The sequence below is a fragment of the Micromonospora coerulea genome (genome assembly GCF_016598485.1).
GTDB classification, from domain to species: domain Bacteria; phylum Actinomycetota; class Actinomycetes; order Mycobacteriales; family Micromonosporaceae; genus Micromonospora; species Micromonospora coerulea.
Genome location: NZ_JAEMUW010000011.1, coordinates 111,217 through 166,233, shown reverse-complemented (window position 1 = coordinate 166,233; position 55,017 = coordinate 111,217). Strand labels below are relative to the sequence as shown.

Here is a 55,017-nt window from a genome sequence, read left to right as displayed (position 1 = left end):
TGGCGAAGGCGACGTTCGTGGCCCGGACCACCAGGTCCAGGTCGTCGAGGAGGGTGCCGTTCCAGTCCCACACCAGGTGGTGCCGCGCAGGGGTCATCGCAGCACCATAATCGAGCCCGCCAACAGGATCAGAGCTGCGGGGTGGTCAGGTCCCGCAGCAGCCGCTCCTCCTCGACCCGCCAGTAGCCGTGCTCCTTGCCGTCGAGCAGCACCACCGGCAGCCGGTCGCCGTACTCGCGTTCCAGCTCCACGTCGCCGGTCACGTCCTTCTCCAGCCACCGGTCGCCGGTGACCGCCACCACCCGGTCCAGCGCCGCCTTCGCGTCCTCACAGAGGTGGCAGTCGGGCCGGGTGATCAGGGTGAGCCGGGCGTCAGTGGACATCGGGTACCTCCGTGCGGATCTCGGTCGGCGGGGCCGGGGACGGCACCGGGGGCGCCGACGGGCGGAGCTGGGTCTTGCGTACCTTGCCGATCGCCGAGTACGGCAGCGTGTCGACGAACTCGACGGCGGTCGGGCACTTGAACCGGGCGAGGTTACGCGCGCAGTGGGCGAGCAGGTCCGCCTCCGTCGCCCCGGAGCCGGGTGCCCGCACCACGTACGCCCGGACAGTCTCCCCGGTCCGCGGATGCGGCACCCCAAGGACCGCCGACTCGGCCACCCCGGGGTGCGCGTCCAGCACCAGCTCCACCTCGTGCGGGTAGACGTTGAAGCCGTTCACCAGGATCAGCTCGCCCAGCCGGTCGACCAGGAAGAGGTCGCCGTCGGCGTCGGCGTACGCGACGTCGCCGGTGGCCCACCAGCCGTCGGGGTCCGGGCCGCCCCGACCGTCTGGCCAGTAGCCGGCGAAGAGGTTCGCGCCCCGGACCACGATCTCACCCGGGTCGGTGCCCGGGCCGTCGTCGGAGAGGTCGGGCCCGTCCGGGTCGTCCTCGGGCGCGGCGACGCCGTCCCGCCACAGGTCGGCCCCGTCCGCGCCGACCAGGCGCAGCTCGACGCCGGGCAGCGGCCGGCCGATCGAGCCCGGCTTCGGCGCCCCGCCGACCAGGGTCGAGGTGAGCACCGGGGCGGTCTCGGTCAGGCCGTACCCGACATGCAACGGGCGACCGGCGACCTCGGCGAACCGCGCCGCGGTCGCGGGCGGCAGCGGCGCCGCGCCGCAGACCGCCACCCGGACCGACGCCGTCGCCGCCGCCAGGACGTCGCCGCCCGCCTCGGCCCAGCTGAGGAACATCGACGGTACGCCGACCAGCACGCTGACCCGGTGCCGGGCGATCTCGTCGAGCCCCCCGGTCGGGCCGAGCTCGTCGACGAGCACCCCGGTGGCGCCGTGGTGCACGACCGCCCCCAGCCCCGAGTTCAACCCGTACGCGTGAAAGAGCGGCAGCGCGAGCAGCACGGTGTCGTCGGGCCCGACCACCGGCGGGGTGATCCGCCCGACCTGCTCGTGGTTGGCGGCCAGCGCGCGGTGCGACAGCATCGCGCCCTTGGGGCGGCCCTCCGTGCCGGAGGTGTAGAGCAGCACCGCCAGCTCCTCGCCGCCCCGCCGGGGGAAGGCGACCGGCGCGCCGCCGTCGGTGACCGGCGGGGCGGTGTGCACGGCGGTCAGCGCGGGCAGCTCGGCGGCGAGGCCGGCGACCCGGTCGCGGACCTCGGCGGCGCAGATCAGCACGGCGGCGCCGGAGTCGGCGAGCACGTGCCGCAGCTCCCGGGCGGTGAGGCCGGGATTCATCGGCACCGCGACCAGCCCGGCGCGCAGCACCGCGAGGTAGCTGACCACGAAGTCCGGGCAGTTGCCGAACGACACGGCCACCCGGGGCGGCAGCCGGTCGCCGGCCGTCCCGCCCGGCGCCGAGGCGGCCAGCGCCCGGGCCGTTGCGGTCACCGCGGCGTCCAGTTCGGACCAGGTCAGGGTGCGGTCCCGCCAGTGCAGCGCGGGGCGGTCGCCGTGGGCGAGGGCCGCCCGGCGGAGCCGGTCGGCGAGGTTCGGCGCGGTGCTGTCGGCTGCGTCCTGCACGGTGGCTGAGTCTGGCACAGCGACGCCCGGGCGACCATGCCCCCGCGCGCGGACGGCAGGGACGGCCGGCGCGGTCCCGTCAACAGGACCCGGAGGCGAAGGCCTCAGCCCGGCCCGGCGGACCCGTCGGAGCGGCCGGGAAGGGGTGCCGCGACACGCCGAAGGACGGCCGGAAATCGCTCCGACCAGGACTTTCCACTCCAGACCAGCTGGCGCCGGCAAAGTCAACCGCACACGACGGACAACCGGTCCGCCATCCGTGCGACAGGGAGGGAAATACTTCCGCCCTGTGTAACGGACTTGCCACGCGCGGGTGACGTTGGCCCCTATCATCACTCGGGTCGGCTCACCCCATTTGCCGTGAGTCGACACCCCTCAGCCCGAGGAGGCCCCCGTGCCTGTGAGCGCATTGGACCAGCACCTCAAGGGGACCTGCCGCCCGTCGGCACGTCCCGGAACGGCCCTGCCCGACCGGGGCGCCCCCGGTCCCGTCGCGACGCCGCGGCGGCCGGCGCGGCCGTGCTCCGCCGGGATCAGGGAGGCCCGGTGACCACCTTCGGTTACGCCGAGCGGCCGCTCGGTCTCACCAGCCCGACCCCGAGGACGCCGGTCAACGAACGCCTGGAACCGCAGCCGCGCGGTGCGGCGGAGGGCACGTGGAGCCTCGCCGTCCGCGGCGACGGCGCCCGCCGGGTCCGCAACCGCGCGCACCACAACGAGGCGCCCGCCCGCCCCGCCCTCCCGGGCGGCAACGCCAGCCGGGTCGGCTCCCCGGCCCGGCCCACCATGCCGGCGCAGGGCCGCCGGGCCGCGGAGACGCCGGCGCCCACCGACCCGTCGGCCGGCGAGACGGCCATCCTGCCGGCGGTGCCGGCCGCCGACACGGCGGTGCTGCCCGCGGTGCCCGCCGCGCCGGTCACCGCCACCGGCTTCCCGAGCCGCCCCGACCCGTCGGACCCGGCCACCGAGGTCTGGACGCTGGTCGAGCGGGCCCAGGCCGGCGAGGCCGAGGCCTTCGGCCTCATCTACGACCGGTACGTCGACACCGTCTTCCGGTTCGTCTACTTCCGCGTCGGCAACCGCCAGCTGGCCGAGGACCTGACCTCCGACACCTTCCTCCGGGCGCTCAAGCGGATCGGGAGCTTCACCTGGCAGGGCCGCGACCTCGGCGCCTGGCTGGTCACCATCGCCCGCAACCTGGTCGCCGACCACTTCAAGTCCGGCCGCTACCGCCTGGAGGTCACCACCGGCGACGTTCTCGACGCCGACCGGGAGGACCGCGGGCCGGAGGGCAGCCCGGAAGCGGCGGTTGTCGAGCACATCACCAACGTCGCCCTGCTCACCGCGGTCAAGCAGCTCAACCCGGAGCAGCAGGAGTGCATCGTGCTCCGCTTCCTCCAGGGCTTCTCCGTCGCCGAGACGGCCCGCGCCATGGGCAAGAACGAGGGCGCGATCAAGGCGCTGCAGTACCGGGCGGTCCGGGCCCTGGCCCGGCTGCTGCCCGACGGCTTCCAGCCCTGACAGACCCGGTCGGCGCCGGCCCGCCCCCGCACCCGCGGGCGGGCGAGCGGCGTCCGCTCGTCCGTGACGACGATCACTCTTCGTGATTTCGCCTCCGCCGGCCCCGTAACCGCCACCCGGCGCGGACCGTTTCTCCGGGTGCGACCAGTGGTTGTTCCGGCGTCTCCCGGGCCACCCGGTCCGGCGGGCACGGTCGAGCAACCTGGTCGGCCGTCGGCGTCAGGCTGCCACCGGTCGCTGGTGCCGAATACGGCCGCACGGGCCGTGACCAGCGAGAGGAGGTGCCTGCGGTGGACAGCGACCTCTTCTCCCGTCGGCGCGCCGAGCGCTTCGCACAGCTCCTCGACGAGGCCAATGGTGGCCGACGTCACCACGTGCGCTCCCGGGTCGACGACGAACTCGCCACGCTCGTCGCGGTCAGCCAGCGGCTCACCGCCGACCGGCCGGACGTCCAGGTCGACCAGGACTTCCGCTCCGGACTGCGGGCGATGCTGGTGGCCACCGCCGAGCGGGAGGGCATCGGCGCCCCGGCGGCGGCGAAGTCCGAGACCGCGGGGGCGGGCGCCAGCACCCGGGCTTCGCTCCTGCCGGCGGTCACCGCCCGGCGGGCCCGCGCCCGGGGCGCGATCCTGGTCGGCATCGCCGCGGGTGCCGTCGCGCTTTCCGGCATCTCCGCCGCCAGCGAGAACGCGGTGCCCGGCGACGCGCTGTACGGCATGAAGCGCTCCACCGAACGCGCCCAGCTCGCCCTGGCCAGCTCGGACATCAGTCGCGGCCAGCTCTTCCTCGACTTCGCCCGGACCCGGCTCGACGAGGCCGCCAGCGTCCACGGCGACCGGATCGGCTTCGGCGCGGTCCTCGACGACATGGACGCCGACACCCGCCAGGGCGTACGCCTGCTCACCACCGTCGCGGCGCAGCGCGCCGACCCGGGCGGCCTGGACGCGGTCAACGTCTTCGTCACCGGCCAGCGCCGGGCGGTCAGCGGACTGCTCGAGCGGACCGATCAGGTCGAGCGGGACCGCACCCGGCGCTCGCTGGCGCTGCTCGACGCCGCGCGCGATCGCGCCGACGCGCTGCGCGCCGCGATCGCGTGCGGGTTGCCGACGCCCGCCGCCAGCGACGCGCTCGGTCCCGCCCCGGGCACCTGCCCCGCCGAGCGCTGACCCGCGGCCGGCGCGACAGCCGACCACGCCACAGTTCTCCACTCGTACGACCGGCCGTCACCGGCGTCCGGATACGCTCGCCCTGGAGCACGCGTCGCGGTCGTCGAGCGGAGGGAGGTCGCGTGGCCCGCACCCGGAAGGTCACGGTCAGCACCGACGTCCACGGTCACACCGCCGGCTGGTCGGAGACCGAGCAGGCCCCGCCGGTCACGCCCGATCCCACCGCGGCGGCCTTCTTCGACGTGGACAACACGATGATGCAGGGCGCGTCGATCTACTGGTTCGCCCGCGGACTGGCCGCCCGGAAGTACTTCACCACCGGGGACCTGGCCCGGTTCGCCTGGCAGCAGGCGAAGTTCCGGCTCCTCGCCACCGAGCACGCCGGCGACATGTCGCAGGCCAAGGAGGCCGCGCTGGCCTTCATCAACGGCTGGCGGGTGGAGGACGTCGAGCGCCTCGCCGACGAGATCTTCGACGAGCTGATGGCCCCGAGGATCTGGACGGGCACCCGCAAACTGGCGCAGCGCCACCTCGACCGAGGTGAGCGGGTGTGGCTGGTCAGCGCCGCCCCGGTGGAGATCGGCCGGGTGATCGCCGCCCGGCTGGGCCTGACCGGGGCGATCGGGACGGTCGCCCAGGTGGTCGACGGGGCGTACACCGGTCGGCTGGTCGGCGACCTGATGCACGGGCCGGCCAAGGCCGAGGCGGTGACCCAGCTCGCCGCGGTGGAGGGGCTGGACCTGACCCGCTGCGCCGCCTACAGCGACTCCGCCAACGACCTGCCGATGCTCTCCACGGTGGGGCATCCGGTGGCGATCAACCCGGACGCCGCCCTGCTCCGGCAGGCCCGCGAGCGCGGCTGGGACGTCCGGGACTTCCGCACCGGCCGCCGGGCGGTCAAGATCGCCGTACCGTCGACCGCCGCCGCCGGCCTGGTCGCCGGGGCGGTCAGCGCCGGTCTGGCCCTGCACCGCCGCCGCCGTACCCCCTGAGGCCGGTCAGGGGCCGAACGGGTCGGGGCGGCGTTCGAGCAGCTTGTGCAGGGTCTGTTGAATGGTCTCCCGCACCTGGTCGGCGAGGTTGAACACGACCAGCGGGTCGTCGGCCGAGTCGGTCAGGTGCGCGGTGGGGATCGGCGGGCAGAACTCGATGAGCCACTTGCTGGGCAGCGGCACCATGCCCAGCGGCCCGAGCCACGGGAACGTCGGCGTCACCGGGAAGTACGGCAGCTTGAGCAGCCGGGCGAGCGGCTTGAGGTCGGCGAGCATCGGATAGATCTCCTCGCCGCCGACGATGGCCACCGGCACGATCGGGGTGCCGGTGCGCAGCGCCGCGGAGACGAACCCGCCCCGCCCGAACCGCTGGAGCTTGTAGCGGTCGGAGTAGAGCTTGCCGATGCCCTTGAAGCCCTCCGGGAAGACGCCGACCAACTCGCCGTTGCCGAGCAGCCGCTCGGCGTCCGGGTTGCAGGCCACCGTCCCGCCGGTCTTCCGGGCGATCTCGGAGACCACCGGCATCCGGAAGACCAGGTCGGCGCCGAGCAGCCGCAGGTAGCGGCGGCCCGGATGCCGGTCGTGCAGCGCGGTGGAGAGGATCAGCGCGTCCAGCGCCACCGTGCCGGAGTGGTTGCCGACCACCAGGGCGGGCCCGTCGGTCGGCACGTTCTCCAGGCCACCGACCTCGGTCCGGAACCAGTCCCGGTACAGCAGCCGGACCAGCGGGTGGAACACGGCGTCGGTCAGATCCGGGTCGAAGCCGAACTCGTCCACCTCGTAGTCGCCGGAGAGCCGCCGCCGCAGGAAGGCCAGCCCGCCCGCGACCCGGCGGTCCCAGTGGTCGCGCCGGTCCGCCACCGCCGGTCCGGGCGGTGCCACCACGCCGCCCTCGGCCGAGGTCACGGGGCCCGGGACGTGCGACCCGCCCGCGTCGGACCGGGCCACCGGCTCGTCCGTCGCCGCGGAGTCCGGCTCCCCGTCGACCACGCCGCCGTTCGTCCCGGCCACCGGCTCGTCCGTCGCCGCGGTGTCCGGCTCGTCCGTCGCGGCCTGGTCCGTGGCATGGGGGCGGCCGGCCGCCGTCGGGCGCCGGTGCCCGTTGCGCCGCGCCGGCTCCGCGCCCGGCCCGGCCACGGTCAGCGGTACGTCGTACCGGCCCTCGCGGCGCTCGTCCTTGCCGCTCACGAGCGCTCCCGCACGGCCGACCGGACCTGCCGGATGCCCTCCAGCACCAGCCGCTCGGCCGCGGCGAGCTGATCCCGAGTCACCACCACGCCACCATGGTGGGCGCGGATGAAGTCGTCGAACGCGGCGGCGGTGGAGCGCGGCTGGAAGCCGTACTCCCGCTCGAGCCTGGTCGTGTCCACCACCCGACCGTGCACGAAGAGGTCGACCTGGTCCAAACCGTAGCGGCCGAAACCCAGGTTGCGGGCGATCGCGGCGGCGCCGGAGAGGCCGGGTTCGAGCACCGGCATCGCGACCCGGCCGGCCCGGCGGATCGCCTGGGAGAGGGAGAGCACGCCCGGGCCGGCGACGTTGTACGTCCCCGGGTGGTCCTCGACGATCGACCGGTGCAGCACCTCGAGCGCGTCGTCGAAATGGACGAACTGCAGCCGCGGGTCACGGCCGAACACGGTGGGCACCACCGGCTGGGAGAAGTAGCGGGTCAGCGTGGTGTCCGCGGTGGAGCCGATGAACGGCGCGAAGCGCAGCACGGTGTCGATCACGTCGGGGCGGCGCCGGCGGAACCCGCGGACGTACCCCTCGATGTCGAGGATGTCGCGGCCGAAACCGCCGCGCGGCACCTCGCGCGGCTCGGTCTCCTCGGTGAACACGGCCGGGTCGCGGAACGACGCGCCGTACGCGGCGGTCGACGAGCGGACCACGAGCTTGCGCAACCGGGGCGCCCGCTGGCAGGCGGCGAGCAGCTGCATGGTGCCGATGACGTTCTGTTCCTTCATCGCCGCCCGCCCGCCGTGCTGCGGGTCGGGGGCGCTGACCAGGGCGAGGTGCACCACGGCGTCGACCTCGAGGTCGGCCAGCAGGCCGCCGAGCGAGTCGAGGTCGAGGCGGATCCGTTCGACCCGGTCGAGCAGGTCGGTGAACTCGGGGCCGGGAGTGGCCGGGTCGACGCCGATGACCCGTTCGATCCGGGGGTCGGCGGCGAGTCGGGCGGCGACGTGGGCGCCGAGGTAGCGGCCGACCCCGGTCACGACGACGACCCCCGGAGCACCTGGGGTGCCACCGGGGGTCATGTCGTGCGCCTTGTCTGGCAGGCGGGATCGAGCCGGGACGTCCGCGGCCTGATCACCTGAGCCTCCGAGAGTCGACAGTTGGCAAGTGGTGCCGGATGCCGGGCCATGGCCCGGCCCCGGTCACTTGCCGAGACGGCGACGCTGGACGCGGGTCTTGCGCAGCAGCTTGCGGTGCTTCTTCTTAGCCATGCGCTTGCGGCGCTTCTTGACCACCGAGCCCATACGACAGCCTTTCGATACAACGTGCGGGGCGGACCGGGAGACACCACCGCGGGTGGCGTCGTGACCGCTTGCGGACAACGGACCGGACCAGCGTGGTGGGCAGGGCGCACCAGAGTGAGGTCACGGTCGGGTCCAGGGTAGCCGGAGTGCGTCAGCAGGACCAACGCGCCCCCGTCGATGCCCGTTACGTCGCACTCGCCGGAGCGCTCGACGGTGGGTCAGGCGGTTTCCTGAAACGCGCCCCGGAGGTATTCGTGCACCGCGTGCTCGGGCACCCGGAAGGACCGGCCCACCCGTACCGCGGTCAGCTCGCCGCTGTGCACGAGACGGTAGACCGTCATCTTGGAGACCCGCATGACCGCCGCCACCTCGGCAACGGTCAGGAACCTGACATCCGACAGTCGGCCGTCGGACTGCGACCCGGCCATGGCTCACCGACCCATTCCCGTGCCCGGCGCGTGCCACCGGACGGGAGCTCCCGCCAGGACGGGCAACGCGCGTGTTACCAGTACGGTAGCGGGGCGGCTGTGACCGGCGCGATCCCTTCCTGCAACTGATCGTGGAAGGGGCGCCGTGGATCCCCTGTTCAGCTGGCACTTTGCGACTCGGTGCGTACCCCGTCCCGTTGCCGGGGACGGCACCGGTGGACGGTCATTCGGCGCGCAGCGCCACCACTGGATCGAGGCGGCCGGCCCGCTGGGCCGGCACCACCCCGAAGACGATGCCGACCGCCGCCGAGACCCCGAAGGCCAGCGCCAGCGACCACCAGGTGATCGCGGCCGGGATCGGCGAGACCGCGTCGACCAGCAGCGCCGTACCCACCCCGAGCGCCATCCCGGTCAACCCGCCGATCGAGGTGAGCAGCACCGCCTCCAGCAGGAACTGCACGCCGATGTCCCGGGGGCGGGCACCGACCGCCTTGCGCAGGCCGATCTCCCGGGTCCGCTCCCGGACCGAGACCAGCATGATGTTGGAGACGCCGACCCCGCCGACCAGCAGCGAGATGCCGGCGATGGCGGCCAGCACGCCGGTGAGCACGCCGAGAATGTCCCCGAGCACGCCGAGGATCTGCTGCTGGGTGACCGCGCTGAACTCGGTGTCCGGATGCCGCCGGGTCAGCTCGGCGACGATCCGGTCGCCCAGCTCGCCGATCCGCTCCCGGTCCGGCGCCTTCACCGCGATGCCGTCGACCCGCTGGGTGCCCCAGAGCCGCTGCGCCGCGGTCACCGGCACGTGCACCTCGTCGTCCCGGTCCACCCCGAGGCTCTGTCCCAGCGACGTGAACACGCCGATCACCCGGAACCGCACCCCGGCCAGCGCGACCTGCTGGCCGAGCGGATCCCGGTCGGGGAAGAGCGCCCGGGCGACCCCGGCGCCGAGCACCGCCACCCGCCGGCTGGTGTCCACGTCGGCCCCGGTCAGGTAGCGGCCCCGGGCGAGCGAGCGGGTGAAGACGGTGGGCGTGGTCTCCAGCACCCCTTGGACGGTGGTGAAGTCCGACCGGTTGCCGGCCCGCGCGGTGGCCCCGGAGGCGACGGTGACCGCCACCCGGCCCGGGTCGCCGACCACCCGGGAGACCGCGTCGACGTCATTCAGGGTCAGCGGCGAGACCACCGGGGCGGTGCCCACCTCGATCTTGCCGGGCACCACCAGGAGCAGGTTCGAGCCGAGCCCCTCGACCTGCTGCTCGACCTTCTGCTTCGTACCGGTGCCGATGGCGACCAGGATGACCACCGAGGCGACCCCGATGATCACGCCGAGCATGGTCAGCGCGCTGCGCAGCCGGTTGGCCCGCAGCGCGTCCAGCGCCACCCGCCAGGCCTCGGCCATCCTCACCGGGCGTCCTCCCGCGGAAGGCGCCCGGTGGCTCCGGTGGCGCCACCGGAGCCACCGGACGGGTGCCCCGGTCCGCTTCCGGACGCGGACCGGGGCTCCGCGCTGGGAGCGGCGTCCAGTGTCTCAGGTCCGTCGCCGCCGTCCGACGCCGGTCGATCATGAACCGTGTCGGAGCGGATCAGGCCGTCTCGGACGGCGATCCGCCGGCCGGCCCGGGCGGCCACCTCGTGGTCGTGGGTGACCATCACCAGGGCCACCCCGGACTCGGCGTTCAACTGTTCCAGCAGCTCCAGCACCGCCTCGCCGGTGGCGGTGTCCAGGTTGCCGGTCGGCTCGTCGGCGAGCAGCACCGCCGGGTCGGTGACCAGCGCCCGGGCGATCGCGACCCGCTGCTGCTCGCCGCCGGAGAGCTGGTTGGGCCGGTGGTGCAGCCGGTGCCCCAGCCCCACCCGGCCGAGCACCGCCGCCGCCCGCTCCCGCCGCTGCCGCGCGCCGATCCCCCGGTAGACCAGGGGCAGCGCCACGTTGTCCACCGCCGACGTCCGCGGCAGCAGGTGGAACGCCTGGAAGACGAAGCCGATGGTCTCGTTCCGCAGCGTCGCCAGCTCCGGGGCGGAGAGGCTGCCCACGTCCCGGCCGCCGATCACCAGCCGGCCGCCGGTCGGCTGGTCCAGCCCGCCGAGCAGGTGCATCAGGGTGGACTTGCCGGAGCCGGACGGACCGACCACCGCGACGTAGTCGCCGGGCGCGATGGTCAGCGACACCCCGCGCAGCGCCGGCACCGAGACCCCGTCCAGCTGGTACGTCCGGGACACGTCGACCGCCTCGATCGCGGGCACCCCGGGCGGCGTCACCGAGCCGGTCTTCGGGGCTCGCAGGACGGGTTCGCTCCGCCCACTCACCGGAGTTCCTGGCCGTCGCGGACCTGGTCCGCGCCCCGGACCACCACCTGGTCACCGGCCTGCACACCGCTGACGATCTGCACCAGGTCCTGCCCCTGCACGCCCACGGTGACCGGCACCTGGTCCGCCTTGCCGTCCCGCAGCACCCAGACCGCGTCCCGCCCGTCGGCGGAGAAGACCGCCGAGGCGGGCACGGCGACGGCGTCGGCCGCCTCGCGGACCCGGAGGTGGACCACGGCGTTCATGCCGGGGCGGGGCGGCGGGGCAGCCTCCCCCTCGCCGAGGCGACCCGTGCCCAGGGCCAGCCGCACCCGGTAGGTGACCCCACCCCGGGCGGAGGTGGTGGGCAGCACGTCGACCGAGCGGACCTTCGCGTCGTACGTCGCGCCGGTCACCGCGTCCAGCTCGACCGAGGCGGCCACCCCGGACCGGACCAGGAGCACGTCCGTCTCGTCGACCTCGGCGAGCAGGCCCAGCGCGCCGATGTCGACCACGGTGAGCACCGGGGTCCCGGCGGTGACCCGCCCACCGGCCGGCACGGCGTCGTCCACGCCGGGCGGCGGACCGCCCTGGGCGGGGGCGAACGCTGACGGGTCCAGCCCCGGCGCGCCGCCCGCGCCGAGCAACCCGGCCAGGTCGGCCGACCCGCTCGCGGACCGGGTGCCGCCGGGCTGCACCACCCCGTCGACCGGCGCGCGCAGGGTGAGCGCGTCGACGGTCGCCTTCGCCAGGTCGTACGCCTGCTGCGCCTGGAGCCGCTGAACGCTGGAGAGCGCGCCGACCGCGGAGTTCAGCCCGGCCACGCCGCGCTGCACCGCGTTGACCACCCGGTCGGCGGCGCGCGCGGCCGACTCGTACTGCCGCTGCGCGGACTCCACCTGGAGCAGCAGCGCGGACCGCAGCTGCTGGTCGCCGATCTTCCCGGCGGCGATTCGGGCCGCGTCGAACGCCTCGGCGGCGGCCTTGTCCGTGCCGCGCCGGCTGCCGCCCAGGTCGCCGACGCCGACGCCCCGGCCCGCCCGCTTCGCGGCGCGCAGCGCCTCGCGGGCCTGCCGGAGCCGGTCCTGGGCGGACGGTGAGCTGATGACGGCGAGCACCTGCCCCCGGCGCACCCGCTGTCCGGGCTGGACGCGCAGGCTGGCGAGGGTGCCGTCGGCGGGCGCGGTGAGGGTCGCGGCGGCCCGGGCGGTCACCGTGGCCGGGGCGTCGATCACCTCGGTGACGGCGGACCGGCCGACCTGGGCCAGCGCGACGGAAGACTTCTCGTCGCCGCACGACGCGGCGGTGGTGCCGGTCAGGGCGACGACGGCGAGGAGGGCGGTGAGCAGGCGGGGCCGCGTGGCGATCGGGGGCCGCGGCGAGTGGGTGCGGGCCACCCGGCCCATGCTACGACCCGCCGACGATCGTCGACCTGCCAGCCGCCGGTCAGCCGGCGACGGCCCGGACGTATCCGACGCAGTCGCCGTGCAGGGTGGACCACTGCTCGCCGAAGGCATGGTCGGACGCCTCCTCGGCGTACCGGCGGGTCAGGTCGGCACGGGCCGCCGGGTCGGCAACGGCGAGGAAGCCGGCCCGGTCGCCGCCGAGCAGCGCGGCGGCCTGGCGGTCCAGCTGGCCGGTCATCCGCACGCCAAGGCGCCGGGCGGCCGCCGTGGCCGGATCATCGGCACGGCCGGCCGTCCGGCCCGCCCCGCCCCCGAGCACGCCGGCCAGCAGCAGACCCGGCACGCCGCAGGTCAGGACCACCAGCACGAGCGCGAGCGCCACCCACGGCGACCAGCGCCGCCGCGACCGATTCCCGGCTGCCTGGGCCCGGTCGCCGGCCGCCGGACCCGTAAGGTCGCTCGCCGTCGCCGTCGCCGTCGCCGTCGCCGGCCGCCGGACCGTCGGGGCGCTCGCCGTCGACGACCGGAGCGTCGGGCTGCCCGTCGCCGTCAGTCACCGGCGAAGGGTACGACCAATCGGGCGACCCGGCCAGAGCCGCCGCGCGGGCGGAAGGCTCGGCCTGGATACGTGGCGCCGGGACAGATTGTGGTGCTGGCTCCTTTGGAGCTGATGTCGTAGACGAATCAGCAGCGACACGGACCGACCCACCGGCAACCCGGTCCGGAGCCACCGACAAGTGCGGCCGGAGTGGCCATCAACCGTAATCCGTGCCTGGGCTGACGGCGGTGGCGGCGGTGGCGGTAGCGGTAGCGGTGGCAGTGATTCGTTTACGACATCAGCTCCATAGCGAGCACCGGCACCACCCCACCTGAGCCGGGGCGACGGACCGTCAGGGACCACGCACCGGCTGCCACCCGAGCCGCAGCCACGGACCCGTCACGAGCCACCGCGCCAGCGTGCCCGGTGCTGCACGGCCCGTGGTCAGGTCAGGCCGGGTTGGCTAGGAGCCGGAGCAGGGCGTTGTTCACCGCCCAGAGCACGACCAGCACGGTCCCGGCCAGCGGTCGGCCGGCGAACGCGAGCAGCAGCCCACCGGCGCCGAAGCAGGCGGCCTGGACGGCGTACTTCGCGGGCGCGGGGAGCTGGACGGCCGCCCGGGGCGAGCAGAAGACGCCCCACACCACGGCGATCAGCAGGGGCGCACCGATCCCGGCGAGCAGGCGTACCGGCAGGCCGGCGTCGAGGTGGAAGCCCCACCAGCCGGCGGCGGCGAGGAGGGCCAGTTCCAGCAGGAAGGCGAGCGTCAGCAGGACGGCCTTCATCGCGGACTCCCCGCGTCGGGCCAGTCCCGGAAGGCGATGTCCAGGGCGGCCACCAGTTGCTCGTAGGACCGGTCGACGCCGCGTGGCATACCGAACCCGCCCGCCGCCTCCAAGGTCACGAAGCCGTGCACGGCGCTGCGGAAGGTCCGGGCCGCGTCGACCGCGTCGTCGCCGGTCAGGCCGTACCCGCGAAGGATGGCGTAGATGGCGTCGAGGGCCTGGCGGCCGGCGGCGACGTGCTCCGGGTCGTCCGGGGCAGGCACCTGCTGAGCCGCCGGGTACCGGCCGGGGTGCCGGCGGGCGTAGTCCCGCCAGGCGGCGGCTACCGCGCGCAGCGCGTCGCGGCCCGCACGGCCGGCGGCGGCCGCGGTCATCTCGTCGGCCAGTTCGGCGATGGCGAGCGCGCCCAGCTTCTGGTTCAGCGCGTCCGCGCCCCGGACGTGCTTGTAAAGGCTGGGCAGGGCGACGCCGAGGCGACTGGCCACGGCGGCGAGGGTGAGTCGCTCCAGGCCGACCTCGTCGGCGATCCGCGCCGCCTCCCGGACCACGGTCTGCGGGGTCAGGCCGGCCCTAGGCACGGAAGGTCACCGCCAGGAACTCCGTGAGCTGGGCGGCGGTCTCCGTCGGCCGGTCCGCGTGCGGGTAGTGGCCGGAATTCTCGATCATGCGGGCCTCGGCGGTGGCGAAGAGCCGCCGGGCGGCGCGCGCCTCCCCGCCCGGGTCCTTGAAGTCCGGGTCCCTGGTGCCCATCAGCACCAGGACCGGCTGCCGTACCTCGCCGGCGCGGGCCGTCCAGTGCGGCTCGACCGGTGCCACCACGCCGCGCACCGCGTCCATCCGGCCGCGCAGCCCGGCCACCATCTGCTTGCGGTACGCGGCGTCGTCGGCCGGCCGGTCGCCGGGGAAGAGCGTCTTGTGGAACATGCCGAACAGCCGGGGACTGCGCAGCACCACCGCCTGGAGCGCCTTCATCAGCGGGTTGGGGTCGGGCGGGGCGACGAACGGACTGACCTGCACGATCCCGTTGACCAGGTCGGGGGCGTCGGCGGCGGCGAAGACGACGGCCGCCGCGCTCGACGAGCTGCCGACCAGGGTGGCCGGGCCGCCGAGCGCGCGGACCACCGCGAGCAGGTCGGCACCGACCTCCGCGGGGGCGTACGACGCCCGGTGCGGGCTGGAGTCGCCGTGCCCCCGCACGTCCACCGAGGCCACCCGGTAGCCGGCGGTCACCAGCAGCGGGACGAGGTGGCGGAACGCCCGCCGGTTCTCGCCCATGCCGTGCGAGAGGACGACCAGCGGCCCCTCCCCGTGCACCTCGTACGCGATGGTCCCGCCGTCCCGTTCCACCCGGCTAATCGTCATAGCCGCAAGGCTAATCTCATTAGCTTTCTTCGTCAAGCAGAGATCATCGGCGGGGACGAGCTCACGGCCTGGTCGAACGGCTGAGTCACTTCTTCGAGATCAGGGCGCGGCCGAAGAACATCATGTTGGCCGGGCGCTCGGCGAGCCGGCGCATCAGGTAGCCGTACCACTGGTCGCCGTAGGGGACGTAGGTGCGCACGGTGTAGCCCTCGCCGACGAGCCGGGCCTGCTCCTCGGGTCGGATGCCGTACAACATCTGGAACTCGAACCGGTCCGGGCCGCGGTCGAACCAGCGGGCCCGGTCCTCCCCGATCGCGATCAGCCGCGGGTCGTGGGTGGCCAGCATCGGGTACCCGTCGCCGGACATCAGGACGTTCAGACAGCGCACGTACGACTTGTCCACCTCGCGGGCGGACTGGTAGGCCACCGACTCCGGCTCCTTGTACGCGCCCTTGCACAGCCGCACCCGCGAACCGGCGCCAGCCAGCTCCCGGCAGTCGGACTCGGTCCGCCGCAGGTACGCCTGGAGCACCGCCCCGGTCGACGGGTAGTCCTTGCGCAGCCTGCCCAGGACGTCCAGGGTGGAGTCGGTGGTGGTGTGGTCCTCCATGTCCAGGGTGACCGTGGTGCCCGCGGCGTCGGCCGCCGCGCAGATCGCCCGGGCGTTGTCGTAGGCGAGCTGCTCGTCGAACTTCTGGCCGAGCGCGGAGAGCTTCACGCTCACCTCGGCGGCGGGGGTGAGCCCGGCGGCCGAGAGCAGCCGCAGCAGCTTGAGATATTCGTCCCGGGTGGCGTTGGCCTGCTCGGGGGTGACGGTGTCCTCACCGAGGTTGTCGAGGGTGACCGCGAGGCCGTCGGCGACGAGTTCGCGGGTCGCGCGCAACGCGTCGTCGGTGCCGGCGCCGGCGACGAACCGACGGACGACGTCCCGGGTGAACGGGGCCGTCGCGACGAGCCGCTCGACCTGGGATGACCGGGAGGCGGCGAGGATGATGGAACGGAGCATGAGCCGAGCGTAACGCCCGCGCGCGGGCCCGCGCTGGGGGCGGCGGCCAACGTCACGCAGCGTTCCGGCGACGCCTGCCGCACTACATCGACGCGCCGCATGGCCCGTGAGTCGTCTACCGTTGGGGTCGTGAACTTCGACGCGTACGCCCGGACCGGCGTTGACCTCGTCAACGCCCGCCTGGACGACCTCGACGACCTGCGGGCCCTCTTCCCCGACGACAGCGCCTGGATGCGCGACGAGGTGGCGGAGCGGGACCTGGCGATCTTCCGGCGGGCGCAGAAGCGCCTGCGTGACGTCTTCGAATTCGGCACCTCGGGCCGGGACGGCCAGGCGGTCACCGAGCTGAACGCGCTGCTGGAGGCGTTCCCGGTGCAGCCGCGCATCTCCGGCCACGACTCCAGCGACTGGCACATGCACGTGACCAGCCGGGGCGCCTCGGTCAGCCAGGAGTACCTGGCCGGCGCGGTCTGGGGCCTGTCGGTCTGGCTGTGTGAATACGGCAGCGCCCGGTTCGGCGTCTGCGCCGACGAGCGCTGCGGCAACGTCTACCTGGACACCTCGTCGAACTGCTGCCGGCGGTTCTGCTCGGAGCGCTGTGCCACCCGCTCGCACGTGGCCGCGCACCGGGCCCGCAAGCGCGCCGCCATCGGTGACCAGCTCACCGTCCCGGCCCAGGCCGAGTCCCTCACCCCGGTCAGCTGACCGGGCGCTCCCACCCCGGTCAGGCGTCGACCGGGGAGGGGGCGGTGAGGTTGGCGCGGGCGAACTCCAGCGCCTCGCGCAGGTCGGCCTCGCGGACGGCGCGGCTCTTCGCGCCCCGGGTGGTCACCTCGACCGCGACCGACCCGGTGAAGCCGCGCCCGGAGAGCGAGCGGAGCAGCTCGGCGCAGGGCTGGCTGCCCCGGCCCGGCACCAGGTGCTCGTCGCGCCCCTCGCCGGTGCCGTCGCCGAGGTGGACGTGGGCCAGGCCGGCGCCCATCCGGTCCGCCATCTTCAGCGCGTCGGTGTGCGAGGCGGCGCAGTGCGACAGGTCCAGGGTGTACGCGGCGTAGCCGGTGTCGGTCGGATCCCAGCCGGGGACGTACGGGACGAACTGCCGGCCGGCCATCCGGACCGGGTACATGTTCTCCACCGCGAACCGCAGCCCGCCGAACTGGCCGGCGATCTTGTCCAGGCCGTCGGTGAAGTTCCGCGCGTAGTCCCGCTGCCAGGTGAACGGTGGGTGCACCACGACGGTGGGCGCCTCCAGGGTCTCGGCCAGCTCCGCGGCCTTGCGCAGCCGCTCCCACGGGTCGGGGCTCCACACCCGCTGGGTGACCAGCAGGCAGGGGGCGTGCACCGACAGCACCGGGACGCCGTAGTGGTCGGCGAGCCCGCGCAGGGCGCCCGGGTCCTGGCTGACGACGTCGGTCCAGACCATCACCTCGACGCCGTCGTAGCCGAGCGCCGCGGCGAGCTGGAACGCCGCCGCGGTCCGCTCAGGGAAGACCGAGGAACTGGAGAGAAGCACCGGGACGCGGGAAGTCACACCCACGAGAGTAGCCGGCCCGGGCTGTAAGCATCGGGACGAGCATCCGCAAAGCGCCCAGACCGTCCGGCCGGGGTCACATCGGTTCGAGCTGATCCAGCCGGCGGAGGATGACTCCCTCGCGCAGCGCCCAGGGGCAGATGTCCAGCGCGTCGACGTCGAGCCGGCGCATCACCGCCTCGGCCACCACCGCCCCGGCGAGCAGCTGGTGGGCCCGGCCGGCGCTCACCCCCTCCAGCTCGGGGAGCTGCGCGGGCGGGATGTGCCGGATGAAGCCCAGCACCTGCCGCAGCCCGGTGCGGGTCAGGCTGCGCCGGGCCCAGAGCCCCGCGCCGGAGGGGGCGGCACCGGCCAGCCGGGCCAGCATCCGGAACGTCTTGGAGGTGGCGACCGGGCGCTCCCAGCCCACCGCCGCCAGCTTCTCCACCGCCGGGTCGAGCAGCCCGTCGACGTACTCCCGCAGCTCCTCGACGGCCTCGGCGGGCGGCGCTACGGCGCCCGCCGGGTCGACCCGCAGCCGTTCCCGGCTCAACCGGCCGGCGCCCAGCGGCAGCGAGATCGCCACGTCCGGGTCCTCGTCGATGCCGGCCGCCAGCTCCAGCGAGCCGCCGCCGATGTCGAGGGCCAGCAACCGGCCGGCCGACCAACCGAACCAGCGCCGCACCGCGAGGAAGGTCATCCGCGCCTCGTCCGCGCCGGAGAGGACCTCCAGCCGTACACCGGTCTCCTCCCGGACCCGGGCCAGCACCTCCGCCGCGTTGGTGGCGTCCCGGACGGCGGAGGTGGCGAAGGCGAGCAGGTCGTCGGCCTCCAGCCCGGCCGCCGCCGCGCGGGCCATGCCGACGGCCTTGACCAACCCGTCCGCGCCCGCGTCGGTGAGTGCGCCGTCCGGGCCGAACTGCTCGGCGAGCCGGAGCACCACCTTCTCGGAGTGCGCCGGCCAGGGGTGCGCCCCGTGGTGGGCGTCGACCACCAGCAGGTGCACCGTGTTCGAACCGACGTCGAGGACACCCAGTCGCATGCTGATGACCCTAGGCCCAACACGATTCCCCGGCTCGCCAGCCGACCCGGGGCTCCGCGCGTACCCTGGTCCGGGTGACAGGCCGGATCGAGCTGCAGGTACTCGTGGACGACCCCGACGACCCGCGCAGCCGGGAGGTGGGCCTCGACTTCCCCCGGGAGTGGATCGAGTTCACCGACCCGGCGGACGAGACGCACCTGGTCAGGGCCGACCTGACCTGGCTGCTGTCCCGCTGGACGTGCATCTTCGGCAGGGGCTGCCACGGCATCGTCGCCGGCCGGGCCGCCGACGGCTGCTGCTCGCACGGCGCCTTCTTCACCGACTCGGACGACGAGAAGCGGGTCCGCACCGCGGTCAAGCGGCTCGCCCCGTCGACCTGGCAGCACTTCCGCCGGGGCTTCAAGAACTGGACGGCGGACGACACCATCGACGGGAAGAACCCGGCCCGGCGCACCGCCACCCGGGACGTCGACGCCCCGTGCGTCTTCCTCAACGACGCCGACTTCCCGGGCGGGGGCGGCTGCGCGCTGCACGCCCAGGCGCTGCGCGACGGCGTGCACCCGCTGGAGTACAAGCCGGACGTCTGCTGGCAACTGCCGATCCGCCGCGACCAGGACTGGCACAAGCGGACCGACAACACCAAGGTGCTGATCTCCACGCTGTCCGAGTTCGACCGGCGGGGCTGGGGCGCGGGCGGGCACGACCTGGACTGGTGGTGCACCTCCTCCACCGACGCGCACGTCGGCGCCGAACCGATGTACGTCTCCTATGGCCCGGAGTTGACCGCGCTGATCGGCGCGCCCGCGTACGCCAAGCTGGCCGAGCTGTGCACGGCCCGGCTGCGGCAGGGCCAGGTCGCCCCGCACCCGGCCAGCGCGGGCTGACGCTACGGCCGTCCCCCGGGCGGCAGGACCACGACGCCGTCGTCGTCGCTGTGCACCTCGGCGCCCGGCGCGAAGACGCACTCGCCGAACGACACCGGCACGTCCCGCTCACCGGCGCCGGTCTTGGCGCTCTTGCGGGGGTTCGTGCCGAGCGCCTTGATGCCGATCGGCAGGGTACGCAGGGCGGCGACGTCGCGTACCGCACCGTTGATGACCACGCCGGCCCAGCCGTTCTCCGCGGCCGTGCCGGCGATGAGGTCACCCATCAGGGCGGTGTGCAGGGAGCCGCCACCGTCCACCACCAGCACCCGGCCCTCCCCCGGCTCGGAGACGACCGCCTTCACCAGGGCGTTGTCCTGGAAGCAGCGCACGGTGACGGCCGGCCCGGCGAAGGCGTGGGCACCGCCGAACTGGCGCAGCTGGGTGTCGCACGAGCCGAGGAGCTCGCCGTACCGGTCGTAGAGGTCGGCGGTCGGGATCAGCATGCGGCTCTCCTCTCTCAGTCGGCTTCGGGGGCCTTCACCGCGAGGACCGGGCAGCGCACCCGGAGCAGGATCTCCTGCGCGGTCGAGCCCATGATCAGCTTGCCCACCGGAGTCCGGTGCCGGATGCCGATCACCACCAGCGACACGTCCTCCGCCTCGACGATCTCGACGATCTCCTCGGCGGCGTCCCGGCCTCGGATCAGCTGCCGGACGGTGTGCGGCACCCCGGCGGCGGTCAGCTCCCGGACCACCCGGTTCAGGTCGGGCTCCTGGGCGAGGCGCGGGTCGACGTACGCGTCGCCGCGCGAGGTGTTCACTACCAGCACCGGCTCGTCGCGGAACCTGGCCTGCTCGACGGCGGCCGCCAGGGCCGCCTCGCCGAGCAGCGAGGGCACGTACCCCACCAGCACGGTCATCCCGTCACCAACCTTCCTCGCAGCGGACGGACCACGAACCGGCCGAGCAGCGGCCAGAGGAGCACCACCAGGATCGCGGCGTAGATCAGCCAGGACACCCAGCCGCCGACCAGGCCGTGCAGCTCACCGCCGGAGAGCTGCAACGCCCGCCGGCCCTGGAGTTCGGCGCGCGGGCCGAGGATCACCCCGACGATCAGCGGCAGGATCGGCAGCCCGAAGCGCCGCATGCCGAAGCCGAGCAGGCCGAGGGTGAGCAGCAGGAACAGGTCGAACGGCGAGGCGTTGACCGCGTACGCCCCCATCGAGGCGAAGAAGAGGATCCCGGCGTAGAGGTACGGGCGCGGGATCCGCAGCAGGCGCGCCCAGGCGGGGGCGAGCGGCAGGTTGAGCACCAGCAGCATCAGGTTGCCCACGAAGAGGCTGGCGATCAGCGTCCAGACCAGGCCGGACTCCCGCTGGAAGAGCAGCGGGCCGGGCTGGATGCCGTACTGCTGGAAGGCGGCCAGCATCACCGCGGCGGTGGCGTTGGTGGGCAGGCCGATCGCCAGCATCGGCACCAGCGTGCCGGCGGCCGAGGCGTTGTTCGCGGCCTCCGGGCCGGCGACCCCCTCGATCGCGCCCCGGCCGAACTCCTCCGGGTGCTTGGTGAGCTTCTTCTCCGTGGCGTACGACAGGAAGGTCGGGATCTCCGCCCCGCCCGCCGGCAGCGCGCCGAACGGGAACCCGTACGCGGTGCCGCGCAGCCAGGGCTTCCAGGACCGCTTCCAGTCCTGCTTCCCCATCCAGGGCCGGCCCACCGGGATCACCTCGGCGGCCCGCCGACGCAGGTGCGCGGCGATCCAGAGCGCCTCGCCGACGGCGAAGATGCCTACCGCCACCACGACCACGTCGATGCCGTCGGCGAGCTGCGGTATCCCGAGGGTGAGCCGTTGCTGACCGGTCTGGTCCACCCCGATCACGCCGATGACGAGGCCGAGCAGCAGCGACGCGAAGCCGCGGACCCGGGACGCGCCGAGCACCGCGGTGACCGCCACGAACGACAGCAGCATCAGCGCGAAGTAGTCCGGGGCACCGAGGCTGATCGCGAACGACACCACCGGCGGGGTGACCACCACCAGCAGCAGGGTCGCGATGGTGCCGGCGACGAACGAGCCGATCGCGGCGGTGGCGAGGGCCTGGGCGGCCCGGCCGGCCTTCGCCATCTTGTTGCCCTCGATCGCGGTCACCACCGAGGACGACTCACCCGGGGTGTTGAGCAGGATCGAGGTGGTCGAGCCGCCGTACATGCCGCCGTAGAAGATGCCGGCGAACATGATGAACGCCTGGGTGGGCTCCATCCCGTACGTCACCGGCAGCAGCAGCGCCACCGTCATCGCCGGCCCGATGCCGGGCAGCACCCCGACGGCGGTGCCGATGGTCACGCCGAGCAGGGCGATCAGCAGGTTCATCGGGGTCACCACGTTGGCGAACCCGTCCAGCAGGTTGGCGAGGTTGTCCATCAGAGGATTCCTTGCAGGACGCCGGCGGGCAGGTTGACGCCGAGCCCGATGGCGAACGTGTAGAAGGTGATCAGCGACAGGGCGACGGCGATCAGCAGGTTGCGCACGTAGTGCCGGTTGCCCAGCGCGAACGCCGAGCCCCAGAAGAGCAGCGTGCCGCTGATCACCCAGCCGAGCCGGTCGATGAGCACGGCGTTGACCAGGAACGCGCCGATCAGCAGCAGGACGGTCCGCCAGTCGATCGGCGTGGTCAGGTCGACGTCCTCACCGGCCTCCGGCTCACCGGCGCCGCCGCAGGCCACGTCCACCGCGTAGATCGCCGCGACGATCAGCAGCAGCACGCCGAGCAGGATCGGCACCGGCCTGGGGCCGATCGGGTCGGCGCTGTTCACCGCGTGCCCGATCCGCGTGGTGGCGTCGAGGATCACCAGGCCGCCGACCAGGGCGAGGAACGCGCAGACGCCGTACTGCGCCCGGTCCGGCCTGGGCGCCGGACCGTCGTCCACCGCCGGCTCACCGACCGTCGGCGGCACGTCGGCCGTCGCCGGCCGCGTCACCTCCGGCAGGTCCGCCGTACGCTGCGCGCCCGGCTGTTCCGGGATCGGCGGTACGGATGTCTCCACGGCCGGGGGCCGGGGCGGCTGCTCGCCGCCCCGGTCCGGTCGGGTGGTCATGCCGCTCATGCCAACCCGAGCTGCTTGAGCACGTCGGCCACGGCCTTGTCCTGCTCGGTCAGGAAGGTGCCGAACTCGTCGCCGGTGATGAAGGCGTCGGTCCAGCCGCGCTTTGTCAGCTCGGCCTTCCACTGCTCGGACTCGTGCATCTTCGTCAGCGCGTCGATCCAGACCTTCTTGTCGGCGTCGCTGATGCCGGGCGGCGCGACGATGCCCCGCCAGTTGGTGAAGACCAGGTCGATGCCGGACGACTTCAGCGTCGGCACGTCCTTCAGGGCCTCGATCGGCGCCTCGCTGGTCACCGCGAGGACCCGGATCTGGCCGGCCTCGACCTGGTCGAGGAACTCGCCGAAGCCGCTGGCGCCGAAGGCCACCTTGCCGCCGAGCACAGCCGGCAGCAGCTCGCCGCCGCCGTCGTACGACACGAAGTTGACCTGCTTGGGGTCGATGCCGACGGTCTTCGCGAGCTGCATCGGCAGCAGGTGGTCCGGGCCGCCCGGCGACGAGCCGCCGCCGACCGCGATCCCCTTGGGGTTGGCCTTCCAGGCCGCCACCAGGTCGTTGATGGTCTTGTACGGGGAGTCCTTCGGCACCACGATGGCGCCGGCCTCCTCGATCAGCTTCGCCAGTGGGGTGGTCTGGGTCAGCGTGGCCGACGACTTGGAGGTGTAGGAGGCACCCACCACGCCCAGCCCCATCTGCATGGCGAGCTTGCCGTTGCCCTTCTCGTTCACGGTGCGCTGGAGGCCTACCGTGCCGCCCGCGCCGGGCAGGTTGAAGACCTGCACGCCGGTGGCGATCTTGGCGTCCTCCATCACCTTGGCGGCGGTGCGGGCGGTGGTGTCGTATCCGCCGCCGGGGGTGTTCGGCACCATGAGCCGCAGGCCGCTGACCGGCTTGCCGTCGCTGCCGGAGCCGGCCTCGTCCTTCCCGGCCGTGGCACCGCACGCGCCCAGGGCGAGCGCCGTGGCGGCGGCCAGGCCCATGACCAGCACGTTCCTTCTAGTTGCCATCTTGTTTCTCTTCCGTTTCGAATGAGTCCAGCGGCAAGATGGTGACCTCTACGCAGGCGGCTTGTCTGCGTTGTGTCACCAGCGGAAGTTGAGGTCTTTGTGGTCGCGATCACGTCCCGCCGCCGAACCCTGGCCGGGCAGCTGCTGGTCCTCCAGCTCGCGATCATCGTCGTGGTGCTGGTGGCCGTGGCCGCCGTCTCGCTGGCCCAGTCCGAGGCCACCTTCAACCGGGTGGAGGGGCGTCGGGTCGCCGCCCTCGGCGAGGAGCTCGCCGGCAGCCCGCTGCTGCGCGACCAGCTCAACCGGCCGGCGCCCGCCGAGGCGATCGCCCCGCTGCTGCAGACCACGCTGACCCGGTCCGGGGTGACCTCGGTGACCGTGGCGGACGCCCGGGGCCGGGTGGTCAGCTCGACCGACCCGACGCTGGTCGGCAGCCCGGTGGTGCTCGGTGACCCCAGCGTGGCGCAGGGTCGGGCCTGGTTCGGCGAGCTGGAGGCCGCCGGGTCGCGCGAGCTGGTGGCCCAGGTGCCGGTGCTCGGCGGCGACCCGAAGAAGAACCTGGGGCGGCACCTGGGCGTGGTGGTGGTCGGCGAGAAGTCGCCGACCTGGTCGGAACGGCTGGTCGGGGCCTCGTCGTACCTCCTGACCTATCTCGGTATCGCGAGCCTGCTCGGGGTGGTGGGGTCCTGGCTGCTGGCCCGCCGCATCAAGCGGCAGACCCTGGGCCTGGAGCCGCGGGAGATCGCCGGGCTGGCCGAGCACCGGGAGGCGCTGCTGCACGGCATCGCCGAGGGGGTGATCGCGCTCGACCCGCAGCAGCGGATCACCCTGGTCAACGAGGTCGGCCGGCGGCTGCTCGACCTACCCGAGCACTGCCTCGGCCGCAGCCTGTCCGAGCTGCGGATCTCCGGCCGGCTGCGGGACGTGCTGGCCGGCGCCGGCACCGGCCCCGAGGCCCGCGACCAGGTCGTGGTCCGGCGCGGCCGGGTGCTGGTGATGAACCGGATGACGGTGAGCAAGGACGGTCGCCGGCTCGGGTCGGTCACCACCCTGCGGGACCGCACCGAGCTGGCCCGGCTGGAGCGGGAGATCGGCTCGTTCCGGAGCACCGCCGAGCTGCTCCGGGCGCAGACCCACGAGTTCGCCAACCAGTTGCACACCATCTCCGGGCTGATCCAGATCGGCGAGCACGACGAGGTCGTCCGGTACGTCGACGCGCTCAGCCGGCACCGGGCCTCACTCGACCTCACGGTCACCAGCCGGATCCACGACACGGCGGTGGCGGCGCTGCTGATGGCGAAGTCGGCGGTGGCCGCCGAGCGCCGGGTGGAGCTGCGGATCTCCGAGCGGACCGGGCTCGATCGGCTGGCGCCGGAGGTCTCCGCCGACGTCGCGACGGTGCTCGGCAACCTGGTCGACAACGCGGTCGAGGCGGTCGCCGGCGGCCGGGAGGCGGGCGCGGGCGGCCCGTCGGAGCGGCCCGCGTGGGTGGAGGTGGAGCTGCGGCAGGACGCCTCGTCGGTGGAGATCGTCGTCCGGGACTCCGGTCCCGGGGTGGCCCCCGAGCTGGCCCAGGAGGTCTTCACCCACGGCTTCACCACCAAGGCGGCCCAGGGCGGCGAGCGCGGCATCGGCTTGGCGCTCACCCGGCTGGTCTGCAACCGTCGCGGCGGTGAGATCGCGGTGACGAACACCGCGGAGGGGGCGATGTTCACCGCCCGCATGTCGGTGTCCCGCGCGATGGAGGAGGCAGCATGATCGACGTACTCGTCGTCGACGACGACTTCATGGTGGCCCGGATCCACTGCGGGTTCGTCGAGCGGATCGAGGGTTTCCGGGTGGTGGGCACGGCCAGCACCGGCGAGCAGGCGGTGGTGGCGGTCGACGAACTCCGCCCCGACCTGGTGCTGCTCGACCTCTACCTGCCGGACATGTTCGGCCTGGACGTGGTGACCCGGCTGCGCGCCGCCCGGCACGACTGCGACGTCCTGGTGATCAGCGCCGCCCGGGAGGCCGAGGCGGTCCGCCGGGCGGTCCGCTACGGCGCGGTCAACTACCTGCTCAAGCCGTTCGGCTTCGACGAGCTGCGGACCCGGCTGGAGCAGTACGCGGCCCGGCGCAACGCGCCGCGCGCCACGGTGGTCAGCGACCAGGCCGACGTCGACCGGGTGCTCTCCCGCAGCGGCTCGGTCGCCACCCCGGCCCTGCCCCGCGGGCTGAGCACGCAGACCGCCGAGCTGGTCGAACGGGCGCTCCGCGAGCACACCGGCACCCTCTCGGCCGCCGAGTGCGCCAACCAGGTGGGTATCTCCCGGGTCAGCGCCCGCCGCTACCTGGAGCATTTCTCGGGCACCGGCCGGGCCGAGGTGACGCTGCGCTACGGCGCGGCCGGCCGGCCGGAACGCCGCTACTGCTGGGTGGGCTGACCCCGACGGAAAGGCCCGCGCCGTCCGTGCGGGCCCCTTTCCGGTACGTCGGTCACGGCTCGAACTTGTAGCCCAGGCCGCGGACGGTGACGATGTGGCGCGGCGCCGACGGCTCCGGCTCGACCTTGGAGCGCAGCCGCTTGACGTGCACGTCCAGGGTCTTGGTGTCGCCCACGTAGTCGGCGCCCCAGACCCGGTCGATCAACTGCCCCCGGGTGAGCACCCGGCCGGCGTTGCGCAGCAGCAGCTCCAGCAGCTCGAACTCCTTCAGCGGCAGCTGGACGGCGGCACCGTCGACGGTCACCACGTGGCGCTCGATGTCCATCCGGACCGGGCCCGCCGCGAGCGTCGGCGCGCCGGACTCGGCCACCTCCGCGCTCTGCCGGCGCAGCACCGCCCGGATGCGGGCCACCAGCTCCCGCGGCGAGTACGGCTTGGTCACGTAGTCGTCGGCCCCGATCTCCAGGCCGACCACCTTGTCGATCTCGCTGTCCCGGGCGGTGACCATGATGATCGGCACGTGCGAACGCTGCCGGAGCTGCCGGCAGACCTCGGTGCCCGACATTTCCGGCAACATCAGGTCGAGCAGCACGATGTCGGCGCCGGTCCGGTCGAACTCGGTGAGAGCGGAGGGGCCCGTCGCGGCGACGGAGACCTCGAAGCCCTCCTTGCGGAGCATGTAGGACAGGGCGTCGGAGAACGATTCCTCGTCCTCGACCACCAGTACGCGGCTCAACGGGTGTTTCCTTTCCTGTGGTCAGACCTGCCGGAGCTCGGCCGGGCCGGCCTCGATCTCAGCGGAGGAGAGTGTCGCCTCCAGGTCGTCCGGGGGGCTGGCGGGCAGCCGGAGGGTGAACGTCGACCCCCCACCAAGAGTGCTCGACACATCCACCCGACCGCCATGGTTGCTGGCGATGTGCTTGACGATGGCCAGGCCGAGGCCGGTGCCACCGGTCGACCGGGACCGGGCCTGGTCCGCCCGGTAGAAGCGTTCGAAGATCCGGTCCACCTCGTTCGGGGCGATGCCGATGCCCTGGTCGGCGACCGCGATCTCGACGTGCTCGTCCGTCCTCCGGGCGGTGATCCGGACCGTGGTGTCCTCGCCCGAGTAGTTGATGGCGTTCTCGACCAGGTTCGCCACCGCGGTGGCGAGCTGGCTGTCGCTGCCGTACGCGGTCAGGCCACGGGTGCCGTCGACCACGACGTCCACGCGGCGGGCGGTGGCCGCGGTGCGGGTCCGGTCGATCACCTCGGCGATCACCCAGTCCAGCGCGACCGGCTCGAGGGGCGGCTGCGGCTCGGCGCCCTGAAGCCGGGTCAGCTCCAGCAGCTCCTGCACCAGCCGGCCGAGCCGCGTCGACTCGTGCTGGATCCGTTCGGCGAACCGGCGGGCGGCGACCAGGTCCTCGGAGAGGTCGGGCGCGCCGTCGCCGGCCGGCTCGGTGGCGTCCACCAGCGCCTCGGCGAGCAGTTGCAGCGCGCCGATCGGGGTCTTCAGCTCGTGGCTGACGTTGGCCACGAAGTCCCGGCGCACCCGGGCCAGCCGGTGCGACTCGGTGACGTCGGCCGCCTCGATCGAGATGTACCCGGCGCCGAGCCCCATCGCGCGCAGGTGCACGCCGAGCGGGTTGTCCCCGGCGTTGTCCCGGCCGCGCGGCAGGTCCAGCTCGATCTCCCGCCGTACGCCGGTGCGCCGGACCTGCCCGGCGAGGGTACGGATCAGCGGATGGGCGGCGATCGAGCCGGGCGTGGCGCCGGTGCGGAGCAGGCCCATCGCCCGGGCCGCCGGGTTCACCAGGACCGGCACGTCGTCGGGGTCGAGGACCACGACGCCGGCCCGGAGCGAATCGATCGTCTTGCGGCCGAGCCCGGAGAGCCCGCCCTGCTGGTCGTCGAGAATTGCCGGCCTCCCTGCATTCGGGCGGGAGGCGGCGCTCCCGGACAGGCGCGAGCGGCGCCACCAGTGCCGGACGGGCCGGGACAGCAGCACCCCGGTGACCAGCCCGGTCACCAGAGCCAGGGCCACCACGGCCGCCACCGCCCACTCCACCTGGCGATCGTAGGGTCATTGTTAACCTGGCTATCGCCCAGAACGGGACGAACCACTCTCACTTCCGGGAAAGTTCACCCGCGAGCCCCGCGTCGTTCACCCGCGTTCACCTCGGGTCCGCTCCCCGCGCCTACGGTGGGTCGCGCACCTGCTCAAGGCCGTACGCCGGCACCGGACATCCGGGCCGAGCCCGGCCACCGACCCCAGGAAGTGACGATGCGCGACGAATTCCGGGCCGACCTGCAGATTGTCAGCCAACTTCTGGTGGACATGGCGGAGGGAGTCCGCGCCGCGATGCGTCAGGCCACCCGCGGCCTGCTCACCGCCGACCGTGAGGCGGCGGAGACCGTGATCGCGCGGGACGCCGAGATCGACGAGCTGTACCGGCACGTCGAGGAGCGGGTCTGCGACCTGCTCGCCCGGCAGGCGCCGGTCGCCTCCGACCTCCGGGCCATGATCACCGCCCTGCACGTCGCCGCCGACCTGGAGCGGATGGGTGACCTGGCCGACCACGTGGCCAAGACCGCGCTGCGCCGGCACCCCTCGCCGGCGGTGCCGGCCGAGCTGCGACCGGTCTTCACCGACATGGCGGCCATCGCGGACCGGATGGCCGAGAAGATCGGCTCGGTGCTGGCCAAGCCCGACGCCGACCTCGCCGCCGAACTGGACCGCGACGACGACGCCATGGACGACCTGCACAAGAGCCTGTTCGGCGTGCTGCTCAGCGACGAGTGGCCGTACGGGGTGGAGACGGCGATCGACGCCACGCTGCTGGGCCGCTTCTACGAGCGCTTCGCGGACCATGCGGTGAACGCCGGCGAGCACGTGGTCTACCTGATCACCGGCGAGAACCCGCCCGCCGCGAGCTGACCCGGAAACGACGAAGGCCCCCGGTCACCCCGGGGCCTTCGTCGTTCGCTCAGCGGCCCTGGTTGGCGACCGCGGCGGCGGCCTCCTTGGCGGCGGCCGGGTCGAGGTACGTCCCGCCCAGCGTCATCGGGCGCAGCTGCGGGTCGAGGTCGTAGCGCAGCGGGATCCCGGTCGGGATGTTGAGCTTGGCGATGGCCTCATCGGAGATCTGGTCGAGGTGCTTGACCAGAGCGCGCAGCGAGTTGCCGTGCGCGGCCACCAGCACCGTCCGGCCGGCCAGGATGTCCGGCACGATCGAGTCGTACCAGTACGGCAGCATCCGCTCCACGACGTCCTTGAGGCACTCGGTGCGCGGCATCAGCTCGGTCGGCAGCAGCGCGTAGCGCGGGTCGCCGACCTGCGACCACTCGTTGTTGTCGTCGATCGGCGGCGGCGGCGTGTCGTACGACCGGCGCCAGAGCATGAACTGCTCCTCGCCGTACTCGTCCAGGGTCTGCTTCTTGTTCTTGCCCTGCAGGGCGCCGTAGTGCCGCTCGTTGAGCCGCCACGACCGGCGCACCGCGATCCAGTGCCGGTCGGCGGCGTCGAGCGCCAGCTCGGCGGTGCGGATCGCGCGCCGCAGCACGCTGGTGTGCACCACGTCGGGCAGCAGGCTGTGCTCGCGCATCAGCTCGCCGCCGCGGCGCGCCTCCGCCTCCCCCTTCGCGGTCAGGTCGACGTCGACCCAGCCGGTGAAGAGGTTCTTCGCGTTCCAGTCGCTCTCGCCGTGCCGCAGCAGGACCAGCGTCCCGACGGTGGGCCCCTCGCTCGCAGTCATGCCGATCATCCTGCCGTACGTCGCGAACGGACACGCGGCGACCGGTCGTGACGACCACCACGTGGAAAAGCTGGTGACCGGCGTTCCGGGGCGGCACTAGGTTGTAAGGCGCAGGCTATATATCGGTCATTACCAAAGCGGGGGCGACGCGGTGCGGACGGTACGGGGCTGGTTCCGGGACACGACGGGTGGACTGCCGAGGTCCTTCTGGTACCTCTGGACCGGCACGCTGATCAACCGGCTCGGCTCCTTCGTCCTGGTCTTCCTCGCCATCTACCTCACCCAGGAGCGCGGCTTCTCGGCCTCGCAGGCCGGCCTGGTGCTCGGCGCATGGGGCGTCGGCGGCGCGGTCGGCACCACCGTCGGCGGCACCCTCGCCGACCGGTGGGGACGCCGGCCGACCCTGCTCACCGCGCACCTCGGCGCGGCCACCATGATGCTGGCGCTCGGGCTGGCCCGGCCGCTGTGGGCGGTGGCCCTGGGCGCGCTGCTGCTCGGCACGTTCGCCGAGGCGGCCCGCCCGGCGTTCGGCGCCATGATGATCGACGTGGTGCCGGAGAAGGACCGGCTGCGGGCCTTCTCGCTGAACTACTGGGCGATCAACCTGGGGTTCGCCTGCGCCGCCGTGCTCGCCGGAATGGCCGCCCAGGCCGGCTATCTGCTGCTCTTCGTGGTCGACGCGGCCACCACGCTGATCACCGCACTGATCATCTTCACCCGGGTGAAGGAGACCCGCACCGTCTCAGCGACCCCCGTCGCCAAGGGCGACGCCGCGCCCGCGGGCGCGCTCCGGACCATCCTCACCGACCGGGTCTACCTGGGCTTCGTCGCGCTGAACCTGTTCGCCGCGCTGGTCTTCCTCCAGCACATCTCGATGCTGCCGATCGCCATGGGCGACTCCGGCCTCAGCCCGGCCACCTACGGGTCGGTGATCGCGCTCAACGGGGTGCTGATCGTGATCGGGCAGCTCTTCGTACCCCGGCTGATCAAGGGACGCAGCCGGTCGCACGTGCTGGCGCTGGCCTCGCTGGTGATGGGCGTGGGCTTCGGCCTGACCGCGTTCGCCGGCACGGCCTGGTTCTACGGGGTCACGGTGCTGATCTGGACCCTCGGCGAGATGCTCAACTCGCCGTCCAACTCCACCCTGATCGCCGAGCTCTCCCCCGCCGCGCTCCGCGGCCGCTACCAGGGCGTCTTCTCGCTCTCCTGGCAGATCGCCGGGGCGGCCGCCCCGATCCTCGGCGGCCTGGTGCGGGAGCACGTCGGCAACGGCGCGCTGTGGTTCGGCTGCGCCGCGATCGGCGCGGTGATGGCGGTGGCACACCTGGTCTCGGGTCCGGCCCGGGAGCGGCGCGCCGCCCAGCTGCGGATCCCCGCGACGCCCCTCCGGCCGGTCACCGTGGTCCAGCCCCCGGTCCCCGAGGCGGCCGAGGCCGCCGCGACCGCGCAGGCCGAGCCGGTCCGCGCCGCCTCCTGAGGTACGCCCCGCCGAAGCGGAGATCCATCGGCACGTCCTGACGGAGCTGATGTCGTAAACGAGTCACGACTCGGGCGGCGGCGTGATTCATTGCCGACATCAGCTCCAAAGGCGGCCCCCGAGCACCTTTCGCCGGGTGACGAGGGCCACCCTGGCGCCGTCAAAGCCGCCTCCCTACGGTCGGGGGGTAGCAGTTAACAAACCTTCATGGAGGACGGGTGCGCGGCCTGCGGCGCTGGTGGGACGACACGGCCGGGGGGCTCCCCGCCACGTTCTGGTACCTCTGGTCCGGCCTCCTGGTCAACCGGGCCGGCGCCTTCGCGATGCTCTTCCTCTCGCTCTACCTGACCGCGGCGCGCGGCGCCTCCGAGTCGCTGGCGGGCGCGGTGGTCGGCGCGTACGGGGCGGGCGGGGCGGTCGGCACGCTGCTCGGCGGGGTGCTGGCCGACCGGTGGGGCCGGCGGGCCACTTTGCTCGCCGCGCATCTCGGCGCCGCCGGGCTGATGATCGCGCTGGCCTTCAGCCGGCAACTGGCGGTGATCGCGCTGCTCGCCGGCCTGGTCGGGGTGCTGCACTCGATGCCGAGCCCCGCCTTCGTCGCGGCGATCGTCGACGTGGTGCCCGAGGAGCGCCGCTCGCGCGCGTTCAACCTCCAGTTCTGGGCGTTCAACCTGGGCATGGCGGTCGCCTCGCTGCTGGCCGGGGTGCTCGCCGAGGCGAGCTTCCTCGCCCTGTTCCTGGTGGACGCCGCCACCACCCTGGCCGCCGCCGCGGTCATCGCCTGGAAGGTCCCCGAGACGCTCGCCCGGCGCCGCGCCGAGGCCGAGGATCCGCCCGCTACGGCGGGCCGCACGACCGGCCCCGAGCCGCGGCGCCCGCGGCTCGGGGCGGCCCGGGCGGGGCGGGGCGGGGAGCGGCGGCCGGGGCTGCACACCGCGCTGACCGACCGGGTCTTCCTGGTCTTCGTCGGGCTGACCTTCGTGCTCGCCGTGCTCACCATGCAGACGTCGACCATCATGCCGCTGGCGATGCGCGCGGACGGCCTGAGCCCGTCGGCGTACGGCGCGGTGGTGGCGCTCGGCGGCGTGCTGATCGTGCTCGGGCAGCTCTTCGTGCCCCGGCTGATCGAGCCGTACCGGAAAGCGACCGTGCTGTCGGTCTCCACCGGGCTGATGGCGCTCGGCTTCGCCGCGTTGGCCTTCGCCCACGACCTGCCGTTCTACCTGGGCGCGGCGGTGGTCTGGACGGTCGGCTCGATGCTCGCCGCGCCGCCGAACGCGCAGATCAACGCGGACCTCGCCCCGCCGGAGCTGCGGGCCCGCTACCAGTCGGTCTTCTACCTGACCTTCCCGGCGGCGTCGTTCGTGGCGCCCGCGCTGGGCGGCGTGAGCCTTCAGCATCTAGGCGAGCGGCACTGGCTGATCGTGGGCGGGCTGGGCGTGGTCGCGGCGGTCGGCCACCTGCTCGCCGGCCCGCCCCGGGAACGGCGGGTGGCCGCCCAGCGGGCCGCTCGCGCCGATCCGGCGGAGAGCGTCACCGCGGGCCGGTGAGCCGCGGCCGGGCGGCGGTGGGCGGAGGGGCCGGGCCGATCCGGCCCGGAAATGGCGCTGGGCGCCCACCTCGACCCCCGTCGTGGTGGACGCCCGCACCGTACGCCCGGCGGCGGCGGGCGACACTCACCCCCGTAAGCGTCGCCCGCTCGCGCCGCCGGTTCCACAGGTGGCACCGTCCCCCAACGGCGTGATCCACCTGTCCCTCGCGTCTCGCTTGCGCGGATCTGATCGATCCGCCGCTCCCCCGAACGATTCCAAGCGTGACGCGGTGCAATAAAGTTAGTTCGCCCGGATTCTGGATTCAACTCAGATCACTGTCTCGCCGGTCACAGCATCCGTGTCGGAAATCCGGCTGCCTGGGCTCCGGGCCTCCCTTGGCCAACAGCGGGTTCCCGCCGGCCATTCCCGTAAACCTCAGGCGTCCTCCCGATCGGGTGATTCCGTCCGGAAGAAGTTGCTCTGCCGACCGTCACGGAGCTGCTCCTGGTAGATCAGGTTGAGCCGCCGCAGGTCGAAGGTCCGGAACCAGTCGTCCCAACTAATCTCCTGGATCCGGCTGCTCTCCCGATAGCCCGGGATGTTGAACGTCAGCACGCCCGGCCGGCCCTCCCGCTCCGTACCGGCAATGGTGGCCGGCTTGGCGTTGCGGGCCCCCGCCCAGCGCTGGATCACCTCGTGGTTGGCCGTCACCAGGCTCCGACCGGGACGTTCGGGACGATCGTCCAGCGAGGTGATCTGCTGGGACGAGCGCACCGAACGGGCCGCCGACCGGCCGGTCCGGACCGGCGTGACCGCCTTCCCGGCCGCGGCGCCGCCAGCGCCGGCGGGCGCCGCCCTCGCACCCGTACCGGGCGCCGCCTTCGCGGCCGGACCCCGGCCTCGCGCCGGTGCCGCCTTCTTCGCGGCCGCCGTCTTCCGGGCCGGCGCAGCCTTCTTCGCCGCCGCCGCCTTCCGGGCCGGCGCAGCCTTCCGGGCCGGCGCAGCCTTCCGGGCCGGCGCAGCCTTCTTCGCCGCCGCCGCCTTGCGGGCCGGCGCAGCCTTCTTCGCCGCCGCCTTCCGGGCCGGCGCAGCCTTCGCCCGCGCGCCCGCGGCCTTCGCGGGGGGTGCGGCCTTGGCGGCCTTCCTGGCCGGGGCCTTCTTGGCGGCCTTCTTCGTGGCGGCGGCCCGCCCCGCCGGCCCGGTGGCCTTGCGTGCCGCGCCGCCGCCCCGGCCCTCCGATCGCAGGGTCCGGGCCAGGGTCTGCACCAGCTCCGGCTTGCGCAGGGCGGAGATCCCCGACACGCCGCGCCGACGGAGCTGGCCGCGGATGTCGTCGACCTTCATCCGGGAGATCTCGGATTCGGAGATACCCGGGGTACCCGGGGTCTGATTACCGGCTTGCCGTTTGGTCTTCGTCGCAGTCGTGCCGCGACCTGAGCTGTTGCGCTGAGCCATGGGACACGCTCCTCGACAGTCCGTCCTCGGCCCGCGGTGGGTCCCATTACCGCACCGCGCGGTGCGGCATACCCCTCAGGCGAGGTCCGAACCTCCGGCGGCGGAGGTGGTGCTGTCGGCCGACGCCAGTCCGCCGCCCGACGGCTCGAAGAGGTGGGCGAACGCGGCCAGGTTGGCGGTCGACTCGCCCCGCTTGACCCGCCACTCCCACTCCCGGCGGATCGCCGTGCCGAAGCCGATCTCCAGCATGCTGTCGAACGACTCGTCGGCGTAGGTCAGCACGGCGCCGAGCAGCCGGTCCAGCTCGTCCTCGTCGACCCCGGCCAGGTTGACCCGGCCGGTGAGGTAGACGTCGCCGCCCGTGTCGATGGAGAAGGAGACCCCGTACATCCGGGCGTTGCGCTGCAACAGCCAGGCCCACAGCTCCTCGCGGCGCTCGTCCGGCTGGCGCATCACGAACGCCTCGACCCGCAACGCGTGCTCGCCCACGATCAGGTTGCAGATCGTCTTGAGCTTGTGCGTGCCCGGCAGGGTCACCGCGTACGACCCCTCGCCGGTCGACTCCCAGTCCAGCTCCCGCTCGGCGCAGACGGACTCGATCAGGGCGGCGACGTCGCTCCTACGGCTCATCCGACCCACTTTACGGCCGCGCCGGCCCGGCCACCGGACGGCCGACGGGTCACCAGGAGCAGGTGAGCGCGGCGTCGCCGGCCAGCCGGTCGGCGAGCCGGCCGCGGTGCTCGGCCATCGCCTCGCCGTAGACCGTCAGCAGGCCGGAGACCGTCCGGTGCCAGGAGAAGTGCCGCGCGTGCCGCTCGGCGCCCCGGGACAGCGTGGCCCGGCGCAGCCGGTCCGGCAGCAGCTTGGCGAGCGTGGCGGCCCAGTCGACCGGATCATGGCCGTCGATGAGGACGCCGCTGACGCCGTCCTCGACGGCGGTCACCAGGCCACCCACCGCGGCGGCCAGCACCGGGGTGCCGCACGCCTGCGCCTCCAACGCCACCAGCCCGAACGACTCGTTGTACGAGGGCACGGCAACCAGGTCGGCGGCCCGGTAGAGGGCGGGCAGGTCCTCGCCGGTCTGCGGCGGCAGGAAGCGCACCCGGTCGGCGACGCCGAGCGAGGCGGCCAGCTCGATCAGGGCGGTGGGCCGGTCCAGGCCGCTGCCGCTGGGGCCACCGCAGATCACCACGGTCAGCTCGTCGGCGATCGCCGGATCCCGGTCGCGCAGCGCGGCCACGGCCCGGATCAGCACGTCGGGCGCCTTCAGCGGCTGGATCCGACCGACGAAGGCCACCAGGTACCCCGCGGTGGGCAGCCCCAGCCGACGGCGGGCGGCGAGCCGGGCGGCGTCCCGGTCGCCGACGGCCGGGCGGAACCGGTCCAGGTCGACGCCGGGCTCGACCACGGCCACCCGGGCCGGGTCGGCGTCGTACCGGTCGAGCAGGTCGCGGGCCTCGACCCGGGTGTTGGCGACCAGCCGGTCGGCCTCCGCGACCACCTGCTCCTCGCCGATGACCCGGGCCTTCGGCTCGGGCCGGTCACCGGCGGCGAGCTGGGCGTTCTTCACCTTGGCCAGGGTGTGCGCGGTGTGCACCAGCGGCACCCCCCAGCGCTCCTTGGCCAGCCAGCCGACCTGACCGGAGAGCCAGTAGTGCGAGTGGATCAGGTCGTAGTGGCCCGGCGGCCGGGCGGCCTCGGCACGGAGCACGCCGGCGGTGAAGGCGCAGAGCTGGCCGGGCAGCTCCTCCTTGGTGAGCCCTTCGAGCGGGCCGGAGGTGATGTGCCGGACGTGCACCCCGGGCGCCATCTCGACCACCGGAGGCAGGTCGCCGGAGGTGGCGCGGGTGAAGATCTCCACTTCGACGTCGGCCTCAGCCAGCCGTCGGGCGACCTCCAGGATGTAGACGTTCATACCCCCCGCGTCGCCCGTGCCGGGCTGGTGCAGGGGGGAGGTGTGCACGGAGAGGGTGGCGATGCGGCGGGGCCGAGGCCACGGCAGAGCACCTCGCTGACGACCGACACCGGTGTGCAATTCCGCCACGTCCGCTCCCTCTGCCACGGTTGATGCCGTCCCGCACGACCGGCGCTTCTCGGTCAACCTCCACGCCGGATGTCATCTTCCCCACCGGGCATCGGAAATGCGTGTCGCCGGGTCCCCGGCGTGACGGACCTCATCACCGCGGGGCATCCGGGCCGGGGGCAGAATGACCGGATGACCTCAGTCGCGATCGTCACCGGGGCGTCCAGCGGGATCGGCGCGGCCACCGCCCGCCGGCTGGCCGCCGAGGGCTTCCACGTGCTCGCCGCCGCCCGGCGTACCGACCGGCTGGCCGACCTGGTCGCCGAGATCGAGCGGGCCGGTGGCGCCGCGACCGCGGTGGCCTGCGACGTCACCTCCGACGAGTCGGTGGCCGGGCTGGCCGCGGCCGCCGCCGCGGCGCCCGGGCCGGTCACCCTGCTGGTCAACAACGCCGGCGGGGCCCGCGGCCTCGACCCGGTGGAGTCCGGCTCGATCGGCGACTGGCAGTGGATGTACGACGTGAACGTGCTCGGCACGCTCCGGGTCACCCAGGCGCTGCTGCCCGCGCTGGCGGCGTCCGGCGCCGGCACCATCGTGATCGTCAGCTCCACCGCCGGCTTCACCGTCTACGAGGGTGGGGGCGGCTACGCCGCCGCGAAGCACGCGCAGACCGCGGTCGCCGGCACGCTGCGGCTGGAGCTCAACGGCCGCCCGGTGCGGGTCATCGAGATCGACCCGGGGATGGTTAAGACCGACGAGTTCGGCCTGGTCCGCTTCGACGGCGACGCGGACAAGGCCGCCGCCGTCTACGCCGGGGTGGCCGAGCCGCTGGTCGCCGAGGACGTGGCGGACTGCATCGCCTGGTGCGCGACCCGGCCCCACCACGTCAATGTGGACCGGCTCGTGGTGCGCCCGCTGGCCCAGGCCGCCCAGCACAAGGTGCACCGGACAGCCTGATGCGCCGCCCGCTCGGCGTGGTCACCCGGGGAACGACGAATCCCAACCGGCTCCGGCGGGTGGACAACTGGATCGTCGAGACCTGCGGCGACGTGCTGCGCGCGGCGGCCGACCCCCTGGTGGTCGACCTCGGCTACGGCGCCACCCCGGTCACCGCCGTGGAACTGCGCGCCCGGCTCGCCGCCGGGGTCCGCGCCGACGTCCGGGTGGTCGGGCTGGAGATCGATCCGGTACGCGTCGCCGCCGCCCAGCCGGCCGCAGAGCCGCCCGGGCTGACCTTCGCCCGGGGCGGTTTCGAGCTCGCCGGGCTCCGCCCCGTCCTGGTCCGCGCGTTCAACGTGCTGCGCCAGTACGACGAGAGCGAGGTCCCCGCCGCCTGGCGTACGGTCACCGACCGGCTGGCCGCGGGCGGCCTGCTGGTCGAGGGGACCTGCGACGAGCTGGGCCGCCTCGCCGCCTGGGTGCTGCTCGACGCGACCGGCCCCCGCGCCCTGACCCTGGCGGCGAAGCTGACCACCCTGGGGACCCCGGCGGAGCTCGCCGAGCGGCTGCCCAAGGCGCTCATCCACCGCAACGTCCCGGGCGAGCCGATCCACGACCTGATCCGCGCCCTCGACGACGCCTGGCAGACCGCCGCCCGCTACGCCCCCTTCGGCCCCCGCCACCGCTGGGTCGAGACGGTCCGCGCCGTCCACGCCCAGGGCTGGCCCATCCAGTACCACCCCCGCCACTGGCGGCACGGCCACCTCACCGTCCCCTGGCCCGCCATCGCCCATCGCTGACCCCCCGGCGGGGTCAGATCACGCAGTTGATGAGGACGGGCTCGGGGTGGAGGGTCACGCCGAAGCGGTCGTGGACGCCGTCTCGGATCTCGCGGGCCAGGGCGACCAGGGCGGCGGCGGTGGCGGTGCCGCTGTGGTTGGTGAGGGCGAGGGTGTGCTTGGTGGAGATGGCGACGCCCTCGGGGCCGGGGTGGCCCTTGGCGAAGCCGGCCTTGTCGATCAGCCAGGCGGCGCTGACCTTGACCACGTCCCCGGCGCCCGGCCAGGAGGGCGGCTCGCCCAGGTCGGCGGCGCGCTCCCGGAGCAGCTCGTACGCCTCCCGCTCCAGCACCGGGTTGGTGAAGAACGAGCCCACCGACCAGGTGTCCGGGTCGGCGGCGTCGAGCACCATGCCCTTGCCGGCGCGCAGCCGCAGCACGGTGGCCCGGGCGTCGGCCAGCGGCACCCGGCCGCCCACCTCGACGTCGAGCGCGCGGGCCAGCTCGGCGTAGCGCACCGGCGTGGAGTGCGGCGAGCGGGTCAGCCGGAAGTCGACCGAGAGCACCACCCAGCGGTCGCTGTACTTGAAGATGCTGCCCCGGTACGCGAAACCGCAGTCCGCCGCGGCGATCCGGCCGACGCTGCCGGCGGTGCGGTCGTACACCTGGACGCCGGTGATGGTCTCGGCGACCTCCTGGCCGTATGCGCCGACGTTCTGGATCGGGGTGGCGCCGGCCGAACCGGGGATGCCCGACAGGCACTCCAGCCCGGACCAGCCGTTGGCCACGGTGGCGGCGACCAGGTCGTCCCAGGGCTCGCCGGCCTCGACGCGTACGGTGACCGTGTCGGCGTCCTCCGCGACCACCCGGAACCCCCGGGAGCGGACCAGGACGACGGTGCCCGGGAAGCCCTGATCGCCGATCACCACGTTGCTGCCGCCGGCCAGGACAAGGACGGGCTCGTCCCGCCCCTGCGCCTCCTGCACCTTTTGTACGATCTGCTCGGCGCTGGTGGCGGTCTCCAACCGTCTCGCGGCTCCACCGAGGCGGAGGGTGGTGTATCTGGCCAGGGTGGCTGGGTCGGTCGGGTCGGCCCCGGTCGTCGGTTCGGCGTAGACGTCTGACACGCCTTTCACCCTAGGCTGAGGGGGTAGCCGCGGCGCCCACTGGTGGCCCGGTCACCCCCGGGAGGATTGCGATGAGCAGACTGCACGGCACCAAGGACTTCTGGATCGGCGCGCTGCGGACCGATGGACCCGCCTTCGCCGCCGCCGTCGCCGAGGCGCCGCCGGAGACACCGGTGCTCTCCTGTCCTGGCTGGACGGTCGCCGATCTGGGTCGTCACCTCGCCGGCGTCTACATCTGGGCCCGTACGGTGGTGACCGCGGGGACCGCGACCCGGCCGGAGCGTCCGGTGGTGGAACCGCCGGCGGGGCTGTCCCCGGCACAGTGGTACCGGCAGGAGTACGACCAGCTCATGACCCTCTTCGACGGGTTGGACCCGGAGGCTCCGGCGTGGAACTTCGCGCCCCAGCCGAAGAGGGCCGGCTTCTGGCCGCGGCGGATGGCGCACGAGACGGCGGTGCACCGCTGGGACGCCCAACTCGCCGTCGCCGCCGGGGAGCCGATCGAGGCGAAGCTGGCCGCGGACGGGGTGAGCGAGGTGCTGGACACCTGGCTGCCGGCGGGCCGCCGGAAGTCGTCGGGGCAGTGGCACGGCGTGGTGCAGCTCAGCGCCACCGACGCCGCCCAGGAGTGGTACGTCCGGCTGCGCGGCGAGGGGATGGCCCTGCTGGACACCGCCACCATCTTCGACCACGACGACCACCACGCCCGGGCCCAGGTCACCGGCACCGCCAGTGACCTGCTGCTCGCGCTGATGGGCCGCGTCAGTTTCGACAACCTCGGGGTGGGCGGCGACCGCGGCCTGCTGGGCGGTCTCCGGGTGGGCTGACCGCACCGGCCCCCATGACGCCACGCGAAGAGTGGCCTTCCCGTCGGAGGGCCGCTCTTCGCCGTTTCCGGTTCAGCGACGAGGCTCGTCAGCGCTCTTCACAACGCCCTGAGAGCGCTCTCTTGACAGCCGGCGGGGAAGGCACCACCCTTTCGTGAGAGCGCTCTCTCAGGCAGCGGAACCACTCCACCACCCGTACGACCTAGAGGGGTCAGATAAGAGATGGCTACCTTCACGCGCCGCCACCTGGCGGCGGTGGCCCTCGTCGCCACCACCGCACTGCTCGGCACCGCCGCCTGCGGCGGCGGCGACGACGAGCCCGCCGCCGACGGGCCGGTCACCCTGACCGTCGACGTCTTCGGCCAGTTCGGCTACGACGAGCTGTACAAGGAGTACATGGCCAGCCACCCCAACGTGAAGATCGTTGAGCGGGGCACCGGCAGCAACCTGGACGAGTACTCGCCCAAGCTGACCCAGTGGCTGGCGGCGGGCAAGGGCGCCGGCGACATCGTCGCCATCGAGGAGGGCCTGCTGGTCGAGTACAAGGCCAACCCGCAGAACTTCGTCAACCTGCTGGACCACGGTGCGGCCGACCTGAAGGGCAACTTCCTCGACTGGAAGTGGAACCAGGGGCTCACCGCCGACGGCAAGCAACTGATCGGCCTCGGCACCGACGTCGGCGGCATGGCCATGTGCTACCGCAAGGACCTCTTCGCCAAGGCCGGCCTGCCGACCGACCGGGACGCGGTCTCCAAGCTCTGGCCCACCTGGTCGGACTACATCAAGGTCGGCGAGCAGTTCAAGGCGAAGAACACCGGCGCCTCGTTCCTCGACGCGGCCACCAACACCTTCAACACGATCCTGCTCCAGACCGCCGGCAACGCCCAGGGCTACAGCTACTACGACACCAGCAACAACCTGGTCGTCGACAGCAACCCGGCGGTGAAGCAGGCGTACGACACCACGATGGACATCATCGACTCCGGCCTCTCCGGCAAGTACGGCTCCTGGTCGGAGGAGTGGGTGTCGGCGTTCAAGCAGTCCAAGTTCGCCACCATCGCCTGCCCGGCCTGGATGACCGGCGTCATCGAGGGCAATGCCGGCCCCGGCGCAAAGGGCAGGTGGGACATCGCCCAGGTGCCCGGCAACGGCGGCAACTGGGGTGGTTCCTTCCTCGCCGTGCCGAAGCAGAGCAAGCACCAGGCCGAGGCGATCGAGCTGGCCAAGTTCCTGACCAGCGCCAAGGGCCAGATCGGCGCCTTCAAGTCCAAGGGCACACTGCCGTCCTCGCCGCAGGCCCTGGAAGACCCGGCGATCGTCGACTCGAAGAACCCGTACTTCTCCGACGCCCCGGTCGGCAAGATCTTCGCCGCCGGCGCCAAGAGCCTGAAGCCGGTGTACATGGGCCCGAAGAACCAGGCCGTCCGCACCGAGGTCGAGAACGCCGTCCGCACCGCAGAGCTGGGGCAGCGCACCCCCGCACAGGCCTGGACCGACGCGGTGAACAACGCCAAGAAGGCCGCCGCCAAGTAGCCCGAGCGACCCCACCGCCCGTCGATCCAGGGCGACCGGTCGTGACCGGAGATCATCCGGCCGCGATCCGTCCTGGATCGACGGGGTGGGGAGCGGAAGAGGAGTCCACGGCATGGCCGTCCAGCTCGATGCCCGGCCGCCGGTCGTACCGGCGGCGCGGCACGCACGACAGAGCCGGGGGCACCGGCTCAGCCGGTTCGACACCCGGTACTCGCCCTACCTCTACATCGCCCCGTTCTTCCTGCTCTTCGGAGTGTTCGGGATCTACCCGCTGGTCTACACCGGCTGGGTCTCGCTGCACGACTGGGACCTGCTCGGCGCCGAGCACACCTTCATCGGGTTCGACAACTACACCCAGCTGATGGGCGACCCCGACTTCTGGCACTCGGTGGTCAACACCCTCGGCATCTTCGTCATCTCCACCGTGCCCCAGCTGCTCCTCGCGCTCTGGCTGGCCAACCTGCTCAACCGCCAGCTCCGGGCGCGGACCACCTGGCGGATGACGGTACTGATCCCCAACGTCACCTCGACCGCCGCGGTGGCGATCGTCTTCGCCGTGCTCTTCGGCCGCGAATTCGGCATGATCAACTGGCTGCTGGACCACGTCGGCGTCGACGCGATCGACTGGAAGGCGAACCGGGTCGCCTCCTGGGTGGCCATCTCCACCATGGTCGACTGGCGGTGGACCGGCTACAACGCGCTGATCTTCCTGGCCGCCATGCAGGCCATCCCGCGGGACCTGTACGAATCCGCCTCGATCGACGGTGCGGGCCGATCGCGGCAGTTCTGGTCGATCACCGTCCCGCTGCTCAAGCCGACGATCATCTTCGCGGTCATCATCTCCACCATCGGCGGCCTCCAGCTCTTCACCGAGCCCCGCCTGTTCAACTCGGGCACCAACGCGATCCGCGGCGGGCCGCTGCGCGAGTCACAGACGGTGACCATGTACATGTTCGAGAACGCCTTCGCGCCGCACTACAACTTCGGCTACGGCTCGGCCGTCGCCTGGCTGCTCTTCGCGCTCATCGCGGTGGTCGCGGCCATCAACGTGCTGATCCTCCGCCGGCTCGGCGGCGTCCGGAAGGAGGACGACTGATGCCCCGGATCTGGTCGGCCGGCCGGCTCACCTACCTGGCGCTGACCCTCACGGCCATCCTGTCGGTCTTCCCGATCTACTGGATGTTCGTGGTGGCCAGCCGGACCAGCGACGCGATGGGGCAGGTGCCGCCGCCGGTCACCCCGGGCGGCAACCTCGGCGCCAACATCGCCCGACTGTTCGCCAACACCGACGCGTACTTCCTGACCGGTCTGATCAACTCGGCGATCGTGGCCTTCACGGTGACCGTCTCGGTGGTCTTCTTCTCCACCCTGGCCGGGTTCGCCTTCGCCAAGCTGCGGTTCCGCGGGCGCAACGCGCTGCTGCTGGTCATCGTCGCCACCATGATGGTGCCGACCCAGCTCGGCGTCATCCCGCTGTACCTGCTGATGACCAAGCTGAACTGGAACGACCGGCTGCCGGCCGTCATCGTGCCGGCCCTGGTCACCGGGTTCGGGGTCTTCATGATGCGCCAGTACGCCGGCCAGGCCGTCAGCACCGAGCTGATCGAGGCCGCCCGGGTGGACGGCTGCAACACCGCGCGGATCTACTGGAACGTGGTGCTGCCCGCGCTGCGCCCGGCCGCCGCCGTGCTCGGCCTGCTCACCTTCATGACCACCTGGAACGACTTCCTGTGGCCGTACGCGGTGCTCAACGATCCGGAGAACCCCACCGTGCAGCTCTCGCTACGGGCCCTCTCCGACGGCTACTACCAGGACATGTCGCAGGTGTTCACCGGGACGGCGATCGCCACCCTGCCCCTGTTGCTGGTCTTCGTCGTGTTCGGCCGCCAGATCATCGGCGGCATCATGGAAGGTGCGGTCAAGGCGTGAGCGCGAGGAGCGAGCTCCGGTTCCCCGAGAACTTCGTCTGGGGGGCGGCCACCGCGGCGTACCAGATCGAGGGCGCGGTCCGCGAGGACGGTCGCGGCCCGTCCATCTGGGACACCTTCAGCCGTACGCCCGGGAAGGTGTTCCAGGGGCACACCGGCGACGTCGCCTGCGACCACTACCACCGGTACGCCGACGACGTGGCGATGATGGCGGAGCTGGGGCTGCAGACCTACCGCTTCTCGATCGCCTGGCCCCGGATCCAGCCGGACGGCAGCGGGCCGATCAACCCCCGCGGCCTCGACTTCTACGACCGGCTGGTGGACACGCTGCTGGGCCGGGGCATCGACCCGTTCGTCACGCTTTACCACTGGGACCTGCCTCAGGCGCTCCAGGACCGGGGCGGCTGGGCCTGCCGGCAGACCGCCGAGCACTTCGCCGACTACGCGGTCGCGGTGCACGCCCGGCTCGGTGACCGGGTGCGCACCTGGACCACGCTCAACGAGCCGTGGTGCTCGGCCTACCTCGGGTACGGCAACGGGGTGCACGCCCCCGGCGAACGCGACGCCGGGGCTGCCTTCGCCGCCGTACACCATCTGCTGCTCGGCCACGGGCTGGCCAGCCGGGCGTTGCGGGCCGCCGGCGTGGCAACCCTCGGTCTCACGCTCAACCCGGCGGACGTGCAGCCGGCGGACGCCGCCAGCGCGGCGGACGTCGCCGCGGTCCGGCTGGTCGACGGCCTGCACAACCGGATCTTCCTCGACCCGCTGACCGGCGCCGGCTACCCGGCCGACGTGCTGGAGCACGTCGCCCGGCACGTCGACCCGGCGTTCATCCGGGACGGGGACGAGAAGGTGATCGCCGCGCCGATCGACCTGCTCGGCGTCAACTACTACTCGCCCACCTACGTCGCCGGGCGCGCGGGCGGGGCCGGCGGGAGCGCCTACCCGGGCACCGACGGGGTGGTGGAGTTCCTGCCGCCGGTCGGTCCGCTGACCGAGATGGGGTGGATGATCGAGCCGGCGGGGCTGACCCGGCTGCTGGAGCGGATCGGCGCCGACTACCCGGGGCTGCCGTTGATGATCACCGAGAACGGTGGGGCATTCCCGGACAAGGCCGGCGCGGGGGACCCGGACGGAACCGGTTGGGTGGCCGACACCGACCGGGTGGCGTACCTCGACGGACATCTGCGGGCCGTACACGAGGCCATCGCCCGAGGCGTGGACGTGCGCGGTTATCTCGTATGGTCGTTGCTGGACAACTTCGAATGGGCCGAGGGCTACCGGAAGCGCTTCGGGATCGTCCACGTCGACTACCTGACCCAGCGGCGCACACCGAAGGAGAGCGCCCGCTGGTACCAGGAGGTGATTGCCCGGAACGGGCTCTGACGAGATGGTGGTAACGGGGATGACGACGGCACAGCGACCGACCCTGGAGGCGGTTGCCCGGCGGGCAGGGGTGTCCCGGGCGACCGTGTCCCGGGTGGTCAACGGCTCCACCACCGTCGCGGAGTCGATCCAGCAGGCGGTCCGCCGGGCGGTCGAGGAACTCGGCTACGTGCCGAACCTGGCCGCCCGCAGCCTGGTCACCCAGCGGACCGACTCCGTCGCCCTGGTCATGCCCGAGGAGGCGACCCGCGTCTTCTCGGACGACCAGGTCTTCCCGGGCATCATCCGAGGCGTCAGTCAGGAACTCGAAGCGGCCGACAAACAACTCGTGCTGATGCTGGCCGGCTCGCCGGCCGGGCACCAGCGGGTCGAGCGCTACACCACCGGGCGGCACGTGGACGGGGTACTCTTCGCCTCACTGCACGGCGAGGACCCGCTACCGGGCGTCCTGTCCCGGCTGGGCATCCCGGTGGTCTGCGCCGGCCGGCCGCTCGACGGCGCCCAGGTGCCGTACGTCGACGTGGACAACGTCGGCGGCGTCACCCGGGCGGTGCGGCACCTGATCACGAACGGTCGCCGACGCATCGCCACCATCGCCGGCCCGCAGGACATGGTCGCCGGGATCGAGCGGCTGACCGGCTACCGGGAGGCCGTGGCCGAGGCCGGGCTGCCCGCTTGGGAGGCGTACGGCGACTTCACCCGGGAGTCCGGGGCGACCGCGATGCGGGACCTGCTCGCCGCGCACCCCGACCTGGACGCGGTCTTCGCCGCCTCCGACCTGATGGCGCACGCCGCCCTGCGGACCCTCCGCGAGGCGGGGCGGCGGGTGCCGACGGACGTGGCGATGATCGGGTTCGACGACATCGAGACCGCGGCCTACACCGACCCGCCGCTGACCACCGTGCGGTGGGACATCGTCGAGCTCGGGCGGGGGATGACCCGCCAGTTGCTGCGGATGACGGCCGGCGAGGACGTCGAGCAGGAGCTGATCCTGCCGACGAACCTCGTCGTCCGCGACTCGGCCTGATCCGGCGGAGCGGCCCGGTCCGCCCGGCCCCGCCGATAACCCGTCGCGGCCGGGTGCGGCCGGCGCTAGGGTCGCCCGGTGACCGGCCCCGTGCACCTGATCCACGCCCCCGAACTCTCCGACGTCGCCGAGTACGCCTACGCCGCGGCGGTCAGCCCGCCGGCCCGGCTGGTCTTCACCGCCGGCGCCTGCCCGCTGGACGCCGAGGGCCGCACCGTCGCGCCCGGCGACCCCACCGCCCAGGCCCGCCAGGCGATGGCCAACCTGACCACCGCCCTGGCCGCAGCCGGGGCCGGGCTCGCCGACGTCGTCAAGACCACGGTGTTCGTGGCCAGCAGCGACCGCGCCGACCTGGTGGCGGTCTGGCAGGTGGTCCGGGACGCGTTCGGCGACCAGGACCCGCCGAGCACGCTGCTCGGGGTGACCGTGCTGGGCTACCCGGACCAACTCGTCGAGGTCGAGGCGGTCGCCGCCGTCCGCGAGGTGGGCTGAGATGCTGATCCGTACCGCCCACCCCGACGACGCGCCCGCCGTCGTGGCGCTGCGCGCGCTGGTCTACCCGTACCTGGTGCGCGGGGTCGAGTCGACCCGCCGGATGATCGCCGAGCCACCGCCCGGCGAGGAGTGGACCGCGTTCGTGGCCGAGGTCGACGGCCGGGTGGCCGGCTGGGTGTCGGCCTACCGCAACGGCAACACGTCGGAGGGGACTTCGGAGACGTCTCCCTGCTGCACGTCCACCCGGAGCAGCGCGGCCGGGGCATCGGCGCGGCGCTGCTGGGCGAGGCGCTCGGCCACCTCCGTCCGCTGGGAGTCCGCCGGGTGCGGACCTGGGCGCTGACCGAGTCGCTGCCGTTCGCCCGCCGGCACGGCTTCACGCCGAGCCGGGAGCTGCGCTACTCGGCGCTCGACCTGCGGGCGACGCCGCCGCTGCCGGACACCCCGGACGGGGTACGGCTGCCGCCGCTGGCCGGGCTCGATCCGCGCCGGATGCACACCCTGCACGTCGGGGCCTCGAGCGACGAGCCGGGCGACGCACCCACCGACGCGCTCAGCTACGCGAGCTGGCGCTACGAGGTCTGGGACAACCTCGGGCTGGACCGGGCGGCCAGCACGGCCGTCGAGGTCGATGGGGAGCTGGTCGCCTTCAGCCTGGTCAAGCGGGACGGCGACCGGATGTGGTCGGACATGACGGCCACCCTGCCGGCGTTCCGGGGCCGGGGGCTGGCCCGGCTGGCCAAGCTCGCCGCGCTGCACCGCGCCCGCGCCGCCGGGGTCGCCGTCGCCTACACCTCGAACGACGAGGCGAACGTGCCGATGCTGGCGGTCAACGAGCGGCTCGGCTACCGGCCGGTGGCCGCCCAGTGGTCCTGCCTCGCCGAGCTGAGCTGACCTGACCGGGCTACCGCCCGCGTCGGCGGTGGCGTGATCCGCCGGGGGCGCCGGCTCAGCCGGCGGCGGCGATCCGCTCGGCGGTGGCGTACGTGTCGGCGCTGAAGAGCACCAGGCGGACCTCGGTGACGTGCGCCGGGGTGGCCGCGCGGAGCACGGTCAGCGCCTGGCGAACGGCGTCGTCGACCGGCCAGCCGTAGACGCCGGCGGAGATCAGCGCGAAGGCGACCGTGGCCGCGCCCAGCTCGTCGGCGACCGCCAGGCTGTTGGCGTAGCAGTCGCGCAGCAGCGCCGACCGGTCCTCGGTGGCGGAGAAGACCGGGCCGACGGTGTGGATCACCCAGCGGGCGGGCAGGTCACCGGCGGTGGTGGCGACCGCCTGGCCGGTGGGCAGGCCCCGGCCGTACCGGGAGGCGCGCAGCGCCCGGGTCTCGGCCAGGATCGCCGGCCCGCCCTTGCGGTGGATCGCCCCGTCCACTCCCCCGCCGCCGAGCAGCGAGGAGTTGGCCGCGTTCACGATCGCGTCGACCCGCTGGGCGGTGATGTCCCCCGCCACCAGGGTGATCTCCATGTCAGCGCTCCTCGATGGACTGGCCGAGCGACCGGCGGGCGAGCAGGGTGGCCCCGGCCACGGCGGCGGGCATGAGCAGCACCGCGCCGAGCGGGATCAGGAAGCAGACGAAGACCGCCACGCCGAAGCCCAGTGCGGTGGGCCGGTCGGCCCGCAGCAGCGAACGACGGTCCGGCAGCCGCATGCCGCGCCGGTAGAAGGGCGCGCCGACCAGCTCCAGGGCGAGGAACCAGCCACCCACCGCGGCCCCGATCACCGGCACGACGGTCTGCCCCACCACCGGGATGAAGCCGGCCGCGAAGAGCGGCACGCCCACCAGCGCGGTGATCGCCACCAGCCGGAGCGAGTCGGCGATGCTGCGCCGCAGCGACTTCCAGACCGGCACGTCGACGGCGCCGGGGGTGCCGCCGTACCGCTCCTCGACCCGCTCGGAGATCTTCTCGTAGAACGGGTCGCCGATGGCGAGGGTGACCGCGGTGAAGGTGAGTACGCCGAGCAGCCCGCCCAGCCCGAGGAAGGCCAGCCCGGCGATCACCCGGACCAGGCCGCGCGGGGTCGCCGACCAGTCGTCGGCGAACGGGGTGACCAGCGCCGCCAGGTCGTCCACGAAGTAGACCAGGGTGGCGAGGGCGGCGAGGAAGAGCGCGCCCGAGATCAGCGCCGGGACGATGCCGAGCAGCATCAGCCCGGGACTGCGGACGTAGAGGCCGAGGCCGCGCAGCAGCAGCCCGGCGCCGGCGAAAAACCGGCCGACGGCACCGGTGACCGGGGCGGCGAGGCGGGGTGCGTTCACGACCGCAGAGCCTAACGGTCCCCCGCATTCCCGTCCCGGAACGCGACCCGGGCAGGATGGGCGGGTGCGCGCCTCCCGGCTGATCTCGCTGGTCCTGCTGCTGCAGTCGCGGGAGACGATGACCGCGGCCGAGCTGGCGCGGGAGCTGGAGGTCTCCGAGCGGACCGTGTACCGGGACGTGCTGGCGCTCTCCGCCGCCGGGGTGCCGGTCTACGCCGATCGTGGCCGGGCGGGTGGCTATCGGCTGCTCGGCGGCTACCGGACCCGGCTCACCGGGCTCACCCGGGACGAGGCGGAGGCGTTCTTCCTGGCCGGGCTGCCCGGCCCGGCCGGGGAGATGGGGCTCGCCGACGCGGTGGCCGCCGCCGAGCTGAAGGTGCTGGCCGCGCTGCCGCCGAGCCTGCGGGACGCGCCCGCCCGGACCGGCCAGCGCTTCCACCTGGACGTGCCGCGGTGGTTCCGGGAGACGGAGCCGCCGCCGTGGCTGGCCGAGCTGGCCCGGGCGGTGTGGCGGGACCGGGTGGTCCAGCTGCGCTACCGGCGCGGCGACCGCGAGGTCAGCCGCACCGTGCAGCCGTACGGGCTGGTGCTCAAGAGCGCGGTCTGGTACCTGGTCGGCCGGGTCGGCGACGGGCACCGGACGTACCGGGTGGACCGGGTGGTCGGCGTCGAGGTGCGCGAGGAGAGCTTCGCCCGGGACGCGGGCTTCGACCTGGGCGCGTACTGGCGGGAGCGGGCCGAGGCGTTCCTGCGGGGCATGCTGGGGGCCGAGGTCCGCGTCCGGCTGAGCCCCGCCGGCCTGCGGGCGTTGCGGCACGTCGCCGAGGCCCCCTTCGCGTACGACGCGGCGGTGGCCGCCGCGGGCGAACCCGACGGGCAGGGCTGGGTGGTGACCCGGTTGCCCGTCGAGTCCGTGCGGGTGGCGTACGACGTGCTGCTGGGCCTGGGCCCGGAGGTGGAGGTGCTCGACCCACCGGAGTTGCGGGCCCGCTTCGCCGAGGCGGCCCGCCGGTCGGCCGCGCGGTACGCCGACCCGCCGGCGATCTCGGCCGCACCGAACGCCGCCCCGCCGGACGGGCCGGACGCCGGTCAGCGGTAGCCGGTGTCGTCGGCGGGCTTTCCGGCGGCCACCACCTCGTCGTAGTAGCGCGCCCAGTGCGGGCGGGTGCCGTCGAGGTCGGTGAAGCCGTACACCTGGGCCAGCCCGCCACTGTCGACGGACTTGCCGTTCCAGCGGGCCCGGTCCGGGTCGGCGGCGAGGGCGGCCACCGCGCGCCCGACGAAGGCCGGCGTCTCCGACATGACGAAGTGCGGATCCTTCGCCGCGCCGTCGCGCCAGGTGGCCTCGGTGACCCCGAAGTGCTCCAGCATCGCCTCGGAGCGCAGCCAGCCGGGGGTGAGCGCCACCGCCGTGCACCCGTGCGGCGCCAGCTCGTGCGCCTGGGTGAAGCCGAGCCGGTTCACCGACACCTTGGCCAGGTCGTAGAAGACCGACAGCCGGTACGTGACGTCGTTGTACTCCTTGGTGCCGTCGCCGACCTCGACGACCAGCCCGCCCGGACGGCGGATCAGCAGCGGGAGGGCGAAGTGGCTGGTGATGATGTGGGTGTCCACGGCCAGCCGCAGCGTGCGGAAGCCGGCGTCGAGGGGTTGCTCCCAGACCGGCTTCTCCCAGGTGATCAGCGGGTCGGCCCCCCAGATGTCGTTGACCAGCACGTCGAGGCGGCCCTGCTCGGCGTCGATCCGGGCCACCAGGTCGCGGACCTGATCGGCGACCAGGTGGTCGACGCGTACCCCGATGCCGGTGCCGCCGGCGACGGTGACCAGCTCGGCGGTCTCCTCGATGGTTTCCGGCCGGTCCATCTCGGAACGCCCGGCGCGGCTGCTGCGGCCGGTCGCGTAGACGGTCGCCCCGGCCGCCCCGAGCTGGATGGCGATCTGCCGGCCGGCGCCCCGGGTGGCCCCGGCGACCAGCGCGACCTTCCCCTGCAACGGTGTCGTCATGCCGTCGATGGTGGCAGGGATACCTGACAGCCGAAGTCCGGTTTTGCGAAGCGGGTGTGCCGGGTCATGCTCTCCGGATGCACCTGCTGCTCTCCGGGATCGTCGGCTCGGTCGCGTACGGGCTCGCCCGGCCGGGCTCGGATGTGGACCGGATCGGGGTCTTCGCCGCGCCGACGGTCGCCTTTCACGGCCTGCACCCGCCGCGCGGGTCGGTGGTCACCACCGACCCGGACGTCACCCTGCACGAGGCCGGGAAGTACTGCGCTTTGGCGCTGAGCGGCAACCCCACGGCGACCGAGCTGATGTGGCTGCCCGACGACTGCTACGAGACCCGGACGGAGTTCGGCGACCGGCTGGTCGCGATCCGGTCGGCGTTCCTCAGCGCCCCGCGGGTCCGCGCCGCCTACCTCGGTTACGCCACCCAGCAGTTCCGCAAGCTCACCACCCGGGACTCCTCTGCGGGCGGGCGGCGGCGGTCGGCCAAGCACGCGCGACACCTGGCCCGGCTGCTGCACCAGGGGCGACGGCTCTACGCCACCGGCGTGCTGGAGATCCGCCTCGCCGATCCGGAGTGGTTCCGGGCCTTCGGCGAGCGGGTCGCCGGTGGCGCGCTGGCCGAGGCGGAGGCGCTGGTCGCGGCGGCCGAACGGGACTTCGACCGGATCCGCACCCCGCTGCCGGAGCGGCCGGACGAGGCGACCGCGGAGCGGTGGCTGCTCGACGTCCGCGCGGCCCACCTGCCCCGCTGACCGGTCACCGCACGTCGAACTCGGGGAACGCATCGACCTGGTGTGAGCCCGGGTCCCCCGCACCGGTCCACGGTGCCGGGGACACCGCCCGATCCGTGCTCAGTCCGCCAGGCGCACCCGCACCCGGCGGTTGGCGCGGCCCTTGCTCTCCACCTTGACCACCTGGACCTTGCCGATCTGGGCGGTCGACGCGACGTGCGTACCGCCGTCGGCCTGCACGTCCAGACCCGCGATGTCGACGATCCGGACCTCCTGCTCCTCCGGCGGGATCAGGTTGGACTGGGTGCGGATGATGTCCGGCAGGGCCAGCGCCTCGGCCCGGGGCAGCACCCGGACGGCGACCGACCGGTCGGCGGCCACCTCGGCGTTGACCAGCTCCTCGATCCGGCTCTTGAAGTCCGGCGGCACCTCGGGGAGGTTGAAGTCCATCCGGGCCTCCCCCGGTTCCATGTTGCCGCCCGTCACGAGCGCGCCGAAGTCGCGGAACACCACCCCGCAGAGCACGTGCAGCCCGGAGTGGGTGCGCATCAGCATCGTCCGGCGGTCGTCCTCCACCGCCCCGGTCACCGTCGTCCCGGCCGGCGGCACCGGGTCGCCCTCCGCCGGGATCAGCCACAGGTCGTCGCCCTTGCGGGTGCCCACGATCCGGGTCTGCACACCCTGCCAGAGCAGCACCCCGTGATCCGGCGGCTGGCCACCCCCGCCCGGGTAGAACGCCGACCGGTCCAGCACGATGCCCTGCTCGGGGTCGGCCGCCAGCACCGTGCACTCCCACTCGCGCAGGGTCGGGTCGGCGAGGTCGAGGCGGTGGGTACGGCCGTGATGTGTGACGCCCATGACAGGCGAGGTTACCCGTTGAGGAACGCCGAGATCCGCTCCCGCAGGTCGGCGCGTTCCGACCAGAGCACGCCGGGACGGTCGTACACGTGCAGGGTGGCGTGCGGCAGCGCCGCGGCCAGCTCCTCGGCGACCTGCACCGGGTGCAGGTCGTCGCCGGCACAGCCGATCACCAGCGCCGGCGCGGTGACCCGGGCGAGCGCGGAGGCGTCGCGCAGCGGCGCCTGCTCCGGCAGGCTGGCCAACCCGGGGGCGAGGCCGTCCCGGAGCAGCTGGTCCAGCCGCTGCCGCAGGTACGCCCAGCCGGCGGGGGTGTTACGCACGGCCGGTGGCAGCTCCATCGACACGACATCGGCGAGGGCGGAGGCGTCCCCGCTCTCCACCGCGTCGAGCAGGTCGCTCAGCCGGGTGCGGGCGGCCTCGCCGCGCGGCTGGTCCAGCACGGCGGGCAGGAAGAAGACCAGCTTGTCGAAGCGTTCAGGGCTCTCCACCAGCAGTCGGCAGAGCGCGCCGGCGCCGAGGCTGGCGCCGAAGGCCCGGGTGGCACCGCCCAGGTCGGCGATCGCCCGCAGGTCGCGGGCCAGGTCCAGATAGCTCCACGGACCGGGCGGCGAGTCGGAGCGGCCGTGCCCCCGGAACTGGAAGAAGATCCGGCGGCCGGTGACCGCGCTGCCGAACGGGCGGGTGGTGGCGATGCCGTTGCCGAGCCCGTGCGCGAACACCGTCACCGGGTCACCGACGCCGGTGACCAGCCGCTCCAGCCGGACGCCGTGCGGGGTGGTGACCAGCTCGGTCTCCGGCTCCGGCAGGGCCGGACGACCGGTGCGGGGCGCCCCCGGGCCCGGTCCCCAGGTGCGTGGGCCGCCGTCCGGGGGCGGAGGCCAGCGGAAACCTCTCACCAGAAGCCTTTGCCGTCATGCAGGTCGCGTAGCCCCGGCCGGACGTCGAGCAGGTAGATCAGGCCGGCCGCGATGCCGGCCAACGCGAAGATGCTGAGCACGCTGAACCCGAAGAACGGGAGCGTGAGCACCAGGCAGACGGCGAGGATGGCGATCCAGCCGCCCTTGGGCAGGGTGCCGATCGCCGGGAACGCGTCGGAGCGCTGGGTGATGGCGTGCACCAGAGCGACCCCCTCGACGACCAGGGCGAAGACGAGCAGGATCAGCTCGATCACAGTGGTGACTTCGAACGCGAAGATCGGCGTGGCGTAGGCCATGTCGGCAAGCTTATGCCGACGACCCCGGATACGTCCCACAGGACGCTTCCGGGGTCGTCGGTCCAGGGTCGACTACTCGGCGGCCGGACGGGTCCGCTTGGTGGCCTTCGGCAGCTTCGCCGACGGGGTGGCGGCCGGCTTGGCGGTCGCGGCCTTGGTGGTGGTGGCCTTGGTGGCCCGGGTCCGCGGGGCCTTGGCGGCGGCCGGCTTGGCCTCGACGACCTCGGCCACGTCGGCCGGGGTCGGAACGTCGACCGGGGCAGCGGCCGGGGCCGGGGGGACCTCGGACTTCACGGTGGTGTCGGCCTCGGTGGCCTCGATGTCGGCGTTCACCGTGTCGGCGGCCTCCAGCACGCCGGCACCGACGACCCGCTCGCCGCGGGCGACCAGCTCGGCGTACGCGGCCAGGGCGCGGACCTGCGCGGCGTGCGCACCGGCCAGGGCGCGCTCCTGGGCGGCCTCGGCCGCAGCCAGCACGGCGGCGGCGTTGCGGGTCGCGGCCTCGCGGAGCTTGTCCAGGTCGAGCTCGGTCGGGACGGCCTTCTCGCGCAGCCCGGTGAGGTTGGCGGTCTTCAGCGTCTCGGTGGCCTTCTGGCGCAGCTCGAAGCCGGTGACGACGGCCTTGCCACCCAGGTCGGCGACGACCTTGTTGCCGAGGTCGGTGACCACGGTGGGGAGCTTGCGCAGCTGCTGCAGGGCCAGCTCGCCGGCGCCGGCGGCGGCGTAGAGCGGCGCGGGGATGCGGTTGGTCTTCGGCTGGGTCATGACTTCTCCTCCTCGGCCGCACCGGCGGCCTTCGGTGCGGTCTTCTTCTGGGGGGCGGTGCTGGGCGGGGCGGGGGCGGGCCCCGCCTCGGTGACGGCGACCGACTCGAGGACGGCCTCGGTCGGGGTGCCGTCCGGCGTCGTGGGGCCGGTCGCGGCCGGCGTGGCGGTGGCCGGGGCCTCCGGGGCCTCGGCGGGCCGGGTGGTCGGCGGCGTGGTCGGCTCGGTGCCGCCGGTCGCGGCAGCGGTCGCCTCGGCGAGCCGCGCGTTCTCCCGGCGGAACGTCTCGTAGATCTGGGTGAGGGACTGCTTCTGCGCCATGGTCAGCTCAGGGTCGACGGCGATCGCGGCGAGCACCCCCTGACCCTCCTTGTCGTCGAGCAGCCCGGCCCGCAGGTACATCGCCGGGGTGGAGACGCGCAGGGCGCTGGCCAGTTGCTGCAGCACCTCGGCGCTCGGCTTGCGCAGGCCGCGCTCGATCTGGCTGAGGTACGGGTTGCTGACGCCGGCCTGCTCGGCGAGCTGCCGCAGCGAGATCTTCGCGTTGCGGCGCAGATCGCGAATGAACCCGCCGACGTCGGGAAGATCCTTGCTCGTGGCCATGACCCGACGCTATCTGGCACTGCTAGCTCCTGCAAGCAAAACGCTAACCAGAGTTAGCAAGGTCTCAGATCGACTGTTGCGCGTCCGGTGTCCGGTACGTACCGTCCTGACGTGACCAAGATCGAAGTGAACGGTGCCCTGCTCGCGTACGACGAGGTCGGCACCGGTACGCCGGTGCTGCTGCTGCACGCCGGCATCGCCGACCGGCGGATGTGGCGGGAGCAGTTCCCCGCGCTCGCCGCCCGGCACCGGGTCATCGCGCCGGACCTGCGTGGCTACGGCGACTCGGAACTGCCACCGGCCCCCTTCGCCCACCACGACGACGTGGTCGGCCTGCTCGACGCGCTCGGCATCGACCGGGCTGCCCTGGTGGGCTGCTCGTTC

59 protein-coding genes and 1 pseudogene (2 of these 60 cut by a window edge) are annotated in these 55,017 nt (G+C 73.4%); 23 read left to right on the top strand and 37 right to left on the bottom strand.

Going from position 1 to position 55,017, the window contains the following annotated elements; translation table 11 throughout:
• The 3 genes in view from I8N68_RS16455 to I8N68_RS16445 are tightly spaced (at most 31 nt apart) and all read right to left on the bottom strand, a layout consistent with a single transcriptional unit that may run on beyond the window.
• Positions 1-97 carry the 5' portion of an HAD family hydrolase gene (locus I8N68_RS16455; RefSeq protein ID WP_200210862.1) on the bottom strand. Its footprint begins 554 nt before the window's first position, so only the first 97 of its 651 coding nucleotides appear in the window; the start codon lies at positions 95-97; its stop codon lies off the left edge, out of view.
• A gap of 31 nt (positions 98-128) precedes the next feature.
• The gene (locus I8N68_RS16450; protein ID WP_200210861.1) at positions 129-383 is read right to left on the bottom strand and encodes a glutaredoxin family protein; all 255 of its coding nucleotides are present in this window, start codon (positions 381-383) and stop codon (positions 129-131) included.
• Positions 373-2,016 (bottom strand): AMP-binding protein, encoded by a 1,644-nt coding sequence (locus tag I8N68_RS16445; protein ID WP_200210860.1) that lies wholly within the window; start codon positions 2,014-2,016, stop codon positions 373-375. Before I8N68_RS16445 ends, I8N68_RS16450 begins: the two co-directional genes overlap by 11 nt.
• Positions 2,017-2,562: 546 nt before the next feature.
• Between I8N68_RS16445 and I8N68_RS16440 the strand changes: the two genes are divergently transcribed.
• The 3 genes from I8N68_RS16440 (at position 2,563) to I8N68_RS16430 (ending at position 5,695) form a co-directional block, all read left to right on the top strand.
• Entirely contained in the window at positions 2,563-3,537 is a 975-nt protein-coding gene (locus I8N68_RS16440) for an ECF subfamily RNA polymerase sigma factor, BldN family (protein WP_200210859.1), read from the top strand.
• 290 nt (positions 3,538-3,827) lie between these two features.
• Positions 3,828-4,703, top strand: a complete 876-nt coding sequence (locus I8N68_RS16435) for a DUF5667 domain-containing protein (RefSeq protein WP_200210858.1) — start codon at positions 3,828-3,830, stop codon at positions 4,701-4,703.
• A gap of 122 nt (positions 4,704-4,825) precedes the next feature.
• A complete protein-coding gene (locus I8N68_RS16430) occupies positions 4,826-5,695 on the top strand; it encodes an HAD family hydrolase (RefSeq protein ID WP_200210857.1) in 870 nt (289 codons plus the stop codon).
• Positions 5,696-5,701: 6 nt separating this feature from the next.
• Here I8N68_RS16430 and I8N68_RS16425 read toward each other — a convergent pair whose 3' ends face one another.
• The 12 genes from I8N68_RS16425 to I8N68_RS16370 form a co-directional block, all read right to left on the bottom strand.
• Positions 5,702-6,556 (bottom strand): lysophospholipid acyltransferase family protein, encoded by an 855-nt coding sequence (locus I8N68_RS16425; protein ID WP_200210922.1) that lies wholly within the window; start codon positions 6,554-6,556, stop codon positions 5,702-5,704.
• A gap of 323 nt (positions 6,557-6,879) precedes the next feature.
• On the bottom strand, positions 6,880-7,953 hold the full coding sequence (locus tag I8N68_RS16420; protein WP_200210856.1) for an NAD-dependent epimerase/dehydratase family protein: 1,074 nt from the start codon (positions 7,951-7,953) through the stop codon (positions 6,880-6,882).
• A 120-nt stretch (positions 7,954-8,073) separates the two neighbouring features.
• A complete protein-coding gene (locus I8N68_RS16415) occupies positions 8,074-8,175 on the bottom strand; it encodes a 30S ribosomal protein bS22 (protein WP_007465623.1) in 102 nt (33 codons plus the stop codon).
• Between the two features lie 218 nt (positions 8,176-8,393).
• Complete coding sequence (locus I8N68_RS16410; RefSeq protein ID WP_088968591.1) at positions 8,394-8,603, bottom strand: helix-turn-helix domain-containing protein; 210 nt, start codon at positions 8,601-8,603, stop codon at positions 8,394-8,396.
• Positions 8,604-8,826: 223 nt separating this feature from the next.
• A complete protein-coding gene (locus tag I8N68_RS16405) occupies positions 8,827-10,011 on the bottom strand; it encodes an ABC transporter permease (protein ID WP_200210855.1) in 1,185 nt (394 codons plus the stop codon).
• Positions 10,008-10,850, bottom strand: coding sequence for an ABC transporter ATP-binding protein (locus tag I8N68_RS16400; protein WP_200210921.1), 843 nt, complete (start codon positions 10,848-10,850; stop codon positions 10,008-10,010). Before I8N68_RS16400 ends, I8N68_RS16405 begins: the two co-directional genes overlap by 4 nt.
• Positions 10,851-10,909: 59 nt before the next feature.
• The gene (locus tag I8N68_RS16395; protein ID WP_200210854.1) at positions 10,910-12,298 is read right to left on the bottom strand and encodes an efflux RND transporter periplasmic adaptor subunit; all 1,389 of its coding nucleotides are present in this window, start codon (positions 12,296-12,298) and stop codon (positions 10,910-10,912) included.
• 40 nt (positions 12,299-12,338) lie between these two features.
• Positions 12,339-12,680, bottom strand: a complete 342-nt coding sequence (locus I8N68_RS16390) for a hypothetical protein (protein ID WP_200210853.1) — start codon at positions 12,678-12,680, stop codon at positions 12,339-12,341.
• A 605-nt stretch (positions 12,681-13,285) separates the two neighbouring features.
• Entirely contained in the window at positions 13,286-13,621 is a 336-nt protein-coding gene (locus I8N68_RS16385) for a YrdB family protein (RefSeq protein ID WP_200210852.1), read from the bottom strand.
• A complete protein-coding gene (locus I8N68_RS16380) occupies positions 13,618-14,199 on the bottom strand; it encodes a TetR/AcrR family transcriptional regulator (protein WP_200210851.1) in 582 nt (193 codons plus the stop codon). The genes I8N68_RS16385 and I8N68_RS16380 overlap by 4 nt, the downstream gene beginning before the upstream one ends.
• Positions 14,192-14,983 carry an alpha/beta fold hydrolase gene (locus I8N68_RS16375; protein WP_200210850.1) on the bottom strand — a complete coding sequence of 264 codons (792 nt, stop codon included), beginning with the start codon at positions 14,981-14,983 and terminating at the stop codon, positions 14,192-14,194. The genes I8N68_RS16380 and I8N68_RS16375 overlap by 8 nt, the downstream gene beginning before the upstream one ends.
• A gap of 85 nt (positions 14,984-15,068) precedes the next feature.
• A complete protein-coding gene (locus I8N68_RS16370) occupies positions 15,069-15,989 on the bottom strand; it encodes a proline dehydrogenase family protein (protein WP_200210849.1) in 921 nt (306 codons plus the stop codon).
• A 129-nt stretch (positions 15,990-16,118) separates the two neighbouring features.
• Between I8N68_RS16370 and I8N68_RS16365 the strand changes: the two genes are divergently transcribed.
• On the top strand, positions 16,119-16,694 hold the full coding sequence (locus tag I8N68_RS16365) for a CGNR zinc finger domain-containing protein (protein WP_200210848.1): 576 nt from the start codon (positions 16,119-16,121) through the stop codon (positions 16,692-16,694).
• A gap of 19 nt (positions 16,695-16,713) precedes the next feature.
• Here I8N68_RS16365 and I8N68_RS16360 read toward each other — a convergent pair whose 3' ends face one another.
• Positions 16,714-17,520: a sugar phosphate isomerase/epimerase family protein gene (locus I8N68_RS16360; protein ID WP_200210847.1), complete on the bottom strand. Its 807-nt coding sequence runs from the start codon at positions 17,518-17,520 to the stop codon at positions 16,714-16,716.
• Positions 17,521-17,596: 76 nt separating this feature from the next.
• Positions 17,597-18,541, bottom strand: coding sequence for a Ppx/GppA phosphatase family protein (locus I8N68_RS16355; protein ID WP_200210846.1), 945 nt, complete (start codon positions 18,539-18,541; stop codon positions 17,597-17,599).
• Between the two features lie 74 nt (positions 18,542-18,615).
• Here I8N68_RS16355 and I8N68_RS16350 point away from each other — a divergent pair, with 74 nt between their 5' ends.
• The gene (locus I8N68_RS16350; protein ID WP_200210845.1) at positions 18,616-19,425 is read left to right on the top strand and encodes a DUF3109 family protein; all 810 of its coding nucleotides are present in this window, start codon (positions 18,616-18,618) and stop codon (positions 19,423-19,425) included.
• A gap of 2 nt (positions 19,426-19,427) precedes the next feature.
• On the opposite strand, the gene rraA is transcribed toward I8N68_RS16350, so the two are convergent.
• The 5 genes from rraA to I8N68_RS16325 are packed head-to-tail and all read right to left on the bottom strand — an operon-like array spanning position 19,428 to position 23,512.
• On the bottom strand, positions 19,428-19,910 hold the full coding sequence (gene rraA, locus I8N68_RS16345) for a ribonuclease E activity regulator RraA (protein WP_200210844.1): 483 nt from the start codon (positions 19,908-19,910) through the stop codon (positions 19,428-19,430).
• Between the two features lie 14 nt (positions 19,911-19,924).
• Complete coding sequence (locus tag I8N68_RS16340; protein WP_200210843.1) at positions 19,925-20,326, bottom strand: universal stress protein; 402 nt, start codon at positions 20,324-20,326, stop codon at positions 19,925-19,927.
• On the bottom strand, positions 20,323-21,825 hold the full coding sequence (locus I8N68_RS16335) for a tripartite tricarboxylate transporter permease (RefSeq protein WP_200210842.1): 1,503 nt from the start codon (positions 21,823-21,825) through the stop codon (positions 20,323-20,325). Before I8N68_RS16335 ends, I8N68_RS16340 begins: the two co-directional genes overlap by 4 nt.
• Positions 21,825-22,499: a tripartite tricarboxylate transporter TctB family protein gene (locus I8N68_RS16330; protein WP_234039831.1), complete on the bottom strand. Its 675-nt coding sequence runs from the start codon at positions 22,497-22,499 to the stop codon at positions 21,825-21,827. The genes I8N68_RS16335 and I8N68_RS16330 overlap by 1 nt, the downstream gene beginning before the upstream one ends.
• Positions 22,500-22,504: 5 nt before the next feature.
• Positions 22,505-23,512 carry a Bug family tripartite tricarboxylate transporter substrate binding protein gene (locus tag I8N68_RS16325; protein WP_200210840.1) on the bottom strand — a complete coding sequence of 336 codons (1,008 nt, stop codon included), beginning with the start codon at positions 23,510-23,512 and terminating at the stop codon, positions 22,505-22,507.
• Between the two features lie 99 nt (positions 23,513-23,611).
• On the opposite strand from I8N68_RS16325, the gene I8N68_RS16320 reads away from it, so the two are divergent.
• Both I8N68_RS16320 and I8N68_RS16315 read left to right on the top strand, forming a co-directional pair.
• Positions 23,612-25,270, top strand: coding sequence for a sensor histidine kinase (locus tag I8N68_RS16320; protein WP_200210839.1), 1,659 nt, complete (start codon positions 23,612-23,614; stop codon positions 25,268-25,270).
• On the top strand, positions 25,267-25,938 hold the full coding sequence (locus I8N68_RS16315) for a response regulator (RefSeq protein ID WP_200210838.1): 672 nt from the start codon (positions 25,267-25,269) through the stop codon (positions 25,936-25,938). The genes I8N68_RS16320 and I8N68_RS16315 overlap by 4 nt, the downstream gene beginning before the upstream one ends.
• A 52-nt stretch (positions 25,939-25,990) precedes the next feature.
• Here I8N68_RS16315 and I8N68_RS16310 read toward each other — a convergent pair whose 3' ends face one another.
• A complete protein-coding gene (locus I8N68_RS16310; RefSeq protein ID WP_200210837.1) occupies positions 25,991-26,674 on the bottom strand; it encodes a response regulator in 684 nt (227 codons plus the stop codon).
• A 21-nt stretch (positions 26,675-26,695) separates the two neighbouring features.
• A complete protein-coding gene (locus tag I8N68_RS16305; RefSeq protein WP_200210836.1) occupies positions 26,696-27,988 on the bottom strand; it encodes a sensor histidine kinase in 1,293 nt (430 codons plus the stop codon).
• Between the two features lie 216 nt (positions 27,989-28,204).
• Between I8N68_RS16305 and phoU the strand changes: the two genes are divergently transcribed.
• A complete protein-coding gene (gene phoU / locus I8N68_RS16300; protein ID WP_200210835.1) occupies positions 28,205-28,858 on the top strand; it encodes a phosphate signaling complex protein PhoU in 654 nt (217 codons plus the stop codon).
• 49 nt (positions 28,859-28,907) lie between these two features.
• On the opposite strand, the gene I8N68_RS16295 is transcribed toward phoU, so the two are convergent.
• Positions 28,908-29,675, bottom strand: coding sequence for a phosphoglyceromutase (locus I8N68_RS16295; RefSeq protein ID WP_200210834.1), 768 nt, complete (start codon positions 29,673-29,675; stop codon positions 28,908-28,910).
• 151 nt (positions 29,676-29,826) lie between these two features.
• On the opposite strand from I8N68_RS16295, the gene I8N68_RS16290 reads away from it, so the two are divergent.
• Together I8N68_RS16290 and I8N68_RS16285 are read left to right on the top strand one after the other, a co-directional pair.
• The gene (locus I8N68_RS16290; protein ID WP_200210833.1) at positions 29,827-31,152 is read left to right on the top strand and encodes an MDR family MFS transporter; all 1,326 of its coding nucleotides are present in this window, start codon (positions 29,827-29,829) and stop codon (positions 31,150-31,152) included.
• Positions 31,153-31,370: 218 nt separating this feature from the next.
• Positions 31,371-32,702 (top strand): MFS transporter, encoded by a 1,332-nt coding sequence (locus tag I8N68_RS16285; protein WP_200210832.1) that lies wholly within the window; start codon positions 31,371-31,373, stop codon positions 32,700-32,702.
• 417 nt (positions 32,703-33,119) lie between these two features.
• Here the strand turns inward: I8N68_RS16285 and I8N68_RS16280 are convergent, their stop codons facing one another.
• The 3 genes from I8N68_RS16280 to mshA all read right to left on the bottom strand — a co-directional run bounded on the left by I8N68_RS16280 (position 33,120) and on the right by mshA (position 36,183).
• Complete coding sequence (locus I8N68_RS16280) at positions 33,120-34,028, bottom strand: hypothetical protein (protein WP_234039829.1); 909 nt, start codon at positions 34,026-34,028, stop codon at positions 33,120-33,122.
• A gap of 186 nt (positions 34,029-34,214) precedes the next feature.
• On the bottom strand, positions 34,215-34,769 hold the full coding sequence (locus I8N68_RS16275) for a type III secretion system chaperone family protein (RefSeq protein ID WP_200210830.1): 555 nt from the start codon (positions 34,767-34,769) through the stop codon (positions 34,215-34,217).
• A gap of 49 nt (positions 34,770-34,818) precedes the next feature.
• Positions 34,819-36,183 (bottom strand): D-inositol-3-phosphate glycosyltransferase, encoded by a 1,365-nt coding sequence (mshA, locus tag I8N68_RS16270; protein WP_200210829.1) that lies wholly within the window; start codon positions 36,181-36,183, stop codon positions 34,819-34,821.
• 171 nt (positions 36,184-36,354) lie between these two features.
• On the opposite strand from mshA, the gene I8N68_RS16265 reads away from it, so the two are divergent.
• Entirely contained in the window at positions 36,355-37,119 is a 765-nt protein-coding gene (locus tag I8N68_RS16265) for an SDR family oxidoreductase (protein WP_200210828.1), read from the top strand.
• Positions 37,119-37,901: a class I SAM-dependent methyltransferase gene (locus I8N68_RS16260; protein WP_200210827.1), complete on the top strand. Its 783-nt coding sequence runs from the start codon at positions 37,119-37,121 to the stop codon at positions 37,899-37,901. Before I8N68_RS16265 ends, I8N68_RS16260 begins: the two co-directional genes overlap by 1 nt.
• 13 nt (positions 37,902-37,914) lie before the next feature.
• On the opposite strand, the gene I8N68_RS16255 is transcribed toward I8N68_RS16260, so the two are convergent.
• The gene (locus I8N68_RS16255) at positions 37,915-38,949 is read right to left on the bottom strand and encodes a UDP-N-acetylmuramate dehydrogenase (protein WP_234039887.1); all 1,035 of its coding nucleotides are present in this window, start codon (positions 38,947-38,949) and stop codon (positions 37,915-37,917) included.
• A gap of 128 nt (positions 38,950-39,077) precedes the next feature.
• Between I8N68_RS16255 and I8N68_RS16250 the strand changes: the two genes are divergently transcribed.
• The 8 genes and pseudogenes from I8N68_RS16250 to I8N68_RS16215 all read left to right on the top strand — a co-directional run bounded on the left by I8N68_RS16250 (position 39,078) and on the right by I8N68_RS16215 (position 47,096).
• Complete coding sequence (locus I8N68_RS16250) at positions 39,078-39,833, top strand: maleylpyruvate isomerase family mycothiol-dependent enzyme (protein WP_200210825.1); 756 nt, start codon at positions 39,078-39,080, stop codon at positions 39,831-39,833.
• 222 nt (positions 39,834-40,055) lie between these two features.
• Positions 40,056-41,366 carry an ABC transporter substrate-binding protein gene (locus tag I8N68_RS16245; RefSeq protein ID WP_200210824.1) on the top strand — a complete coding sequence of 437 codons (1,311 nt, stop codon included), beginning with the start codon at positions 40,056-40,058 and terminating at the stop codon, positions 41,364-41,366.
• A 112-nt stretch (positions 41,367-41,478) separates the two neighbouring features.
• Positions 41,479-42,462: a carbohydrate ABC transporter permease gene (locus tag I8N68_RS16240; protein ID WP_200210823.1), complete on the top strand. Its 984-nt coding sequence runs from the start codon at positions 41,479-41,481 to the stop codon at positions 42,460-42,462.
• Complete coding sequence (locus I8N68_RS16235; RefSeq protein WP_200210822.1) at positions 42,462-43,295, top strand: carbohydrate ABC transporter permease; 834 nt, start codon at positions 42,462-42,464, stop codon at positions 43,293-43,295. The genes I8N68_RS16240 and I8N68_RS16235 overlap by 1 nt, the downstream gene beginning before the upstream one ends.
• Positions 43,292-44,680, top strand: a complete 1,389-nt coding sequence (locus I8N68_RS16230; protein WP_200210821.1) for a GH1 family beta-glucosidase — start codon at positions 43,292-43,294, stop codon at positions 44,678-44,680. The genes I8N68_RS16235 and I8N68_RS16230 overlap by 4 nt, the downstream gene beginning before the upstream one ends.
• A gap of 19 nt (positions 44,681-44,699) precedes the next feature.
• Positions 44,700-45,707, top strand: coding sequence for a LacI family DNA-binding transcriptional regulator (locus I8N68_RS16225; protein ID WP_200210820.1), 1,008 nt, complete (start codon positions 44,700-44,702; stop codon positions 45,705-45,707).
• Positions 45,708-45,785: 78 nt separating this feature from the next.
• Positions 45,786-46,199 (top strand): RidA family protein, encoded by a 414-nt coding sequence (locus I8N68_RS16220; protein ID WP_200210819.1) that lies wholly within the window; start codon positions 45,786-45,788, stop codon positions 46,197-46,199.
• Between the two features lies 1 nt (position 46,200).
• Positions 46,201-47,096: pseudogene (locus I8N68_RS16215) on the top strand (GNAT family N-acetyltransferase).
• A 55-nt stretch (positions 47,097-47,151) separates the two neighbouring features.
• On the opposite strand, the gene I8N68_RS16210 reads toward I8N68_RS16215, so the two are convergent.
• The gene (locus tag I8N68_RS16210; protein WP_200210818.1) at positions 47,152-47,667 is read right to left on the bottom strand and encodes an O-acetyl-ADP-ribose deacetylase; all 516 of its coding nucleotides are present in this window, start codon (positions 47,665-47,667) and stop codon (positions 47,152-47,154) included.
• 1 nt (position 47,668) lies between these two features.
• The gene (locus I8N68_RS16205; RefSeq protein ID WP_200210817.1) at positions 47,669-48,460 is read right to left on the bottom strand and encodes an EI24 domain-containing protein; all 792 of its coding nucleotides are present in this window, start codon (positions 48,458-48,460) and stop codon (positions 47,669-47,671) included.
• 64 nt (positions 48,461-48,524) lie between these two features.
• Between I8N68_RS16205 and I8N68_RS16200 the strand changes: the two genes are divergently transcribed.
• On the top strand, positions 48,525-49,559 hold the full coding sequence (locus I8N68_RS16200; protein WP_200210816.1) for a helix-turn-helix transcriptional regulator: 1,035 nt from the start codon (positions 48,525-48,527) through the stop codon (positions 49,557-49,559).
• Here the strand turns inward: I8N68_RS16200 and I8N68_RS16195 are convergent.
• A complete protein-coding gene (locus I8N68_RS16195) occupies positions 49,550-50,464 on the bottom strand; it encodes an SDR family oxidoreductase (protein ID WP_200210815.1) in 915 nt (304 codons plus the stop codon). The genes I8N68_RS16200 and I8N68_RS16195 overlap by 10 nt on opposite strands.
• Positions 50,465-50,541: 77 nt before the next feature.
• On the opposite strand from I8N68_RS16195, the gene I8N68_RS16190 reads away from it, so the two are divergent.
• Positions 50,542-51,213: a nucleotidyltransferase domain-containing protein gene (locus tag I8N68_RS16190; protein WP_200210814.1), complete on the top strand. Its 672-nt coding sequence runs from the start codon at positions 50,542-50,544 to the stop codon at positions 51,211-51,213.
• Positions 51,214-51,312: 99 nt separating this feature from the next.
• Here the strand turns inward: I8N68_RS16190 and I8N68_RS16185 are convergent, their stop codons facing one another.
• From I8N68_RS16185 to I8N68_RS16165, 5 genes are all read right to left on the bottom strand, one after another.
• Positions 51,313-52,050, bottom strand: coding sequence for an alanyl-tRNA editing protein (locus I8N68_RS16185; protein ID WP_200210813.1), 738 nt, complete (start codon positions 52,048-52,050; stop codon positions 51,313-51,315).
• An 11-nt stretch (positions 52,051-52,061) separates the two neighbouring features.
• Positions 52,062-52,949 carry an alpha/beta fold hydrolase gene (locus I8N68_RS16180; RefSeq protein WP_200210812.1) on the bottom strand — a complete coding sequence of 296 codons (888 nt, stop codon included), beginning with the start codon at positions 52,947-52,949 and terminating at the stop codon, positions 52,062-52,064.
• The gene (locus I8N68_RS16175) at positions 52,946-53,266 is read right to left on the bottom strand and encodes a DUF2516 family protein (protein ID WP_200210811.1); all 321 of its coding nucleotides are present in this window, start codon (positions 53,264-53,266) and stop codon (positions 52,946-52,948) included. The genes I8N68_RS16180 and I8N68_RS16175 overlap by 4 nt, the downstream gene beginning before the upstream one ends.
• Positions 53,267-53,338: 72 nt before the next feature.
• The gene (locus I8N68_RS16170; RefSeq protein ID WP_200210810.1) at positions 53,339-54,031 is read right to left on the bottom strand and encodes a hypothetical protein; all 693 of its coding nucleotides are present in this window, start codon (positions 54,029-54,031) and stop codon (positions 53,339-53,341) included.
• Entirely contained in the window at positions 54,028-54,633 is a 606-nt protein-coding gene (locus I8N68_RS16165; protein ID WP_200210809.1) for a helix-turn-helix domain-containing protein, read from the bottom strand. Before I8N68_RS16165 ends, I8N68_RS16170 begins: the two co-directional genes overlap by 4 nt.
• A 111-nt stretch (positions 54,634-54,744) precedes the next feature.
• Here I8N68_RS16165 and I8N68_RS16160 point away from each other — a divergent pair, with 111 nt between their 5' ends.
• Positions 54,745-55,017 carry the beginning of an alpha/beta fold hydrolase gene (locus tag I8N68_RS16160; RefSeq protein WP_200210808.1) on the top strand. It continues 525 nt past the right edge of the window, so 273 of the gene's 798 nt are visible here — the first part of the coding sequence; it begins with the start codon at positions 54,745-54,747; the stop codon falls past the right edge of the window.

Bases quoted from the DNA above. Each gene is read 5' to 3' on its own strand.
- I8N68_RS16450 (WP_200210861.1), bottom strand. From the start codon at position 383: ATGTCCACTGACGCCCGGCTCACCCTGATCACCCGGCCCGACTGCCAC.
- I8N68_RS16420 (WP_200210856.1), bottom strand. From the start codon at position 7,953: ATGACCCCCGGTGGCACCCCAGGTGCTCCGGGGGTCGTCGTCGTGACC.
- I8N68_RS16415 (WP_007465623.1), bottom strand. From the start codon at position 8,175: ATGGGCTCGGTGGTCAAGAAGCGCCGCAAGCGCATGGCTAAGAAGAAG.
- I8N68_RS16410 (WP_088968591.1), bottom strand. From the start codon at position 8,603: ATGGCCGGGTCGCAGTCCGACGGCCGACTGTCGGATGTCAGGTTCCTG.
- I8N68_RS16395 (WP_200210854.1), bottom strand. From the start codon at position 12,298: ATGGGCCGGGTGGCCCGCACCCACTCGCCGCGGCCCCCGATCGCCACG.
- I8N68_RS16385 (WP_200210852.1), bottom strand. From the start codon at position 13,621: ATGAAGGCCGTCCTGCTGACGCTCGCCTTCCTGCTGGAACTGGCCCTC.
- I8N68_RS16375 (WP_200210850.1), bottom strand. From the start codon at position 14,983: ATGACGATTAGCCGGGTGGAACGGGACGGCGGGACCATCGCGTACGAG.
- I8N68_RS16370 (WP_200210849.1), bottom strand. From the start codon at position 15,989: ATGCTCCGTTCCATCATCCTCGCCGCCTCCCGGTCATCCCAGGTCGAG.
- I8N68_RS16355 (WP_200210846.1), bottom strand. From the start codon at position 18,541: ATGCGACTGGGTGTCCTCGACGTCGGTTCGAACACGGTGCACCTGCTG.
- rraA (WP_200210844.1), bottom strand. From the start codon at position 19,910: ATGCTGATCCCGACCGCCGACCTCTACGACCGGTACGGCGAGCTCCTC.
- I8N68_RS16340 (WP_200210843.1), bottom strand. From the start codon at position 20,326: ATGACCGTGCTGGTGGGGTACGTGCCCTCGCTGCTCGGCGAGGCGGCC.
- I8N68_RS16335 (WP_200210842.1), bottom strand. From the start codon at position 21,825: ATGGACAACCTCGCCAACCTGCTGGACGGGTTCGCCAACGTGGTGACC.
- I8N68_RS16330 (WP_234039831.1), bottom strand. From the start codon at position 22,499: ATGACCACCCGACCGGACCGGGGCGGCGAGCAGCCGCCCCGGCCCCCG.
- I8N68_RS16325 (WP_200210840.1), bottom strand. From the start codon at position 23,512: ATGGCAACTAGAAGGAACGTGCTGGTCATGGGCCTGGCCGCCGCCACG.
- I8N68_RS16315 (WP_200210838.1), top strand. From the start codon at position 25,267: ATGATCGACGTACTCGTCGTCGACGACGACTTCATGGTGGCCCGGATC.
- phoU (WP_200210835.1), top strand. From the start codon at position 28,205: ATGCGCGACGAATTCCGGGCCGACCTGCAGATTGTCAGCCAACTTCTG.
- I8N68_RS16295 (WP_200210834.1), bottom strand. From the start codon at position 29,675: ATGACTGCGAGCGAGGGGCCCACCGTCGGGACGCTGGTCCTGCTGCGG.
- I8N68_RS16280 (WP_234039829.1), bottom strand. From the start codon at position 34,028: ATGAAGGTCGACGACATCCGCGGCCAGCTCCGTCGGCGCGGCGTGTCG.
- I8N68_RS16275 (WP_200210830.1), bottom strand. From the start codon at position 34,769: ATGAGCCGTAGGAGCGACGTCGCCGCCCTGATCGAGTCCGTCTGCGCC.
- I8N68_RS16265 (WP_200210828.1), top strand. From the start codon at position 36,355: ATGACCTCAGTCGCGATCGTCACCGGGGCGTCCAGCGGGATCGGCGCG.
- I8N68_RS16260 (WP_200210827.1), top strand. From the start codon at position 37,119: ATGCGCCGCCCGCTCGGCGTGGTCACCCGGGGAACGACGAATCCCAAC.
- I8N68_RS16250 (WP_200210825.1), top strand. From the start codon at position 39,078: ATGAGCAGACTGCACGGCACCAAGGACTTCTGGATCGGCGCGCTGCGG.
- I8N68_RS16245 (WP_200210824.1), top strand. From the start codon at position 40,056: ATGGCTACCTTCACGCGCCGCCACCTGGCGGCGGTGGCCCTCGTCGCC.
- I8N68_RS16240 (WP_200210823.1), top strand. From the start codon at position 41,479: ATGGCCGTCCAGCTCGATGCCCGGCCGCCGGTCGTACCGGCGGCGCGG.
- I8N68_RS16235 (WP_200210822.1), top strand. From the start codon at position 42,462: ATGCCCCGGATCTGGTCGGCCGGCCGGCTCACCTACCTGGCGCTGACC.
- I8N68_RS16225 (WP_200210820.1), top strand. From the start codon at position 44,700: ATGACGACGGCACAGCGACCGACCCTGGAGGCGGTTGCCCGGCGGGCA.
- I8N68_RS16210 (WP_200210818.1), bottom strand. From the start codon at position 47,667: ATGGAGATCACCCTGGTGGCGGGGGACATCACCGCCCAGCGGGTCGAC.
- I8N68_RS16195 (WP_200210815.1), bottom strand. From the start codon at position 50,464: ATGACGACACCGTTGCAGGGGAAGGTCGCGCTGGTCGCCGGGGCCACC.
- I8N68_RS16190 (WP_200210814.1), top strand. From the start codon at position 50,542: ATGCACCTGCTGCTCTCCGGGATCGTCGGCTCGGTCGCGTACGGGCTC.
- I8N68_RS16185 (WP_200210813.1), bottom strand. From the start codon at position 52,050: ATGGGCGTCACACATCACGGCCGTACCCACCGCCTCGACCTCGCCGAC.
- I8N68_RS16175 (WP_200210811.1), bottom strand. From the start codon at position 53,266: ATGGCCTACGCCACGCCGATCTTCGCGTTCGAAGTCACCACTGTGATC.
- I8N68_RS16170 (WP_200210810.1), bottom strand. From the start codon at position 54,031: ATGACCCAGCCGAAGACCAACCGCATCCCCGCGCCGCTCTACGCCGCC.
- I8N68_RS16165 (WP_200210809.1), bottom strand. From the start codon at position 54,633: ATGGCCACGAGCAAGGATCTTCCCGACGTCGGCGGGTTCATTCGCGAT.